Here is a 57,671-nt window from a genome sequence, read left to right on the forward strand (position 1 = left end):
AAGATCAACACGCCCTAGCTGACTTCTCGACAATCAATATGGGCTTGGCTATTGATGACCTTCCGGGGCGGGAGTAATTATACTTTGAGCCTCACCAAAGCCTTGAGGATCGATTTTGAGTGTTTGTGTTGGAAAGGCGATATCTGCATTGTGCTTATGGATAATCGCTAATACTTGCAACAGGACATCTTGTTTAACTTCGTGGTATCTCACCCAGTTGACCGTTTTTGTAAAGGTGTAGATAAAGAAGTTGAGAGTTGATGGCCCAAACTTATCAAAGTTAACGATCAGCGTCTGTTTGGCATCGATATCTGGGTGCGTTTCAAGCATGGCTTTTACGTCATCCACGATCAGAGCCAGTTTGTTTGCATCTTGGTAACGCAGACCAAAAGTCTCATTGATCCTGCGGTTCAACATTCTTGATGGGTTCTCGACCACAATGTTACTGAACACAGAATTCGGCACGTACAAAGGACGCTTATCAAAGGTGCGAATAATGGTCATGCGCCAACCAATGCGTTCTACGGTACCTTCGATTTGACGATCGGGAGAGCGTATCCAATCACCGACTTTAAAAGGGCGGTCGAAGTAAATCATCATGCCACCGAAGAAATTCGACAGTAAGTCTTTAGCCGCTAAACCGACGATCAAGCCACCAACACCACCAAAGGTAAGTAAACCGGAAAGGCTGAGTCCAAACGCCTGCATGATGGTTAGGCCGCCCATCACCATAAAGAACAAGCGAGCGACTTTCGCTATAGCTTGTACTGTGGTTTCGTCTCTGGTTTTTTGCTCTAAGACATACGCTTCAGTGTTAGTGATCATTCGTAAGGTAAACCAAACGAAGGTACAGATAATCAATATGTGTTTAAGCGTTTTTAACCAGTTGATTTCGTTGCCAAATTGGTCTTGAAGGATTAGCCCGACAGATACTGTAGCAGGCCAACACCAAAGTAACGTGCTGACAGGGGTTTTTAGTGCTTCTAGCAGTAGATCGTCCCAGTGAAATGGGGTTTTTTGAACCAGAATTTCTAAGCGATTATGGATAATTCGCCAAGCTACCCAAGCGAGAAAACTCGCAATAGTGATGAATAGGACGCTGTTTGCCCAATCACTATGGCTCTGGTTGATGTAGGTTTGTACTTGGGTTATGAATTCATTCATTGTGTGTGCTGCCGCAGAAATTATGAATTGGAAATTAGCAGAAACTCGAGTTGTTCTCTACCTTTATAAATCAAGCGATTATGACAATAGTATAACCTTATTCTTGCAGAACTAACTTTTTTTGAGATAGAAACTAATGTAGGTTTGGCTATCCCGTGTAATTAAAATTTCTTAACAGGATTTCAAATGAGCGACAAACAATATGCAGTTATCGGTTTAGGGCGATTTGGTTTATCTGTTTGCAAAGAGCTACAAAGTTCAGGCGCACAGGTACTCGCCGTCGATATTGATGAAGAGCGAGTGAAAGAAGCGGCGGCTTTTGTTTCACAAGCGATTGTTGCGAACTGTACAAGTGAGGAGACCGTCAAAGAGTTAAGACTCGACGATTACGACATGGTGATGGTGTCGATTGGCTCTGATGTTAACTCCAGTATTCTCACTACGCTGGTGGTAAAAGAGTCAGGCGCAAAAGCTGTTTGGGTAAAGGCGAACGATAAGTTTCACGGCAAGATTCTCTCCAAGATTGGTGCCGACCATATCATCATGCCTGAACGAGACATGGGGATTCGTGTTGCGCGTAAAATGTTGGATAGACGCGTTCTTGAATTTATCGATCTTGGCAGCGGTTTAGCGATGACCGAAATTGTTATTGGTTCCAACTTGTTGGGTAAGAAACTTGGCGACCTTAAGCTGTGTAAAGAAAATGGTGTTGAGGTACTTGGCTTCAAGCGAGGACCAAACCTAACTAAAGCTCCAGAACTGGATGTGAGTTTAGAAATTGGGGATGTGGTGATCATCGCTGGGCCGAAAGAGACCTTATCTAGAAAGCTACGCAATTGGTAATTGGCAATAAGGTAATAGTATGAATTCGTTAAAACGAAAAGGTACTTTCTACACGCTTAAGAGTGATAAAAAGCCACGTAAAGGCTCTGAACCTAAGATTATCCTTACGAGTTTCTTAGGCGTACTTATCCCCTCTGCAATATTGTTGACGATGCCTGTATTCTCCGTGACAGGCCTGAGCTTTACGGATGCACTGTTTACAGCAACCTCGGCGATCAGTGTGACAGGATTAGGTGTTGTCGATACGGGTGAGCATTTCACCTTGGCGGGCAAAATCTTATTGATGTTCTTGATGCAAGTCGGCGGGTTAGGGCAGATGACGCTATCTGCGGTACTGCTTTACATGTTCGGTGTTAGGTTAAGCCTTAAACAACAAGCACTAGCGAAAGAAGCGCTTGGCCAAGATCGTAAGATTAACCTTCGCAAATTAGTTAAGAAGATCATCATCTTTGCATTAGTGGCTGAATTTATCGGTTTTGTATTGCTCTGTTTCCGCTGGGTACCTGAGATGGGATGGTCAACGGGTAGCTTTTATGCGCTTTTTCATGCGATATCAGCATTCAATAACGCAGGTTTTGCACTGTTTTCAGACAGTATGATGAGTTTTGTTGATGACCCATTGGTGATCTTTACCTTAGCTGGCTTGTTTATTTTCGGCGGGCTAGGCTTCACAGTCGTCGGCGACCTATCGAGTAACTGGCGTAAAGGTTTTCGACATCTTCATTTACACACTAAGATTATGCTAACCGCAACCCCGACTTTATTGTTGGTGGGTACGGTATTGTTCTGGCTGCTGGAAAGAAATAACTCAGCAACCATGGAAGGGCTATCGACTCAAGGACAGTGGCTAGCCGCATTTTTCCAGTCGGCAAGTGCTCGTACTGCTGGCTTTAATAGTGTGGATTTGTCTCAATACACTCAGCCGGCATTGCTGGTAATGATTGTACTGATGTTGATTGGTGCCGGTTCTACTTCAACGGGTGGTGGTATTAAGGTTTCGACCTTTGCCGTCGCGTTTGTTGCGACGTGGACGTTTTTACGCCAGAAGAAACATGTAGTGATGTTTAAGCGAACCGTAACTTGGCAAGCGGTAACAAAGTCATTGGCCATTATTGTGGTAAGTGGGGCGTTATTAACCACCGCGATGTTTTTGTTAATGCTTACTGAAAAGGCAGCGTTTGATCGAGTCATGTTTGAGGTGATTTCAGCCTTTGCAACGGTTGGCTTAACCGCTGGCTTAACCGCGAACCTGACTGAGCCAGGTAAATACATCATGATTGTTGTTATGGTGATTGGACGTATCGGTCCTTTGACCTTGGCTTATATGCTAGCTCGCCCAGAACCTTCCTTGTTGAAATATCCAGAAGACACGGTGTTGACTGGTTAATTAGGTTCACGGGCTGATAAATGAAGCTCTGTCAATAAAAACAAAGCCAGCGATACGCTGGCTTTGTTGTCATAGGCTTATCGTTAATTGCGGAATGCTTATCCCTCAAACATCTCAACGTATTCCTCATAGCCTTCTTCTGCTAATTTATCCGCTGGGATAAAGCGCATTGCGGCTGAGTTCATGCAGTAACGTAACCCTGTTGGTTTTGGACCATCTTTAAATACATGTCCTAGGTGAGAATCGCCAAACTTACTGCGAACCTCTGTTCTTGGGTAAAGCAGTTTGTAGTCAGTAGTTGTGACTACATAAGCCTCGCTGATTGGCTGTGTAAAACTCGGCCAGCCTGTACCTGATTTGTATTTGTCTTTTGAAGAGAACAATGGCTCCCCAGTTACGATATCAACGTAAATACCTTCTTGCTTGTTATCCCAGTATTTGTTGTCAAACGGGCGCTCTGTTGCATCGTCTTGTGTTACATCGTACTGCAGTGAGGTTAGCTTCGCTTTAATCTCAGCATCAGACGGCTTGACGTAGGTCTTAGCATTAACTGTCGCATTTTTTCTGTCGATGATCTGACGGAGTGTTTGCGGATTCTCTTTTCTATCGTCACCGAAGATCTTATCTAGGTACTGATCACGGCCAGAAGCATAGCGGTAGTAGTTATAACGAACTTTACTCTTCTTGTAATAGTCTTGGTGATAGTCTTCCGCTGGCCAGAATTTTTCAAATTCAATCAGTTCTGTTTTTAGTGGTTCACCAAAGATATTAGCTTTGTCGATCTCCATCATGAAGTTCTGAGCAACATCTTTTTGTGCTTGGTTATGATAGAAAATAGCCGGTCGATAATGACGGCCTCGGTCTACAAAAGAGCCTTTGTCATCGGTTGGATCGATGTGTCTGAAGAATTGGTCAAGAACCTGTTCATAGCTAACAACATCAGGGTTGTAAGTCACGTTTATCACTTCGATGTGACCCGACTTGCCTGAGGATACTTGTTTGTAGGTTGGGTTTTCTAGTTCACCGCCAGAATACCCAGAGATAACGTCGGTGACGCCTGTCAGCTTTTCTAGGTCGGATTCTGTACACCAAAAACAACCACCAGCCAGTGTCGCGATTTCACTATTACCTGAATTAGCTGTTTTATCCATTGTATTGGCAGTGCCAGTCTGGCTTACAAACAGCGAAATCAGTGGTAGCGCAACCACGAGTGATACCAATATTTTAGATAATTTATTCATAGATACCTCATCTTGACGTTCTTCTCATTCGATTTTGAATGTACGAATAGAGACAGGTTTTAGATGGAAAAAATTGCATCATTCATGAAAAAAATATGTCATTGAGAAAATCTTGCTCATAAATGCCGCCAGTAGTAGGGTGTCGGTACTAACAATAAATAATAGACAGTGATGGCGGTTATCGGTCATCTAAGGAACAGTATGCAAGCAGAAGTTAAATGGGTCGAAGGCTTTAAATTCCTAGGTCAATCTCAATCAGGTCACTCTGTCGTTATGGATGGAAGTGGTGGTGCTACTGCGCCAAGCCCGATGGAAATGGTGTTAATGGCTGCTGGTGGTTGTAGCTCTGTTGATGTGGTTGATGGTTTGAAATCTGCAGGCCAGAACATCACAGGCTGTAATGCAAAACTTGAAACAACACGTCGTGAAACCGCGCCAAAAATCTTTACCGTGATTAATATTCATTTTGAAGTATCGGGTGACAACCTTGATCCTGAGCTTGTTGCTAAAGTCTGTGCGGATTCATTAGAGAAATACTGTTCAGTATGTCTGATGCTCGGTGCTGGCGTAGAGGTGACCCACAGCTGGGAAATCGTCTAGCATTCTGATTGTATACCTTGGTGGTAGGCTAATTTTTTACGGCTTACGGCTTATAGTTTATGGCGTATGAGTATAGCCAGACAAAGAAAAGGGCGGAGCACTTTACAGTGTTCCGCCCTTAATTATTCTAACTAGAGTAGAATGCTATTATTCAGCCGTTTCTACGATAACTTCTTCAACTTTAACTTCTTGCTGGTATTCAAAAGCAGGAATAGTTGCGTCGACACGGCGGTTTTGAGCGCGACCTTCTTCAGTATCATTTGATGCAATTGGGTTTTCTTCACCTTCTCCAGAAACTGAGATGCGATCTGACTCAACTCCTTGTTCTTCGATGTATGCGGCTACAGCGGCAGCACGTTTCTTAGAGATCATCATGTTGTACTCTGCTGAACCTGTTGAGTCGGTGTGGCCAACGACATCAACTGATGATTGAGGGTGATCTTTCAGTACTTCGACCAATGGCATCAATGCAATTTTTCCGTCCGTAGACAATTCGGTACTGTTCGTTGCAAACATCTCTTGAGAATAGCTCTCTGTTTGAGCTTGAGTTACAATGACTGTCGTTTTTTCTTCAATTTCAGCAGTCTCTGTGATTTGCTCAGATGGCGCTTGAGTCACTGCTACCGCAGAAGCTGTAGCAGCAGCTGCTGATGCGGTTGTACTACCAGTACCGAAGTTGTAGCTAACACCAACAGATAATAGATTCGAGTTGAGATCTTGGATGTAGTTGTCTTCGAAATTATCAAAATATTGATATTCAACACGCAGTGCCCAGTCAGGAGATAGCTGCTTCTCAACACCGATACCGGCCGTAAGAACAACGTCATCTTCGCCACCGTGTGAGATGTAAGCAGGGCCAGCTTTGAAGAATACGTCAAACTCTTGCTGGACAGGTAGACGATACATTGGCGTAAGTGAGATTGCGACTAGTGGGTCGCTGAAGTTCGCATTTAAGCCTGGGCCAGCAGGAAAGCTTGTCTTATAGTCACCAAGGAAGTCTGAGCTTAGCTCGATACCAAATTTATCACTAAAATTGTAACCAGTGTAGATACCAGCACCGATTGCATCATCATCACACTTTTCACCACTTACACAGGCGCTATCTAGCCAGCCCATTCCTACTTTTGCCCCAACATAAGTAGTAGCTGCAATAGAAGGAGCAGAAGCTAAGCCTGAAGCGGCAACAACAGCACACATGATTTTTGACAGTTTTTTCATAATCTTATCCTTGGATTAACTATTATTGTTATCTGAACTTACTAGTAAAACGATCACTTATTGGGTAACGACACTGCTTATAACAAGTAATTCAAAGTGTTGTTTCAGTTGAACCTATCTTGTATCAGTAATTATATTGTTAGTCTGATTGCGTATCGTAGTCAATGAAATTGTTAAAAATTATACATTTAAAGTGTTATTTACTGTGCTATTTGTCAATAATATGTTGTCTCAAATGTTGGAAACGAAGAAACCTCGTATCATTTTTAGGCGATACGAGGTTTCATTTTCATGTGTACGGAATGTTTGGTTGGGTAATCTAGGTGATTACCGTTATGGGCGCTCACCAGCTAACAAACGTTTTTCAATATCTGCAATGACACCTGGTAGGTCTGCAATGGTATCGATTAGGTAGTGTGGGTTTGATTTGTTTAGCTTAACGCTTGCTTTTTCACGTGCAGCTGCAAGTGTTGTCTCGTCTGCATCTAAATATTCTTGATACGTTAAGCCTGCTTCGTTCCCCGATAATACAAGTCCAACTGTCCACATGCCTGCGTTGTGACCCTCATCGATCCCCGGTGCTGCGTCGTCTACTTTTACACACGCAGCAACGTTAGTTACACCTAGATCGATTACGTTTTTCAGTGTCATAAATGGAGCAGGGCGACCACCTTGAGGTAAGTCATCGGTCGCGACCACGTTATCTGGTCGGTAACCGTAATCTGCAGCCGCAGGAATTAAAACATCCATCACTTCACGTGGGTAACCTGAACAAGAGCCGATCTTCACGTTCTTCTCTTTTAGGTTATCGACCACTTCTATCGCATTCAAAATAGGTGCTGCATGATCGGCTACTTTCGCTTTTTGAAGAGGCATGAATGCCGCGTAGATCGCGTCAACGTCTTCACTTGTCATCGAGCGTCCGAACTGAGCCTTCCAACGAGCATCAACAGCTGGAATTCGACCCACTGCTTGGATGTGGTCCCATTTGCCGATCCCCATAGGTTCACGCGCTTCTGCTAAGTCGATATCAAAGTCGAAACCTTGTCTGAATGCTTCAACGAAAATACTGGTTGGAGCAAATGATCCAAAATCAACGATAGTGCCAGCCCAGTCAAAGATAACCGCTTGGATAGGTGATGTTGTATTCATAGTCGTGTCCTATTTATGTTCTCTCCCAGCTCAAGTTGTTCTGGGAGATGAATGATTGTTTTAAGTTATTGGTTAGATGATGGTTTAAAGGTATTCAAAGTCTTTGCAGACTTTTGCTATCGCTTTTTCGAAGACAGACAGAGCGACTTCTAGTTCGCTGCGGCTGATGATCAATGGTGGGCTCAACTGAATCACATTACCTTGTGACACCTTAAAGCTCAGGCCATCGTTTAGACACTGGTAAAGCACGGCTTCTGCTTCATCGAAAGCTCGGGTTTTGGTGATGTGATCAGTGACCAACTCCACCCCCCAGAGCAGGCCGATTCCGCGAACATCACCAATGACTGGGTACCTCTCTTTCATTTGAAGCAACTGTTCACTCACGAATGCGCTGTCCGCTTGTACTTTTTCAAGTAGGTTTTCTTGCTCAATCACTTCCATGGTGGCGAGTGCTGCCGCGCAACCAATTGGGCTTTTTTCGTGGGTGTAGTGACCAAGAGATACTTGCGCTGCCGTGTTGTATTTGTCTTTAGTGATCATGGCTGCGATTGGTACTAAGCCGCCGCCAAAACCTTTACCGATACAAAGAATGTCAGGTTCGATATCAAAAGCTTGGTGAGTGAACCATTCGCCACTGCGACCCATACCGTTTGGAATGTCGTCGATGATCAACATGACGTTATGCTTATCACAAATCTCACGGATTCGCTTCCAGTAAGCTTTGCTTGGAACTTGAACGTCTGTGTTACGCACTGCTTCGGCAATGAAGGCACCAATGCCACCTTCTTTTTCAATCACATATTCTAGGTAATCGGCGTAGTGCACATCACATGCCGTCTCATTGTTATCGCCTGAGTTTTGCCCGCAACGCGATAAAGAGACATTAAGGGGAAAAGCACCACGATAGGAAACCGCTGGTGGAATGCGTTCTACGCCAGCCATTAATGGCCCCATGCCTTCGCGGAAACACGCTTCGCCACCCACTGAAATCGCATCAAGTGACGCGCCATGGAATGAATCCCACAATGACACTACTTTGAAATTGTTGGTGACATGTCTAGCTAGTTTGAGCGCCATGCCGATTACTGATGTGCCACCGGGAGCAAACAACACGCGATTCAAATCACCACCGCAGATCTGTGTGAGTTTCTCAGCACACTGAACCGCAGTTTCATTGGTGAAGCGACGTGGTGAAAATGGCAACGACGCCATTTGCTGAGTCACTTTATTAATAATATGTGGGTGGCCATAACCAAGCTGATGAACATTGTTCCCGTGAAAGTCCATGTACTTTTTGCCCGTCGCATCTTGAATGTAGATGCCTTCGGCTGCTTCAAGTGTGTCTAGGCAAGGCGTTGACATGGCTTGATGAAGAAACACGTCAGAGTCACGTTTTAACATCGCTTGAGTCGCATCATCGTTTAGCGATTCGTTCCATTTTTCGCGTGCTGGCGTGGTGTTCACATCGCCTTCGCTTCGAAAGTGTGTGGCCTTTAGAATCGGCTCTTGATTGGTCGTCGTCATTATTTGATATCCCAGTACATAGCATTCTTAACTGCGCCAATGAGAGCTTCAATATCTGACGGATACACTTCACCGATGTTACCGATTCGGAAGCAGTCTGCGTTTGAAACCTTGCCCGGGTAAATCACAAAACCTTGTTCTTTCAAGCGGTCATAGAATTCCTTAAATTGGTAATCGCTATGAGTTGGAGAATAGAAAGAAGTAATGATAGGTGAATGAAGATCATCATTAAGCAGTGGCTCAAAGCCAAGAGAGCGCATACCTGCAACCAATGTGGTTTGGTTGGTTTGGTAGCGATTATGACGAGCTTCGATGCCACCTTCTTGCTCCAATTCAAGTAGAGCTTGGTAGAAAGCACGCACTGTATGAGTTGGAGAGGTAAAGCGCCATTTACCATGGTTGCTTTCCATGCAGTGCCATTGGTCAAACAGGTCAAGGCTTAATGAACGAGCTTGGCCTTTGCATTTTTCCAGTTCCGATTGCTTCGCAATAACAAAGCCGAATCCCGGTACACCTTGAATACACTTGTTTGCCGAGCTGATCATGTAATCGATACCTAAGTCAGCAATATCCATAGGGATGCCACCAAAACTCGACATCGCATCTAGAATGACGGTTTTGTTGTGCTGTTTTGCCAATTTGGCGAAGTTTTCGATTGGATTCAACATACCCGTAGTGGTCTCACAGTGCACAATCGCAACGTGAGTAATGTCTGAATCCATAGCCAATGCCGTCTCCATTTCGTTCAAGTCAGGCTGTGATGTTTCACCTGGGGAAACGACATGGCATGGAATGTTTAAGTATTCTGAGATTTGAGCAATCCGAGCACCATACGCACCGTTGTCAACAACAAGAAGCTTGCCGCTTTTAGAGATAACGCTACCGATTGTGGCTTCAACTGAAGCGGTGCCGCTACCTTGCATTAGTACGCTCGTATAACCCGTTTGCTTAGTCGCCAAAGTCACTAGCTTGCTACGAATCACTTCAACAACGTCTTTGTTGTATTCATCATCCCAAGTACACCAATCTTTTAGCATCGCTTGGCGAACGGTTTCAGAAGTAGATAGAGGACCCGGTGTCAGTAGTAGGTATTCGTTTCTCATGTTCAATTCTCGTGATTTGTGTTTTGGACTATACCAGTATTTGCGGTTACTTTAACAACCAATTTAAACGGTCGTAAATAGCCCAAACGTTATTTTCACAAAAGCTTCATATTCAAATTTGTCACTTGTGTTGAGAAATTTTCCGATCTTTAAATTGCCATTTTTTGTTCATTTAACCGTCATAAAAGTCGATTAGGTTAATACTCCTAATCTGGTACATACCAATACGAAGGCGTGTACTAACAACCTAAATGAATTTATGGATATAGAAGCCTCTAGATGGAGCTTCTAACTTCTAACCTTGGCATCGGGCCTGACTGGAGAAAATGATGAAAAACCGTTTTATGAAAGGATCACTTGCAGCATTCGTTACTCTATTAGCTGGTAATGCTTATGCAGCACAGGAAGTGACGGTTTACACAGCTTTTGAAACTGACATTTTAGCGAAATACAAAAACGCATTTGAAAGTGAAAACCCAGACATCAACATCAAGTGGGTTCGTGATTCAACAGGAATCATGACGGCAAAATTATTGGCTGAGAAAAACAACCCTCGTGCAGAGGTGGTGTGGGGCCTTGCGGGTTCTTCAATGGCACTGCTTAAAGAAGAGGGCATTCTCAAGCCTTACACACCTCAAGGTGTAGAAGCGCTGCGTGCAAATCTTAACGACCCGCAATCTACTCAAGCTTGGTATGGCAATGACGCATTCTTCAATGCGGTTTGTTTCAACGAAGTAGTTGCTAAGCAATTGAACCTACCTGCACCTAAATCTTGGGATGACCTAACGAAGCCTATCTACAAAGGCCACATTGCAATGCCAAACCCAGCGTCTTCTGGTACGGGCTACATGCAGGTTTCGGCTTGGTTACAAAACATGGGTGAAGACCAAGGTTGGAACTACATGCAGAAGCTAGATCAAAACATTGCTCACTACACGCACTCTGGTTCTAAGCCATGTGTTCAAGCGGGCATGGGTGAAGTGGCTATCGGTATTTCTATGGCGAGCCGCGGCGCGAAGCTGAAGACTCAAGGCGCGCCACTTTCTGTGATTACACCGGAAGGTATCGGTTGGGAATCTGAAGCGGTAGGTCTTGTTAAGCCTTCAGATGCAGCACAACGTGTTATCGATTGGTCTATCTCTAAAGCAGCGAATGAACTTTACATCGAAATGTACCCAGTTGTTGGCCACCAAGATGTCACAGGTAAAGCAGAAAACTTCCCGAACGTAGAGAAGAACATGGCAAAAATGGACTTCGCTCGTATGGGCAGCGAACGTGCAGATGTTCTGAAAACATGGTCTGAGAAGTTTGACGCTAAATCAGAGCCAAAATCTTAACCTGCTGAGCTAGTTAGTTTATTGGCTACTTGGTTCATTAGGCATTTGGTCCATTAAATACGCAGCCCACTAGAAGTAAGAAATCAGCAAAGGAAGGCTTCGGTCTTCCTTTTTTAGTTTTACGCCTTTAGGTTTTAAGTAAGGTACAACAAATGACAAAGCACTACTCATATTGGTTCAAGCAAGCATTGGAACAGGAATTTGGTAGCATCAATGCGGGGCTAAAATCCGCTAAGCCGCTCCAAAAAGACGTCAACTGTGATATCGCCATTGTTGGCGGTGGTTATACGGGTTTATGGACGGCGATTTTAATCAAACAACAGCAACCCGAAAAGCATGTTGTCGTGATTGAAAAAGGCCTATGTGGGAGCGGTGCTTCTGGTGCGAACGGCGGTTGTATGCTGACGTGGTCAACTAAGTATCCGACGCTGAAAAAGCTTTACGGAAAAGAACAAGCGAAATGGTTGGTTAAGGAATCGGAAAAGGTCATATACGAGATCGAAGCCTTCTGTAACGAACACAACATTGACGCGCATCTATATCGCAGCGGAACTTACTACACGGCGACCAATGAAGCTCAAAAGGGTGGAATGGAGCCTGTTGTTAATGAGTTGGTTAAGCAGGATATCAACAGCTGGAAGAAGTGCGACAATTCTTTGGCTGATAAAGCGGGATCTGATCGCCATATTGAGGGTTACTACTCAGAAGCTGCGGGTAGTGTGCAGCCAGCGTTATTGGCTAGAGGTTTGCGCCGAGTCGCTCTTGAACTGGGTGTTGAAATTCACGAAAACACAGAGATGACATCACTTGACTATGGCTCTCCCGCTCGAATTCAAACCAAAGGCGGTTCCGTATTTGCGGATAAAGTGATCTTGGCACTCAACGCGTGGATGCTCGATCACTTCAAAGAGTTCAAACGCAGCATTGTGGTTGTCTCTTCAGATATGGTAGTGACCAAGCCTATTCCTGACAAGCTCAAGCAATTTGGCCCAGAGAAAGGGGCGGCGGTGGTGGATTCGCGTATCTTTGTCCACTACTATCGAGACACCCAAGACGGACGACTCATGTTGGGTAAAGGCGGTAATAAGTTCTCGTTTGCCAATCAAGTCGAAAGCATGTTTAACCAAACCACCAATTATCTGCCGATTCTCAATCAATCATTCCAAAAGCTGTTCCCTAAACTGGAGCAAAGTGAGTTCGATTACAACTGGTCGGGCGGTTCAGATCGTTCCGTCACAGGATTGCCATTTTTCGGTAATCTAAAAGGCCAAAACAACATCTATTATGGGCTCGGTTACTCAGGTAATGGTGTTGCTCAAACTCGTATGGGCGGAAAGATTCTGTCATCTATGGTACTCGGAACCGACAATGCTTGGACGTGTTGTGGGTTAACCAAAGGACCGCTTGGGCATTTCCCACCTGAGCCATTCCGTTGGGTGGGGGCGATGATGGTGCGTGATGCGGTACGAAGAAAAGAGAACGCGGAAGATTCTGGTAAAACGCCATTGTGGCTGGATAAGCAATTGGCAAAGCTGGCTGGTGCGGCGGGCAAAGCCGACAAGGTTAAATCATAGATTAATCTAGTGTTTAAATTAGAAGTTTACATTTGGGCTCTCAGTGATCTTTGGGCAAGTCATTGAGGGCTTTCAACGTTGAATTAAGTTTCAATGCTGAACAAATAATGATCTTTAATGCTTATTATATCTGCAATATAACTGTCATTTAGCTTCTATAAATTTGTCACTTAACTGCAATGTTCTCAGTTTAAATTTGGTATATACCATATAGAGAGTGCTGTAGTATGAGCAACCAAACTTATTTGAATATTGAAAACGTTGTAAAGCAATTTGGCCAATTCACAGCGTTAAAAGACATTTCCCTATCGATAGATAAAGGCGAGTTCGTCTGCTTCCTTGGCCCATCTGGCTGTGGAAAAACCACCTTATTACGTGCGATTGCAGGTTTAGATTTACCTACTTCAGGTTCTATTGAGCAGAACGGTAAGGATACGACCTTCTTACCACCAGAAAAGCGCGACTTTGGCATTGTGTTCCAGTCTTACGCTTTGTTCCCGAACCTTACTGTGGAAGAAAACATTGCGATTGGCCTTAAAAACCAAGGCATGTCGACCAAAGAAGCTCTTGAGACGGTTGAGTCTTGGTTAGAGACCATCGGCTTACCGACGTCTGGTCAGAAATTCCCAAATCAATTGTCTGGTGGGCAGCAGCAGCGTGTGGCTTTGGCTCGTGCTTTGGCTTTGTCTCCAGGTTTGCTACTCCTTGATGAACCGCTTTCTGCATTGGATGCAAAAGTAAGAACACACCTGCGCGACGAGATCTGTCAATTGCAGCGTAAATTGGGCATCACCACGATTATGGTGACGCACGATCAAGATGAAGCTTTGACCATGGCTGACCGCATTGTGGTCATGAATCACGGTATTATCGAGCAAGTGGGCGCTCCACAAGAGATCTACCAAAAACCCGTCAGTCGTTTCGTGGCTGAGTTTGTCGGCAGTATGAACTTTATTCAAGCTTCTGTAGCAGCTCAAGGCAAGATGCGTATTGCTGAGTCTATGTTGCCATTGCCTGGGTTAGACAACCTGACACCAAAGCAGGGTGATATGTTTGATATCGCGGTTCGTCCTGAGCAAATCCAGTTTGTTGATCGTTTTAGTGAATCCTTGCCAGTGAGAATCGTATCAAGCGAATTCTTAGGGGCGTTTTATCGCGTGGAGTGCGAGTTGCAACATGACTCAACTGCCAAAGAGATCATCGTTGATGTACCCGTCAAAGAGTTCAACCGATTGAAGCTGCGTCGCAGTGATATTCGTTACGTGGCATTTGATCAAGAAGGTCTTAGGGCTTATCCATCGAAAAGCCTGCAAGTGATGAAAGACGAGGCGGCGTAAATAATCATGGAATCGACTCAAATGATGCAATCTAAGCTGCTTATTCAACGACGAATGCAACCTTTCGTTGCTCGCTTAAGTAAAGACAACGTAATTCTATTTGGGCTTTTGGCATTTTTGTCCGTAGTCATGACGCTATTCATTCTGATGCCACTTTGGGCAATGTTGAAGAAAAGCGTTCAGAATGCAGATGGCGAGTTTGTAGGTTTACAAAACTTCGCCACCTACTTTTCTTCTCAAAGCCTTTGGCAATCAGTAGGTAACACCTTTTCTTTGGGTCTATTGGTAACGGTTGTCGTTGGCGTACTAGCGTTTGGTTATGCCTATGCGTTGACTCGTTCATGTATGCCTTTTAAGGGGCTTTTTCAGGTGTTGGGTTCAGCGCCGATTCTAGCTCCATCATTGCTTCCTGCGATCAGTCTGATCTTCTTATTTGGTAACCAAGGTATCGCCAAAGAAGTCTTGGGCGGCAACTCGGTTTATGGCTTGATTGGTATCTCACTGGGTTTGACATTCTGGACGTTTCCACACGCTTTGATGATTCTGACCACCTCATTAAGAACCTCTGACGCTCGCCTTTATGAGGCAGCACGAGCACTCAATACTTCATCGTTAAAAACTTTCTTTATGGTGACGTTACCTGCGGCAAAATACGGCTTGATCAGCACTCTGATCGTTGTGTTTACGCTGGTGGTTTGTGACTTTGGTGTGCCAAAGGTGATAGGTGGTAGCTACAACGTGCTATCGACTGACATCTTTAAGCAGGTGGTTGGTCAACAGAACTTCTCTATGGGGGCGGTAACCAGTATCTTGCTGCTATTGCCTGCGTTGCTTGCGTTTACCGTTGACCGCTGGGTGCAAAAGAAACAGAAGAGCTTGTTTGATACTCGTTCTGTCGCGTACCAACCTGAACCTAGCTCACTACGTGATGGCTTATGTTTCCTTTATTGCACCATCATCTCTGCTGCTGTGGTTATTGTGTTGGGTATGGCGATATACGGTTCGATGGTCACCTTCTGGCCTTGGAACAAAGCGCTGACGCTAAACAACTACAACTTCGCAGAGATGAGTACTTATGGTTGGGCGCCATTCTTCAACTCGTTAACGCTTGGTGCTTGGACTGCCATTATCGGTACCGTATTGATTTTCTTAGGTGCGTATTGCATTGAGAAGGGCAGAGCATTTGGTCCTGTTCGTCAGGCGATGCAGATGCTCAGTGTTGTGCCGATGGCCGTTCCTGGGATGGTGTTGGGTTTGGGGTATATCTTCTACTTCAATGACTTGAGTAACCCACTTAACTTCCTGTATGGCACGATGGCGTTCTTGGTGATTAATACCGTGGTTCACTACTACACGGTAGGACACATGACGGCGTTAACGGCATTGAAACAGCTGCCTTCTGAAATTGAGGCAACAGCGGCTTCGGTAAACTTACCGCAATACAAGTTGTTCTTTAAGGTGACGGTACCCGTTTGTCTGCCGGCGATTTTAGATATTGCGACATACCTGTTTATTAATGCACTTACCACGACATCTGCGGTAGTATTCTTGTATTCTACCAATACGATTCCAGCGTCAGTTTCAGTACTGAATATGGACGATGCGGGACAAACCGGTGCAGCAGCAGCCATGGCAGTCATGATCATGATATCGGCGGCAAGTGCGAAGTTGATTCATATGTTAATCAACAAGTTATTTGAGAAGCGCACCCAAGCTTGGCGCAAACGCTAGCGAACCATTTTATATTGCAGTTGGCCAAGGAGTGGCTGACGACAAGAACAAGAATAAAAGGAAATGAAGTGCAGTACGTAAAAATCAAAGATGTCATCGTAGAGCAGATAGAGTCGGGGATGTTAACGCCACGACAGAAGCTGCCTGCGGAGCGCAAACTGGCTGAATCGTTTGATACAACACGGGTAACGTTGCGTGAAGCGCTGTCTTCACTTGAAGCTGAAGGGCGTATTTATCGAGAAGACCGCCGTGGTTGGTTTATCTCTCCAGCGCCACTGCGCTACGACCCAACGCAAACGCTGAACTTCACTAATATGGCTTTGTCGCAGAATCGTAAGCCGAAAACAGAATTAGTGGCAGCGAAAGGCATGTTAGCAACCAAGGAAGCAACTAGGCTTCTTGAGCTGCAACCTTTTTCGGATGTTTATCGAGTAGACAGAGTTCGTTACCTTGAAGACCGGCCGGTTGTGTATGTGACTAACTACATTCGACCTGAGTTGTTCCCTAACTTGCTTGACTACGACTTGTCTAAATCGTTGACGGACATCTACCGCGAACACTTTGGTGTGGTGTATCAGAAGATCCGTTACCGAGTGAGCACAACGTCTTTACTTGGCGAGACAGCGCAAGCCCTACGTGCGACTTCTGGCTCTCCTGCAATGGTCGTAGAGCGTGTGAACTACAACCAAAACGGCGACTTGATTGACTGCGATATTGAGTATTGGCGTCATGACGCGATCAGTATCGAGTCAATCGCGCAGCTAGAGCGCTAGTCATACGTTATAACGTTGGCATATCTGCAATTATGCAGGACTGCCCAATTGAAAAGTTCAAAGGTCTCTTATTCGGAGGCCTTTTTTATCACCTGTTGTCAGCCGTTGTGCTAATTCATCAATAATTTAGGAATGAAATGGAATTCTCTGCCATCATCATCGTGATTATCTCAGCTTTGCTGCATGCGGGTTGGAATGTCCTCGGTAAATCAAATCAAGGCTCTGGCTCATCTTTCTTCTTAGCGTCTGGCTTTGCCGCTGCCGCGATTCTGACTCCTTATTTGGTTTGGTATGTCTACAGCGTCGGCTTTGAAAACATCACAATTCCATTTTGGCAGTTACTCTTCTTGAGCGGTATTTGCCAAATTATCTATTTAATCGGCTTAGGCATCGCCTACAAGCAGGCCGATATTGGTGTGATTTACCCAATGGCACGAGCACTGCCTGTGTTGATGGTTGGCTTAGGCACGGTGTTGATAGGGTATGAGTTATCGCTCAATCAATGGCTTGGCTTTGCATTGATCACACTGGGTTGTTTGTTTGTCCCGCTCAAGCAATTTTCTGAATTAAGGCTCAAGGCTTACCTGAACCTTGGTGTGCTTTGGGCGCTCATCGCTGCCATCGGCACTACCGGTTACTCCATTATTGATAAAGAGGCGCTACTCTTATTAGAGCCTTTAAGCGCACCAAGTATTACTAATAAACACACGGCGATTTTCTACTTGGGTATTCAGTTCTGGGCGATCGTGATTCCGCTGAGCCTGTGGTTGCTCGTGTCGAATCAAAGAATAGAATTTCATAACGCTTGGTTATTACGTAAAAGAGCGACACTTGCTGGCATCATGATGGCTTCGACTTATGGCTTAGTGTTGTTTGCGATGACCATTACGGAGAACGTCAGCTTAGTTGTTGCACTTAGGCAGGTGAGCATCATTTTCGGCGTAGTAATGGGGCTCTATTTTTTAAAGGAAAAGTGGTACGCCACTCGCGGTGTCGGTGTCTCTTTAATTATTGCAGGCTTAGTTATCTCATTGAATTAAAAGAGCACTGAGTGATTGAGGCCCTAAGAGTAAGTGTTTGTTTAGTCTAGATACTAAAACGCCCTTAACGATATGAAGTCGTTCAGGGCGTTTTCTATTTATCTTTAATGCTTTTAGCTTAAGTGCTTTTGTAGCAAGACTCTTTAGCTCGCTATAGTTTGAGCATCTTGTTGTTTCAGCACTTTGTGGCCATCTTCAGTGACGCCACGCTTCCAATAACTACTGATGTAGATGTTCTCTTTTTCTACTTCTTTTTCATTGCGGAAGTATTGTCTCAGTTCACGCATGCTTTCAAACTCACACGCTGTCCATACTGACACCTGACCTTCTAACCATTCTATGTTGCGCACAGTTTGTGAAAGCGATTCTGAGGTTTCATCTTCAATCAACCAAGTTATTTTGATGCCTTGAGGAGCTTCAAGTGCTTGCTTATCTGCTGCGGAATTGATCTGAATGACTGCGTGACCCGTTGCCGTTTCTGGAAGCGTTTTTACCTTTGCAGAAAGAGCAGGTAGGGATGTCATGTCCGCAACTAAGAAGAACCAATCTGACTCAAGGTTTAACCCTTGAATTAAACCTGGGCCAGCCACTGAAACTGTGTCACCGATTTTTGCGTTCATTGCCCATCGAGCCGCAAAACCACATTGTAAATCTGTAGTAATGTGGCGAACGAAATCAACCTCAATCCACTGCTCTACAGGGTTGTACTGACGAATAGTGTAAGTGCGCATGGTTGGGCGCTCGCCTTCAGTCAGTTGGCTTAAATCAGTCGTGCCAAGTGGCGAGAATAAAAGCTTGATGTAGCCACCGGCACATTCTGTTGGGTATTTACTTAATCCCTCACCGCTAAGCGTTAGACGCTGCATGTTTGGAGTAATTGTTGAGGTTTGAGTAACGGTTAATGTGATAGGGCTAGGCTTGCTCATATAAGGATCTCTTAGATTTTGATTTCCACATCATAATCCTGAACTAAAAAACACTCAATACTAATAGTTATCATTTACTTTGATTTACACATGCACAGCCTAACTGATGCGATAGATTCTATTCTGAAACGGAAGCGACAAAAAAGAGCCCTTTAGAAAACTAAAGGGCTCTTAGGATAAACGTGATTAAATGAGCAAAATTAGCTGTTTGCTTGCTCTAGTTCAATCGTTTCGTCAGCGGCTTTCGCAGCTTCAAGCATCTTACGAATAATGAACGATGCTGCCATTGCGATACCTACCATCACGACTGCAAGTACAGTCAGCATTTGGAAGTAATCACCGTAAACCGTTTGCACGATCTCTTGTGTGATTTCTTGACCTTTTTCTAGTGCAATAGACGTTGAGAATACCGCACCAACAATACCTGATAGTGCGATAGCAACAGAGAACAAACTTACAGAGAAGTTCTCGATGTGCTTAGGCGCAACAGACAGGATGAAGGCTACAACCATTGAACCAACAATCACTTCACCAAACGCTAGGAAGAAGTGAATCGCTAGGAATACTTCTGGGCGGATCAGAACATCATCACCAACTGTTGTTACTGCCATCGTAAGGATACCGAAAGCGATAGCCGTCAGGATGAACGAGAAACCTACTTTGGTTGCAGTAGAGAAGTTAATGTTTTTCTTTTCTAGGTTAGAGAAGATGCCCGCGATGATCGGGCCAGCAACCATACACCATAGTGGGTTCATCGCCATTGATGCTTCAGGTGCAACAGGGATGAAGCCGAATAGATCACCACGCATTGTGTTGATTGCTACCATTGTCATCGACGTCATCATTTGGCCGTAGTACACGAAGAAGCATGTCGTTAGGAATGTGATGATTAAGATAGTGCCCATTTTCAGCATATCTGACTTCTTCGATTTCATCATCAAAGAGACAAAGTAGATGATCGCTGCACCGCCAATTGCGTAAACGATGTTTTGGCCAATATCCATGTTAGAGAACATGAAGAAAACCAAGCCGATCATTGCGGCAGAAAGACCAAGGAACGCTGCCCAGTTTTTAGTGCTTACTGGTTGTTGATCGATCTCCGCACTCGCTTCAACAAGGCCTTTGCGAACAAAGATCATCATAAGAAGCGCAGCACCCGCTAGAACGGCAGACAGAAGGAAACCACCGTGGAAACCAACAACAAGCACTAGCATAGGGAACAGGTATTGGCCAAGCAGAGCGCCGATGTTGTTCACTGAGTAGTTGATTGGGTAGCAGTTCTCAAAATCTTCTTGAGTTTTGAACGTGCGTTTGTAAAGACTTGGGTAAGAAGGGGACATCAAACCACGAGCATAACTTGCTAACGCAATACCACATAATGCCATCGGGACATTAGTTGCTGCAGCACCAAGTACCAGTAAAACGTAACCACTCGCGAATCCTAAAAAAGCGATGGTTAAAGAACGATACGCACCTAAGAATTTGTCAGCGATGAAACCACCTGCAATAGCAAACAGCGGTCCGATTGCAGAGAACGCACCAACAACCATCATGGTGTCGGCTTCATTGTAGTTAAGGTCTTCAAGGAAGAAACGAGTCAAGATCACCATGACGCCATAGAACGAAAGTCCGAACATCATTTGGCAGAACATCATTGATTTGTTTAATCTATTCCACATTATTTTATTCTCACATTAGTATTAATATGTAGTGTAATTGCCCAATTATAATACCATTGCTAGTAATACATAAACTGAAACATGTATCCCAAACCGGACTTTGCTCGATATATCTTTTCTTATGAGTGCATTCATATTTCTCATGAATGATATTTGCAATATTAGATTTTGCTAGTGGATGCGTGTCTGTGTGAAAATCAACCGACTTTATTTGTGGCTAAGTTATGAACTATTAAAGGGAAAATTAGCGAGAGCCATAGGGTAAATATTTTTGAGTAAGCATCACTTTCAAATGGCATTAGGATTCTTGCCAATAAAAAAGCCAGCTTGGTAGCTGGCTTTGTTGAGATATTGAAAACTAAGTTTACATGAATGCCGTCTCTACAGAGGCTTTCTCCACTCGTGTTCTTGTCTGTTATTCACACGGTGGTGCCATGTGGATCACGGCTAGGCCACCAAGAGATGTTTCACGGTATTTCTTGTTCATGTCTTTACCTGTTTGGTACATGGTTTCAATAACCTTGTCTAACGAGATAAGACACTTGCTGGTGCGCTTCAACGCCATGCGTGATGCGTTGATGGCTTTCATCGCTCCCATAGCGTTACGCTCAATACATGGTACTTGAACCAGGCCACCAATTGGGTCGCATGTCATACCCAGTGAATGTTCCATCGCGATCTCAGCTGCGATACAGATCTGCTCGTTACTACCGCCACGTAGGGCAGTTAACCCTGCAGCAGCCATTGATGACGATACGCCTACCTCACCCTGACAACCCACCTCTGCGCCAGAAATAGATGCGTTGGTTTTGTATAAGATGCCGATAGCACCAGACACTGCCAAGAAGTCCTTAAGCTGCTTAGTGTCCAGTTCTTTAATGAAGCGATGGTAGTACATCAAGACCGCAGGGATGACGCCAGCAGCACCATTTGTTGGTGATGTGACAACCTGACCACCTGCAGCGTTTTCTTCACTCACGGCAAAGGCAAACAAGTTAATCCAATCCATGATCTCCATTGGATCGTTTTCAATGGCGGCATTTGCTTCAAGCTTTTTCAAAAGAGCTGGTGCTCGACGTGTTACTTCTAGACCGCCATCAAGAATACCTTCAGTATCAAAACCACGCTGCATACACAGGGACATCACCTTCCAAATTTGGTCGGCTTTCTGGTCAATCACATCCATGCCTTGGAATGACACTTCGTTGCGCAAGACTAAGCCACCAAGGCTCAGTCCATTCTGGTCAGATAATTCAAGCAATTGATCGGCAGAGGTAAAAGGGAATTCAACTTGTGTTTCTGACTCTTGCTTGCCATTCTGAAGCTCATCAGCAGTCGCGATAAAGCCACCACCAATCGAGTAGTAGGTTTCCATATCCAGAAGGCTGCCACTCTCGTCAAAGGCAGAGATGGTCATGCCGTTTTCATGCAGTGGTAGGTTGGTTTTGTGGAAGAGTAGGTCGCTCTCTACATCGAAATGAATTTCATGGTTACCGCTCACCCATAGAGATTTATCTTCAATCGCCTTACGCATTGCTTGGTTAGCACTGGTAATTTTGATGGTGTCAGGGCGGTTACCTAGCAAACCTAACAACGTCGCTCTGTCTGTGTGGTGGCCAATACCCGTCAATGATAACGAGCCGTATAAGTCGATTTGAATGCGATTCACTTGTTTAAGCTGAGCATCAATTTTTTGGGTAAAGTTAAACCCAGCGATCATTGGTCCATTTGTGTGGGAGCTGGACGGCCCAACCCCAATTTTGTAGATATCAAAAATAGACAGCATAGTAACTTCCTGTGAAGACGGTTCGATGAACGAACTCTGTGTAAAATTTGTATTGAGTTGCACTTCTTTGAGTGAAACATTTCTTCGATTGAGCTGCTTCTTTGCTTGAAACGCCTCTTTTGTTGAGACTCGTGTTAACAAGCATAGAGCGATGAAATACAAGAGCGTGCTATGTTTGCTTTAAAGCGACACGTCTATTCTCGTATTACCTAAGATGTCGCTATCAACAGTGAGCATTATTGCGAGCAACATATAAGAATTTCAAAATACTTTTGTTAACAAGTATTGTATACATAATTCACTCCATCTAACCGCCAAAACGAGACTTGAACATAAAATGAGCATTAATCACCTCCTTATTGTGCTGGGTAAGCGACTTAATGAGAATAAATTGACTGATGAAGGAATCAGTCGAGTTGATGCTTTAGTTGAGTATCTGGGAGAGCCTTTGGCAGAAGAGTCGAGCCCGCAAACTGCCGTAGCATTTTGTGGTGGGGTAACAAAAGGACAAACTCTCTCTGAAGCGGACGCAATGCATCAGTATTTTAGAAAGCTCGAAAATCAACGTGAACATCCGTTGTCCTTAGGGGCTATTTTACTTGAGCAGCACTCAACCAATACTGTCGAGAACATTCAAAACTTGGCCTCAGAGATGATTGCAAGCGGGCTATTTACTCGCGGACAGGGTGTACAGGTGACCTTCGTTTCTAATGACTATCACTTACAACGCATATTTGAGATTCAAACGCTAATGGACGAACAGGGTTTACTTAAGGTCCTCGTCGAGAAGTGCTCAGAACTTGGGGTAGATTTACAGATAGATCCTCAGCTAGAGGCTCATGTTGCGGTGCCATACCCTCATAAAAGTGCTCAAGGGCAGTTGTTTTTATTAATGGATGTACTGACGACCTACCGAGTCTATCTTGAAGGTGTCTGTGCGGGTGCATTTGAGAGAGATTTGGAATCGATTAGACACGAGCCTGAAAGGCTGTCGTTTGAAGCACTAATAGCCGCAAAGCAATTAGTCGACCGTTCATCTCGCTTTGAAATTGTCGACAGTTTGCTTCCAGTATTGGAGTGCTGTATCCAGCAGACTTCAGTGGGTACAGACATAAAAAAAGTCAGGGAATACCTAGCTCTACTAGATACTAACCTGACTTTATTGAATCGTTATTTAGATCCGGAATCGGATCACACACATCGCTGGTGGCGATAGGTGATTATTTCTTTCTCGTGATACCAATAACGGTTTTTAAACTTGCAAAGGCAATCAGACAGTAAGCTAGAAGCTCAGTGCCTTCTTCAGCGATGGTCTTAACATTACTGATATAATGTTCTCCCATAACGCCATGCCAAAAACTGCCCATGCCAAATAAGCGAGAAAAAACCAACAGTAGCATCACGCCAGTTACTAGCATGTTCATGTGTGGGGATGCGAGAATAAGCGCAAGCTGATCTATGGTTCGTTTTCCATTTTTAATTGCATAGAAGATTGCGCTACCAGCAACCAATAAGGCAGGGACAACCCAAGCGCCATGTACGATCATGTCAAACCAATAATCTAATTCTCGGATGAACATTACGGCGAAGAATGCGCTAATTAACATAGCGGCATGTTTTACTTCAGAACGTTTATTTGCGAGGTAAGCAAATGCGCCAGAAGATACGATTAGAAGAAATTGCTGTAGCATTTCAGTGACTGAATTTTCACCGATCCTTCCACTCAAGAAAACGAAATCAATGCGGATTGCAAGGTTGACTATAATACCAATCGCTAAAACTACTAGTGCTGTTTGACAGCGTTTGTAGATTACTTCAGAGGTCGACTGAGATAGGTTGAACTCTGGCAGTTCAAATGACATTTGAGTTTGTTCTTTCGATTTTGTTTGTATTTTCATAATCAACACTACTTGTAAATATTTGTAACAGGCAGGCATTCTATCGGCTGAGGTTAGACTAATGTCAGAGCTATGTCAGGAATAAAACGGTGTTCAATTGTTGTTTGTGTACGGTAAACTGCTGCCTTATGGCAGTCAGTTTACGTAACTTAATTGAATTTTTAGAGGTAGGGTTTTGAAGCTTTACGATTAGAAACTTGTATTAAAAGCGATTACTTTTCAGTTTCTTGCTCATGGTTGTTGCGGTAGTATTCCCACTGTTCAATGCGCTCGCCGTCCTCAAATACACAGTAAGTTGTACGTTGATTGTTTTCAGTAACCGTGTCTAGTTCACCGTCCTGTTGAACACAATAAACCGCTGCTGGGTTAGCGACTGAAACACGTTGGCCTTCGCTATATTCTGCATAGTCGTTTGCACAACCGCCTAATACAACGGCACATACAGCCATCAAACCAATTTTCTTCATGTTTATCTCCTACGTGATAACTCGATAAGTAAATACGTTAAAGTTCTACAGAACCAAATGAGAAGCTCTATGAAATTAGTATATTTTAGATTTCAGAAAAGGTTGTTCTAATTTGGTCAAGATATTGAAATAGGTTGATATTTCTCCATGTTTAACTACTTTTTGAGTGCTAGATCAAGCTAAGTTGATTCAAGGTTCAGTTGGAACATCCCCGTCCGATAAGCTCTTGTTGGAGGTAGTGAACCTCGAATCTATTGATGGTTATGATATGATGCCGCCAAATTTAGTAGAGCGGTCAGAATCATGAGACACCTTAAAACAACCATCCACCCTGATATCGATCACCTAGACAATAAAACGGTCTACAAGCGTAACGCTGCCCGTGCCATTGTGTTAGATGGGGAAGATATTCTGATGCTTTATACAGAGCGTTACCACGACTACACCATTCCCGGTGGTGGTTTGGATGAAGGGGAAGATGTGATCGCAGGCATGGTTCGTGAGCTAGAAGAAGAGACCGGCGCTAAGAATATCCACAGCATCAAGCCGTTCGGTATTTTTGAAGAGTTTCGCCCTTGGTATAAAGACGATGCAGATATGATGCATATGATCTCTTACTGCTACTCATGCAAAATTGATCGCGAGCTTGGTGAAACGGCTTACGAAGATTATGAAGTGAAAAACGGAATGAAACCGGTGTGGATGAATATCCATGAAGCTATCGCTCACAACGAAAAGACGATGGCAGAGAGCCCTAAGAAGGGGATGAGTATTGAGCGTGAAACCTTTTTACTCCACCTAATCGCGAAAGAAATGTTGTAACTCCTAGCTCTTCACATCAAATACCTTGCAATTAAATAGCTCGTTTATGGTAAAGCTTTGTATAGATAAGCGAGTAAAATTGAAGATTTGAATTGTTAAAACTGTTTAAAGGTCACCAACTTTTAAACAGTTTTGCTAACTATAGCGAATAACAATTCCCACCTTTTTACTTCCTAACTTCTGTTCGTTTTCTGAACGCTAAAGTTTGCGTGTTTAATCAATACTTCTCCACTTTCCCAACAAATCTACTTCGTTTCCACAAAGCGTTAAACGCAGCTCGATCTCACTGTCTTTCAAGTTGACTGACCTTCCATCAAATTGATTCTTATTTTGAAGAAAAGATCGTATTAATCTCATTGGAAATTTAAATTAATAAAATAATCCCAATTTTTCATAGAGTTAAACTTTATTTTTAGTTTATGAAAACTTGGCTTCTCTTTTGCTTTTTTTTACTTGAAGCGACTCGCTTTATCGGCACGAAACCAATAGTTGAACATATAGATTGTTTCGTTTCAGGGTTAATTGAGATTTTTAACTTGCCGTTCAGAGTTCACTTACTTTTCAAGGAAATCGCTCATGCGAAGAAGAAGTCGAGGTTTACTATGAAATACAAGCAAGTTATTTATCTCCTGACGGCAGCAGTCAGTGTCCCAACCTACGCAACGTCGGTGGATTTGGACTTCTCTAACCATATAGAGGCTACGAACGGTAGTAGTGGATGGGCCGGTTCAACCTACGATGGCGCCGTAATGCACTTTCTCAACGTTGGTACACACGATGGAAAGATCATTGACGCCAAGGTATCGAGTAGCGTTTTCGGTGATGCGACCTTTGTGTTTCATGCTCCAAATTACAAAGAGGGTGCAACCCAGCCGTCTGGAGACATCGGTTTCCTGTATCAAACTAATTCAGCGGGCTCAGCTGGGCTCATCTACACTTTCGAATTCTATGATGGGACTGATAGCTTGTCTGGTACCTTCTCTGAACCTTACACGTTGCCCGAATTCGATATGATCGGTTACGACATCGATGGTGAGCCTGTTCAGTCTGAGCAAGTCAGAGTATTTAAAAGTGAAGGTTTCTACAGTTACCAGCTTGGTGGTGCTAGCGCGAGTTTGACTGCCGAAGAGAGTGCTGATGGAACATCGGTGCTGTTCACAGGCCCTGGTACGAACTATTCCGAAACTGACACATCAGGTGCGGTTAAATTTACCTATAAAAATACGTCTATCGTTACGCTGCAATTTGAAACAGTCACGAGTAGCAGCAGTAGTTTTCCGAATCCGATTTTCTCAGCATTTGATGGGAACTGGGACTTGACCGGTTTTACTACGCCCATTGAAAGTTCAGACGAATCCGACTTTGGTGACGCTCCTAATAGCTATGGGACGTTACAAGCGAGCAACGGTGCTGAGCATGCTATCTCTGCGACCTTGTATTTAGGTGCTAGTATTGATGCCGATAGTGATGGTCAACCTGGCGCGTCATCAAACGGTGACGATTTAGATGTTGGTGGAAACGATGATGACGGTGTTGCATTGTTGACGAATCTGGAAATCGGCCTAGACAGCCTGATTAATGTCAATGTTGTGGGAAGCGGCTACCTGCAAGCTTGGGCTGATTGGGATATGAATGGCTCATTTGAAGATGATGAGCAAATTTTGAAAAACCATTCAGTTGTCGATGGAAGTCAAGTTGTCCCTATTCGAGTTGGTGACGATGCTGCCGTTGGTGCTGTACAAACCCGATTCCGTCTAGCGAGTAGCCCTAATATTCCAAGCTACGGTTACGTTGGCGATGGTGAAGTTGAGGACTACGTGTTCAATGTCACTGATCCTGGCACAACAGTTCAGCACTCAAATTACTACACCGCAGCTTTCGAGGATAACTGGCCGGAAGTGGGTGACTTCGACTTAAATGACGTTGTGGTTTACTACCGTACAACCATTTTAAGTAAGGATGATGCCGTACTTCGAATGGATATTGCGGGTACCATAATGGCATACGGCGCTTCTTATGGTAATGGTTTGGGTTGGAAGCTTGATGGTTTTGCTGAGTCAGACATCGATCTTCAAACGGCTCGAGTGCAAAAGAATGGCGCGACAAGAGTTAATATTTCGCCATTTACTGGTGAGGATAAGAGCGTAGCATCACCAGGTGGAGATCTTGTAGTGGTTGCTTCGTTGAATCTAAAAAACGATCTGCCGATTCACGGTGAGTGTATGTTCCACCGCACTAACCCTTCTTGCAGTCCAAGTTTAGAATCTGACCAAATGACATTCAGCATTTCTTTACCTTTTGCTTCTGGTAGTGAGCCAACAGTAAGTTCACTGATGCCATTGAGTGGTTTTGACCCGTTCATCTTCGGTCCGGGAGAAGGCCAATATCACGGTGATAGTTTTGCTACATCGCCCGGTAAAGACTTGGAAATCCATACAGCAGATTTCCCACCAACGTCACGTGGCACGTTAGTCAGTGACTTCTACGGCATTGCACAAGACGATTCAGATCCATCTAGCGATAAGTACTACCGAACTACACAAAACATGCCTTGGGGTATCTTAATTTCGTCTCCTTGGAGTCATCCATCAGAGTACATAGACATCAGTGAAGCTTACCCAGAATTTGCCGAATGGGCGACCTCTGGTGGGGCCTCGAAACCAACGTGGTATCAGAACTCGAATTCTGAAAAAACGTGGTCAACTGAAGATTAATTAAGGAGGATTTATGAAATTAACCAACCTAATGCTGACTAGTGTAACTGTCATCTTCCTTACCGCTTGTGGTGGAGGAGGAGGAGGTGATGGTGGTGGCTCAACAGCTTCAACATCTAGTTCTGTCGCTCCTGCAACGAAGTCAGTTGAGTTGTCGATACCCGAAGGTTTTGATTTCTCAACCGAGAGAGAAGTGAAAGTGACGGTGGATGTCGCGAGCTCACAAAGCTCAAGGGGCTTTATGAGTCTTTACACTGATTTTAACGATGATGTTGTCGATTACACCTCCCAAGTATTGAGAGTTCCAATTAACGACAGTAGTGATTTCTCAACAACGCTGCTTCTTCCAAACCATGTTGAGAAAGTTTGGGTTGAGGTGTGGTACCCATCAGCAATGGGAAGCGAAGTAAAACGTTCAATCGATATCGACAATGATCAGGTAGACGTTGGTCTTTAAAGCCACCGTTCTTAATCAGTAAAATACTTGCCGCCATTTTTGGCGGCAAAGTTTTTTCTAGCAATGCGAAAATGTCATATCGGAATCAAGCATTGAATGTGGTTGATATTGTCAACTAAGTGTTTTTGATGTATCTTTACCTCAGCGATGGCCCTATCTAGTTTTACTGCCCGGTCATATCGCGAAATCTCGCTGTGAGCCTGCCCTAAACAAAGAATACTATGAATAAAAGACAGTTTATTGCCCATTACCTGCGCATGAATCGCACATCGTACTTACTCGCGATTGTGTTCATTTTCCTCGTCAACTGGTTACAAGTAGAGATCCCTCGTTATATTCAATTGGCGATTGATCTGATTGATGATGCCTCTTCAACAGGTCACCAACAACTTCAAACCTATGTTTGGATTGTAGTTGGTATGTCAGTCGCTATGGTGGTCGTGCGGATCCTGTCACGGATCTACGCGTTGAACCCTGGGCGAATTACAGAGGCTGCGCTCAAAAGCACCCTTTTACAAAAGCTGAATCGCTTACCGAGCAGCTTCCACGAACGCTTTGCTTCAGGTCGATTGATCTCGATTATCAATAATGACCTTAGTGGTATTCGATTGATGTTTGGTGTCGGTTTCTTGCAGTTCTTCAATGCGTTGCTTGCCTTGTCGCTGACGCCTCTTTACATGTGGCGCATATCGCCAGAACTCACACTGTATTCGATTATTCCCATCTCAATCGCTTTTGTGATCTTCCGTGTGGGTTTCAAGCGTATGAAAACGTTGCATTTAGAGCACATGAAGCGCCTACAAAACTTATCAGCTCAGTTAATGAGTTACTTGTCTGGAATTGATTTGATTAAGAGCCAGCAGATGTCTCCTTGGGTGAAGGCGGAAACCGAAAAGCTCAATCAACTGTTGCTTGACTGTCGCCTTAAGATCACTCGCATTCAAGTATTCTTTATGCCAGTGCTCGATTACGCCAATGACCTGATGAAAATTATCATTCTTGGTCTGGGTGGTTTCATGTTGATGAGGCAGGAACTCACTCTTGGTGAGATAACCGCATTTCTAACTTACTCCGTGTTACTCGCTATGCCGCTGATGCAGCTTGGCCGAATTGCGACCATTTATCAGCGTGGAATGGTCGGTATTCAAAGTGCACAAACCATTCTTAACGCCAAAGTGCCAGAGCTTGATGAAAGCAAACTGTCTGAGCGAGATGTTGAATCGCTCAAAGGAAGAACGTTTTCTGTTCGTAACCTCAGCTTTAGCTATTCAGGCGAAGAACGTGTGATTCTCGATGACATCAGTTTCGATATTCCAGCAGGTAAGAAAGTGGGTGTATTAGGCGGAATCGGCGCAGGAAAAACGACATTAGTAAACTGCTTGAACCATCACTTAGACGTACCCAAAGGTACTATTTTCCTTGGCGACAAAGATGTCACAAGCTTCTCGCGCAGTGACTTGCGCCGTTACATGAAAACCGTGACTCAAGACCCTTACCTGTTTTCTGCAACCGTCGAAGACAATATTCGCTTTGGTAGCTTAGATACGGATTTAGCCAAGAGTCAGGTTGATGAAGTGCTGGAGCTCAGCCAGCTGGCCAGTGACGTCACTCGTTTTGAGCATGGCGATCAAACCCTGGTTGGTGAAAAAGGGATCATGTTGTCAGGTGGCCAGAAGCAACGCTTAAGTATTGCACGTGCTTTGTTGCAGCCAACAGACTTAATCATCATGGATAACGTGCTATCGGCAGTTGACTATGAAACGGAACGCAAAATCTTGGAAGGCTTGTTTAAGCGTTTGGAAAACCAATCCGTTCTTGTGGTTTCACACCGCGTGAATGCCCTTGAATATATGGATGAAATCATCGTCTTGAACGAAGGCAAAGTGATCGCGAAGGGCGACCACGCCACGTTATTGAAAACGTGTGATTACTATTACGATACATGGCAACTACAGCAGAATGAAACGGAGGCAGCAGCATGTTAAAAGGTGTTGATCTCAAGTACCTTAAGCACTTTTTTAAGTTTGCTAAGAAATACAAAGGCTCTGCGATTCTGGGTATCGCAATGCTTCCTCTTTCTGTTATCACGAGTTTGTTGTTCCCGTGGCTGATCATTCAAGTGATCGATGTACAACTGAGTCATGGGGATATGGATGGATTGCTCGAGTATGTCTTCTATCTCGTTGTTGTGCTGGTGGCGAGCTATGTGGTGGATACCACTTATTCATATAACCTGCGTAAAACGGGGCAATACACGATAACTGACATGCGCTCAGTATTGTTTGCTCGCGTGCTTAAACTCCCACGCAGCTATTTTGATAACACACCTATTGGTGTCACGCTTTCAAGATTAACCAGTGACTTGGAAACTATCGGCGAGACGTTCGTTCAGTCGGTTGTGGGACTCGTTAAAGACAGCATTAATACCATTGCTTTGTTGGTGATGATGTTCTTCATTGATTGGCAGCTAACGATGATTGTATTGATTATCATGCCGCCAGTGATGTACTTGACGGTGTATGTGAGAAACCGACTTCGCGCTCTATATAAGGTCACTCGTTCTTCGCTTGCTCGCGGTATTGGCTTTCTGCAAGAAGTCTTATTTGGTATGAAAACCGTTCAGATGTACCGAGCGGAAGAGCAAGTAGAACAACGCTACCAAGGCTATACCGATGAGTTTTTAAAAGCGCAGAAGAAGATCAATAAATACGATGCGATTTTGTTCTCGTTTATCTCAGGCATCACCTCTATCACCATCGCAGTTATGATCTGGTATGGCTCTGAGCAAGTGATAGAAGGGGCACTTACCTTGGGTGTGTTGATTGCGTTCATCAACACCTTAGAGAAAGTGTTTGTTCCTATCCGCGACTTTACTTCGCAGATCGCTTCAATTCAGAGTTCATTTGCAGCGTTTGACCATATTGAAGAGCTGTTTGTTGAGCCGACGGAAGAAGAAGGTCGTAACTTACTGCCATCTAACAAGGTTGAAAAACAGCTAGAACAGTTTGTGAGCCTCGAGTTTAAGAACGTGAGCTTCCGTTACAAAGACGATTCTCCATACGTTCTAAAGAATGTCTCGTTTGTATTGGAGAAAGGGCATCAAATCGCACTTGTGGGTTCGACGGGCTCTGGCAAGTCAACGATTCTGCGTTTGATCTCTAAAACCTATCAAGATTATGAAGGCAGCATTCTGTTGAATGGAATTGAGCTGTCACAGATCTCAAGCGAAGACTCTGCTCATTTGTTCTCAATGATGATGCAAGACGTCCACTTATTTGAAGAGACCATCCAATTCAATATCGCGCTGGGTAAAACACATCTATCTAAAACTGAGGTTGAACAAGCGGCACGTTATGTTTATGCCGAAAAGTTTATTGAACAATTGCCTCAAGGTTATGACTTCTGTTTGGAAAAAAATGGCGCCAACTTGTCTGTGGGGCAAACACAGCTTATTTCATTTGCCCGAGCGGTTGCGCAGGGTGGTCAATTGATGATGCTGGATGAGGCGACCAGTTCGGTCGATTCCATTACCGAAGATCTGATTCAAAAAGCAATGCAGCGCCTTTTCAAGGAAAAAACCGTGATTGCGATTGCACACCGTTTAAGTACAGTTCGTCACTCGGACACGATTTTGGTGTTGGAAAAGGGTGAAATTGTTGAGCAAGGTAATCATCAACAGCTGGTGGCTCACAATGGTATCTATGCCGGCTTGTTGCAAGAATCGATCGTGGAAGCGAGCGATTCTCAAGTAACGGTCGCCTGATCACCTCAAATTAGGGGTGCCGTTCTCGATGATATAGATTGGTGTTGCTTATGTTTCACCATTTTCTATTGTTTTCTAATATTCCCAATAACTTAGGAAAAATAAAACATATTTTACGATTATTAATATGTTATGATCTCCCTACTACTAAAGGGGTGTCTACGGGCATCGGGATGTATGCAAGCAAGATAATCAGCTTGTGTCAGTCACTTTCTGGCGAATATGGAATCGAAAATGTTGTTGGAAGAAGTTGTAGAAATTATCGAATTAACCGACTCAGACCATTTATCTCAAGCAATGGAGCTGTTTAACGAGCATGGTTTTGTTGATGCTGAGTCTTTACCTTTTATGAATGTTGTTTTTGAAACAGCACCGGATCAACTTGCGCAGAAGTTGTCGCAGATTGGTTTTAAAGGTTTAGTGCAAGTTGAAAAGAATGAAGATGCATCGGGCTTCACCATTATTGATGCTGACCGCGTTCTGCTAAAAGATTCTGCTTAGTTGAAAGACTCTGCTTAGCTAAAAGATTCTTCTTAATTACAAGATTCTTCTTAATTACAAGATTCAGCTTAATTAAAAGACTCTATCCAGTTCAGTAACACCCGTTATGATTATTTGAGGTTAACACAGTGACAACAGCAACCGTTTCATCAACAGAGCAACACATTTCCAATGAACATGCGCTTTTAGGTGCGTCGTTATTAGCGTCTCAAAAAGTTGAGTTGGCTCTGTTCAGTGTTATCTCTAAATTAGCTAAAGCTCTACCAAAAGAGCAGCAACAGTTATTAGGTTTGGATTTGGATACTTTTTTAAGAGAGAAGCCAAGTGAGCAAGCCTCGACGTTGAGCCGATACGAACAAACGTTTGGTGAGCAACTTCCTTTGCAGACCAATGAAATCAACGATTTTATTTATCATCGAAACTTAGTCACTCGTGGCTTTTGGCGTGTGACTGGGGCTGACGTTAAAGGCGGTGAGAAGCTCGCTAACCCAGAGCTTTATTTAAAAGAGTTCTTGGCAAAGTGTGAATACTGGCAAGTGATGCTGGATACTCAAACCAAGTAATCAAATTGAAATAAGAGAGCCATAGCGAACATGCTATGGCTTTTTTGTTTGTGCAAACCGTTTTGAATTATTTGAATCTAGAGCATCATCTTCAATACATAGTTCTTAGAGACAAAGTGATGCTTAAGTGCGGCACCGATATGCAGCAAAATTAAACAGGCTAGGGCAATACAACTGGCACGATGTAAATAGAAAAAGAAGCCGTTGATTGCAGGATCGGTAATTAGATTATTTACGCTCACTAGCCAAAATAATGAGTACGGCTCTTTTAGCATTAAGTAACCGGTACTGAAAACCATAAACATCACAAGATACATCAAAGAGTGTGCAAGCGTGGCTATGCATTTTTGCCCCTTAGGTACAGAGGTTGGCATGCTTGGTGACAAGCGAAAGTGGCTCCAAATATAACGGACCAGGAGCAGTGGTGTCGCAACGGTCGCCAGCGACATGTTGAGCACTGACAGAAAAGAAAACAACTCTGGATGACTGGTGACATAGTGCATCATATACCCTGCGATTGTTGCATAGATGATGACAGAAGCCATGACCCAGTGCAGTAGGCGGCTTACTAAATCGTATCGTGGATTATTCAAATTAACCTCGTTCTGATCGTTATTAATATAAGATTCATCTCGATGCAATAAATCAATTCTCGGTATATTCGCATCGCGAATTAATTATATAGAAAAGTATTACGCGGTAATTTTATAATTTAGAAATTAATGATGTTGCTTCAGGTGTTTTATAATTATCAATGATGTTTTAGAGTGTTAATTCCAATATGGACATAGCAAACTTGTCGACTTCCTAGCTTGTATGCTTATTACGAGATACAGTTAGTCTAAAGGTAAATATATAAGGAATGTATAATGCTTCGAATCTTATTGATTGCAGTTATCTCGGTGTTCAGCTCGATGAGTTTTGCAAGCGAAGAGGTTAAGTACTCAGAGCAAGAGTATTTGGATAAACCGCTGATGGAACGCTACATCTTGGATGAGTTGAAGCAGCTTCGAATGGAACAACAGGATCTTGAAAGACGTTTAACCATTCAGATGACGGACCGTGAACTGGCTGTGGCTGACAAGTCTTTGAATTACGCCAATGTAACCGTAACGTATTTCTTCTACATTATTGCTGGTGTGGCTTCCTTGATTGCACTGGTGGGTTGGCAATCGCTTAAAGAGTTGAAGCACACTACTAAAGAAATGGCCGATCAGCGACTCAATTCGATTGCTCAAGACTATGAGAAAAAGTTTAACGTTCTTGAAAGGGACCTTAAGCGCAAGACTCGAATCATCTCAGAGAATAACCGAGAAATCGAAATCATCAACGAAATCCATAACTTATGGCTGAGAGCGCAAAATGCTCAAACCGCCGAACAAAAAATTGAAATCTATGATGAGATCTTAAAAGTTCGTCCGGGTGATTTGGAAGCGTTAACTTACAAAGCCGATGCCGCAATGGATATGCAAGAGTACCACTGGGCGATGAGCCTGTGTAACCGTGTGTTGGAAGTGGACGATCAAAACGCTCACGCCTTGTATCAACGTGCTTGTGCTTACGCGAGGTTAGGTGCCGAAGGCCAAGCGATCGATGACTTAGAGCGCTCGGTCGAAGCGAGTGGTTCAATGCGAGAGCTATTGGCTGATGAGCCTGATTTTGAGATGTTACGCGGCTTAGATCGTTTTGAAGCACTTCGAGAAGAATAATATTAGATCAAAGAGTCATGCTACTTAGCTGGTGGGCTTCACACCCCACCATATTTTTACATCTATCGAACTACGGTTTCTTACATTTCATTTATTTTTTTGATTGAATTGTTATGTTATAACACTTTTTAAGTTCCTTGTTATAACCGCTAAGTATTTTATGAAGTTCCTCCGTATTGGCCTGATCGCTATTGCTATCAGCGCATTCTCCCTTGCTGTTTTACTCTCTTTTCACTCCGAACCAGCACCAGAAATCTCAATCAAGATAACCCCTTATCAAGGTTCTCAACCGACTGACGACGTAGGTGTCGATTCGCAAGCGAGTTCTAACTCTTTGGTCAAAGTTCATTATTTCGTGAAAGTTGGCGACACGCTAAGCAATATATTTTCGTCATGGAACCTGCCTTATGAAACCGTGCATAAGATAATGGAAGCCGATCTAGAGTCTTTGAAGCTCGATACAATAAAACCCGGTGATCACCTAGAGTTGCTTTTGGATAATGACTCTAAACAACTCGTCGAGCTCATCTTCCATGAAAGTCTCTTAGAGCAAGCTGTCTTTACGAAAAATAGTGATGGAAGCTTTGATTACCAATTCCACGAAATGCCGGGCGAATGGAAAGAAAAGCTCTACACAGGCACCGTTCATGGCAGTTTTTCAACGTCTGCATATAAAGCGGGGCTAACAACGGCTCAGATAGCCAATATTACCCGAACGCTAAAAGACAAAATCAACTTCGTTAGAGAACTCAGACCTGGAGATAGCTTTAATGTGTTGGTCAATGAACAGTACACAGACGATCACTTAACAGGTAAAACAGAAGTTCAAGGCATCTCAATTCAATTGAGAAACCGAGAAGTCGCGGCTTTTCTGGCGCCTGATGGCCTTTTCTATGACAGAGAGGGCAATAGCCTAGAGCAAGCCTTCGATAGGTACCCAGTCGATAGAAAATTTAGACGAATCACCTCTTCTTTTAATCCGACACGAAGACACCCAGTAACAGGGCGTATCTCACCACATAACGGCACTGACTTTGCAGCACCTGTCGGTTCCCCCGTCTACTCGACGGGCGATGGTCGTGTTGTTGCGCTTCGTGACCACCCTTATGCAGGGAAATACTTGGTGATTGAACATAACAGCGTTTATATGACACGTTATTTACACCTGAGCCGTTTCCTAGTGAAGAAAGGGCAGCAGATTAAGCGAGGTCAGAAAATTGCGCTATCGGGTGCCACTGGCCGTATTACTGGGCCTCACTTGCACTTTGAGGTGTTAGTTCGTGGTCGCGCGGTCGATGCAATGAAAGCTAATTTACCGATGGCAAGCTCGATTATGCCTAAAGATAGGAAAGCGTTTTTGGCTCGAATCGCCTCTTTTGATGCCATGCTCCCTGAGTCAATAGCTCGCGCGAGCTAGAAGGTTCAGTTCTGGCCGACCAAAATGAAAACTACGCTCCCTTAGTTAGTGATTTAGCTAAGGGAGCGTAGTTCATAAAGAGTCACGCGATTGAACGAATAATTTCGTTATTCTATGGGTAAAATTCTTTGGGGGAGTAGGGTTGTGACTAAGCCTACGACTAAGTAGCTGATCAGCCAAGACACTAAGCCTCTATACCTCTAAGCACTATGCCACTAAGCAATGACCACCGCTGTGCCGCTGGCAGACACCATTAGCATCCCGTTACCTGTGCCAAGTACTTCGTAATCAATGTCGACACCCACCACCGCGTTGGCACCTGCTTCAATCGCTTTCTGTTCCAGCTCTTTGAATGCGTAGTTACGTGCTTTTTCCAGTTCTTTCTCGTAAGTGCCCGAACGTCCACCCACAAAGTCACGAATTCCTGAAAACATATCTTTGAAAACGTTAACCCCTAGAATGGCTTCTCCGGCAATAACACCCTTGTAATCGACAATACGCTTGCCTTCGACTGATTGCGTGGTGGTAATAATCATAATGGCCTCTTGTAAGCTTGCTGAGCTGTTATTCATTTATTGATTGATAGTTTGGTCTTGTATGTTGAATGTCATCGTTCAGCGCTGTTTCTGAACGTGTGAATTCATGTCTTAACCATGTTCTCAGTTTTAGCACACTTTCTTGTTTTAATTTGTTTTTTGGGCAAACAAAGTAGAAATCTTGATGCGGGTTGGCAACCGGTTTACCCAGTTCAACGAGCATCCCATGGCTGATGTCATCTTTCACAAACAAGCGATGCGTGACCAACACGCCCAATGAACGAATCGCAGCTTGCACTGCCTGAATTGAGACATCGAATGTTAGATTGCTTTTGAATGTGGGCATTGGGATTTGATAACTGTCGCACCACACTTGCCAGTCGTACTGTCGCCTAAGGTTAAAAACGCCAATGGTTGCGTTTTGTTTGACGAGTTGCTCGACGCTTAATCCGGTTTGGTTTTTTAATAGAGTCGGGCTGCACACCAAAACCAGATCATCGTCGCCCAGCTTTTCACTGTAATATTGCTCCCACTCGTTTGGCTTGCCATGAACGAGTGCGACATCGACTCCTTCCTGCTCAATATCAAAAGGGCCAGTGAGCGTTGAAATACGGATATCAAGTGAAGGAGCGAATGTCTGGAAGTCAGGAACGCGTGGGATCCACCAGTGCATCGCGAGTGAATTTACCATGTTAAGGGTAATACGGTGGTCGTTAGGCGTTTTGGCAAGTTCTTCCGTGGCTTCTATCACTTGTTCAAGTGCGGGAGCAACCTTTCGGTAATATCGCTTACCTGCGGCATTTAAGACAACACGGCGACCGACTCGTTGAAACAGAGGTTTATTGACCAGTTGCTCCAACGACTTTATCGCTTGGCTTACCGCTGAGTGACTGACGTACAACACCCGAGCGGCGTCGGTCATGCTGCCAGTTTCAGCAACAGCAATGAAAGCGTAAACGGATTTAAGCGGAACGAGTTTTTTCATTGGTAAGTTTTCCTTACAGTTATGGTTAATATTACTCGCTATTTTTCATCACGTCACGCCTCTAAAATAGGTGCCATAGGAGGTGATAATTATGTCTGATATTACCAAGGCGACGACTTTCATGTTGTTGTCGACGTTCAATTTGTCTTTAAGTGGCTTAATGGCCAAGTATCTATCTGAAGTGATGCCGACTTCATTACTCAGCTTTGTGCGTTTTTTGTTGCCCAGCCTGTTTTTATTTCTTTTTCTGGCCTTTTACAAAATCAGCAAGCCGACACGAGAAATGTGGAAACCGTTGGTGATGCGGGCGATCTTTATGGTGGCGTGCCAATGGTGTTTCCTTACTTCATTACAAACCTTAACGCTTGTTGAAGGTGTGGTGTTGTTCAGTACTGGTCCTCTATTTATTCCGTTGTTAGAAAAATTAATATTTGGAACCAAGATTCATACAACGACTATCGTTTGTTTAGCAATAACCTTTGTTGGCGTAGTAATGATGGCAGGAGACTGGTCGCAATTTAAGTTTGGTTCAGAGTTCTTTAGACCTGCACTTCTGCTTGGGCTTCTTGCGGGGATGTTTAATTCTGGCTCGCAAGTGAGCTTATATAGAGCGTCTAAAACAAGCCTTACCCCTGCAGAACTGAACGCATGGACCTTTTTAGTCGCAGCAATCATTGTGATACCCATGGTGGTGTTTACTTCAATCTCAGCGGTTCCTGATGTGGTTGAAAGTGCGGGAAAAGGCTCTTTGTCCGCGTTAATCACTTTTGATGATTTGCGTTGGATTGCGCTCGGAGCTTTCGGGCTTGCACTGTTTACTATCAATACCCAAATCTTCCGCTCCAAAGCATATAAGCTGGCTGACAGCGGATCCCAGTTGGCGCCACTGATTTTTACTAACATGTTGTTTAGTGCGCTTTGGCAGGGTGTGTTCTTTGATGATGTGTTTTCTACTCAGCAGATGATTGGCATTAACCTGATTGTTGTCGCGAGTATAACCAATACATTACTCGCTAAAAGACAAAGTAAGGCGAAAGCCAACCCGAAACCACACACCGCGATGGTTGTGTCTGATGCCGCGACGTTAGGTTCTGCGGCCAAAAGCTAAAACGCTGAGCTCAAGCGTTAGAACTTAGAACAACGAGCGTATGTATTCCTTTACTCGGTCGATGTGTTGGTTTGGGTTAATCTCGCAACGTTGATTGGCTTCTAGGAATCGCTCAGCGTATTTGTCGTAGATTTTGTTTTCCAAAAACAGCAAATATAACTTGGGATCGATATGGCCGCTGGTCGCCATGTCAGTCATGATGTTGAGTGATTCGCTAAGGAGCTTGCCTTTTTTATACGGACGATCACTGGAGGTGAGGGCTTCAAAGACATCAGCAATTGCCATTGCTCTGGATGGCAGAGGTAATTGGTCTTCGCTTAAGCCTCTTGGGTAGCCTTTGCCGTCGATACGTTCGTGATGTCCGCTGGCGATGTCAGGGATATTTTGCAAGTAAGGTGGATAAGGCAACTTGTTAAGCATGGTGAAGGTTTGAATAATATGGTCATTGATCATGAAACGTTCTTCATCGTTTAACGTACCACGACGTACTTTCAAATTGTGCAGTTCGCCTTGGTTGTATTTTACTTCTCCCGGTTTAAGAACGAATGCTTCTTGCCATACATCGGCAGGGTTAAACCCATTATCCCAAGGTATTTTATGTTCGGGTTTGTCTGCCAGTAGGGGCTCCATAACAGGCAAGGTTTGGTTTCTGTTTGTTGATTCTTCTCCTTCTTGCTCTGCTTGAGTCTGCTGCGTTCTAAATCTCTCTTTCTCCGACCAAGACAACCCCAATTGATCATCCAGTGTGCGTTTCCATTGGCGTTTGGCTATTTGGTCTAAGCGTTCTAGTTGCGCTTCCGTCATAGATTCGCCACCAAGGTTGCACTCGGCAACAAAGGCAAACTCCTCATCCAGTTCAGACAGGCTTTGTTCGAGTATTTTGAGTTGTTCTTCTTGTAGCGCACCGTTCGCCATCGCTTTCCAGTAATCGGTTTCCGCTTGCTGTTTCAACAACTCAAAACGCATTCGCACTTCGTGGATTCGGTCGTAAATCGTTTCCAGTTTTGTGGCTTTGTCTACCACATACTCAGGCGTAGTCACCTTGCCGCAATCGTGAAGCCAAGCAGCGAGCATCAACTCTTCCCATTGTTTACTATCGAGTGAGAATTGCGGGTAATAACGGTCATCATCAATGGTTGCTTGAGTTAGCCATTTGGTGAGTTCAGGTACTCGCTGGCAATGCCCACCCGTGTATGGTGACTTGGTATCAATCGCTGAGGCAATTAACTCGATAAAAGCATTAAGCATGTCTTTCTGTTGCTGCATTTGGTCAATGTTGTCTTTGGCTATTTCCGCAAAGCTGAGTAGTTCTCGTAAAAAGGCGTGTTTGTCTGCCTGCATCTTGGTGATCGGTCTTTCATAACCAATTGCCACAATACCTACTAACAGTTTCTCTCGGTTTAATAGTGGAAACAGGTACAGATCTGAATTGAATATAGAGTCTTGGTAATAGTTGAGAACATTGTCTTCTCGGTTTAAGTGAATCGTTTCTCCGGACTTAAGCTGACACAGCAACCAAGGTGTGTGTTTGATGAAGTCGTTGATGTCGGCCTTAAAAGGAAGAATGGCAAGGTTAGCCGCCGTATCAAACACGTCTTTCTCTTTTGATTGAGTGAAGAGGACGATGGTTTCTGCTTTGGTGATTAAATAGCTTTGATGAGCAATGTTCTTAGCTAAGATCGAAAACTCCTGATTCCCCGCCGTGTCTCGAAGTAGTGTAATCAGATCATGAAGCGTGTGTTCCATTAGCTCAATCGAGTGGGCGAGGTTAGCCACTTCTTGAATCATGCTTTTAGGGTAATGAGTTCGCCTGAAGTCAAATCGTGCGATGTTGTCGGTGAGTTGCATCAGTGTATTGAGCGGCTGAGACAGTCGATTGGCAACAAACCACACAATTGCGAAGCAGATAAACAACATCCCAATCGCGACTGCAACTTGCTTGTCTCGCATCGAGATAAGATCTGCGAGCAGCTCATTGTGGGGCGTCGCTTCTGCCAAATATAAGGTGACATTTTGAGTGAGTTGAACTGGCGTTAGCGTTAATGCCCAAGTGTTTAAGTTGTACTCAACGTTTTTTAGATTGAGGTTAAACTTCTCTTCATCAGAGATAAGTGGTGCTATGACGGATGCTTTTAGTGCTTCCATCTGTTCACGTTTAGGCACGTTAAAGAAGCTTAGGTCTTGTTCACTGCCAGAGGGTTTGCCCGTCGCTTGGTTATTCGTTTTCTCAGTGTTACTTGGGTCATTAGACTGGAAGTCATGCGTGGGAATTGATAGATCAAGTTGATGTTGGCCGAGAAGATTAAAATGTTGGTCGAACAAAGCGAGTCGAGTTTGTGGGGAATAGGCTAACTCACTGATCTGAGAAGAGAGGGAACTCAACGTGAAGTCGGCACCCACCACGTGTTTGCCATCGGCAGATCGCCTAGAGAGCGTAATACCATTGGTTTGCAGGAAATAGAACAGATAGGGCTCAGAGAGTTGTATTGAGCCGTCAGGTTTTGCGTTACGAAACCAAGGCCGAGTCGTCGGGTTGAACTTGCTCTCGGCTTGGTTAGTGCTGATCACTTGATGTGCGCCATCGAGAAAGGTAATAAAGTTCTCCCCATCTAGATTGGTGCTGCTGACCATCATAGTCGCTTTGGCCGGGGCGTTGTTTTCGGCTCTCTGTTTATTGGTGCTTAATGGACGAAAGATTCTAAAATCACCATCTTCAGAACCATAAAATAGAGCGACCAAATTGGTGTTTTGCTTGAATATGATATCGACCGAGGCAAGCCAAGAGTCTTTTTCGACTGCAGAAGTTTGATGAGCAACAAACGGACTCACCGCCATCACATTTAAGGTTGTGATGACAGGGGCAATGGCTTGTTTAAATACCGACTCCAGCTTATCGCGATGCTCATTACTGATCTCGCGTACCGTGCCTAACAGCAATTCTTGAGAATGCCGATAACTTATCGAAATCAATACTGCACCGACAAGTGTTGTCAAAATTAGGAAAAGGCTAGTGATGTGGATACTCAGCGGATATCGTCTTCTTCTCATCTAACACTCCAGTTTGTAGACTGGTTTAAGTATTGACGAACTTGGGTAGGTTGCAAAAAATTGGTGTAATTACCGAGTTTATAAAGTTCTACTTAGTCAAGACTAAGGGTTGGCTCGTTCTGGCTAACTACGCATTTTGGTGTGGTCCAGATGAACCCGCAATAAACCTTTATGTTGAGGTGCTAATTGTCACTTTCAGCTGATAAACTGATCTGCATTGTTGCCACTAGGCACTCATTTTCTGAAGCACTCCTTCCCTAAAAGAGATTCAGAGTTACATTGTGAAAACGTTTTTTGACCATGCTAAGAGGGCATTGATTCATGGAACTCAAAGTAGATACTCACACCCATACATACGCAAGTGGTCATGCTTACAGCACATTGATCGAAAACGCCAAGTCAGCCAAGCAAAATGGTTTAGCCATGTTTTGTACCACCGACCATTCAGAGTCAATGCCGGGCGCGCCACACTATTGGTTCTTCAGTAACCAACGCATACTTCCTCGATTTATCGAAGAAGTTGCCATTATTCGTGGTGTTGAGTCGAACATCATGAATACTCAAGGTGAAATCGATATTCATCCTAGTGTTGATAAGAACTTGGATTGGGTGATTGCAAGTTTTCATGAGCCCGTTTTCCGCCCATCGGATGTGGCTACACATACAGAGGCTCTCGTAAATGTGATTAAGGGCGGTCGAATTGATGCACTTGGCCACTTAGGGAACCCTAATTTCGACTTCGATTTTGAAGCCGTTATTCAATGTGCGGTTGAACATAACGTGGCGATTGAGATCAACAACACCACACTCAAAGGCAATAGCCGCGTGGGTAGTGTTGACCGCTGTTATGAGATTGCAAGAATAGCGAAGGCGAAGGGCGCGTTTATTACTACAGGCAGCGATGCGCATTTCTGTTTCGATGTCGGTGGTTTAGATTTAGTCGCTGCATTGCTAGATGAAGTGGGCGTGGATTCGAGCAAAGTAATCACTCATACACCACAGCAATTTTTGGCATTTTTGGCGTTGCGTGGTCGTAATGAGATCCCAGAATACTCAACTCTTGTTTAAGAGAATGTCGGCGGGTTTGCATTTCGACACAATCAATTTTTGTGTGTGACGGGTTTTTGTATACACTAGCCGAAAATAATAAAGTCGAAGTGCCACAGTAATGATGGCTCTAACTTCAAAGACACTGCTTCACTTGGAGAAACAATGAAAACTCGCTCAATCCTTTTATCTGGCTTAATTGCTGCGTCAGTATTGTCTGGTAACGCATTTGCCAATGTAGACCTTAAGAAAAACATGCAAGAAATGAAGCTTGCGTTCAAACAAGCGGCAGAAGCTCAAAGTATTGAAGAGATGCAAAAGCCTATTGTTCGTTTAGATACGCTAGTGGCAGAGCTGAAAACGGGTGTTTACCCAGTCGAGAAAGAAGACAACTTCATGGAAGGGTTCAAAAAGATCAGTGCATCATTGGATAGCATTGAGCAGAAGCTAGACCAAGGTGACTTAGAGTCGGCACAGCAGGAACTTCGTACTATTGATGGCCTTCGTGAAGAGTACCATGAGAAGCGTAACCCAAGCATCTGGAGCAAGATCTTCGGTTAATTCGTTAATCATGAACGTTTGCTAGATAGGTAACAAAGAGCAAACCTCAAGATTCGATTTCTAAAACGCCGCCTTACATTCCCCTCTTTCGAGGACGGTGTAAGGCGGCGTTTTTTTATTGTCTCTTTTATTGAAAGCCTGCTGCAAAGAGATGAGTAATACTTTCTTAGCTTTAGTGTTGTAACCAGTATTTAACGAAAAAGAGTGTGCGTTAGCTTCAATTTTTTAACTTGCTGTTAATCTTTACGTTTACCTAAATTCCAAGTCGCTCATAATAAGGGAAATTTATAAAGATTTGGAATAATGCGCCGAACCTCGTTCAACTTCTCCATGTTACTTGCCACTGCGTTAAGTTGGGCTTTAGTGACATTAATGCCTGTTATCAATGCTCATGGTAACAGCGCGGGAGTATGGGCGTCGTTATGTACGGTCAATGGCTTTGAACTGGTTCAAATCGAAGAAGGTGAACCGAATACCCACAAAGGTAAGCCGTGTCCGTTTAGCCATTTTTCCACATTTCACCAAGATGAACTTCCAACTACACTACTGACAACTCGACTGAGTTTTATTGTCTCAGACAGCTACGCTTTTTTGGCTCTAAGCGAACGCTACTTGAGGCAAGCCCCGCGCGGCCCTCCCTTTGTTATTGCTTAAACCTAACTCATTAAAATAATTAAAAAATAAAGTATTAAGTAAAGTTAAACATGCTCAGATTACTTTCTGGTTTTTCAGGAGGTATGTTTGCGTGTGTCAAAGGAAATTATAATGTTGAGAAATGAATCTCAAAGCTCTGCACAAGCACAAGCGGCTTCGCAGTCTACAAGCAGTGTAAAGACGAAAGACCGCAATAAAACTCTCTACTTCCTCACTTGGCGTTGGCATTTCTATGCCGGGCTATTCGTTATCCCGTTTATGCTAATGCTGAGCATTACAGGCTTGGTGATGCTGTTTGATGATGAAATCGAATTGGCTTTCCACCACGAAGCCATAGAGATTGTTGCATCGGGCGACCCTATTAAGGTTTCACAACAGTTAACTGCAGTGCAGAATCAATACCCACAAGGTACGGTGACACAGTTTGTACCGAGTAAAGTCCCTGATCTTGCGAACCGATTTTCTGTATCACTTGAAGATGGTACTTCCGTTTTCGCCACGGTGAATCAATACACTGGCGAAGTGGTCGGAGAAATTCCACGCAGCGATAGCCTGTACCAACTCGCGAATGATATTCATGGCACTTTGTTAATTGGTGATTGGGGCGACTATCTGATTGAAGTCGCAATCAGTTTATCGATTCTGCTTCTTATTAGCGGTATTTACTTATGGCTACCAAGAGATAACGCGAGCCGTGCTGGTTTTCTTAAGCTGAGAGTGTCGTCCGGCCCACGCGTTCTGATGCGTGATTTACATGCGAATATAGGCGGTACATTATCGCTTATTCTGCTGTTGTTTATTCTATCAGGCTTGGCATGGACTGGTTTTTGGGGCGGTAAACTTGTTCAAGCGTGGAGCACTTTCCCTGCTCAAATGTGGGACGATATTCCATTGTCAGACAAGACACACGCTTCCCTCAATCATGGCTCAGAAGAAGAGCTCCCTTGGAACTTAGAACAGACACCATTGCCGTTGTCTCAAGATAAGCCAGCAGAACACGTTCATCATGTGGAAGAGGCGGCTGAACCTCATGATCACTCTAAGATGGGTGAAGACCATTCCCAACATGTCATGTCAGCAAGCAGTTTCGCGATTGATGATGTTATTGAAAAAGCACACTCACTTGGCTTTACGCAATACAAGGTAAATTTCCCTCGTTCAGAAACGGGTGTGTACACAGTCACAGCCAACACTATGGGCGGCGATATCATCGATCCAACGCAAGATCGTACCACGCACCTAGACCAATATTCAGGTCGTATTCTGGGTGAGGTGACATGGCAGGATTACAACTTTATTGCCAAGACATTAGCGGTTGGTATTTCATTGCATCAAGGTGATATCAGCATCATCAACAAGCTTCTAAATGCCTTGTTTTGTTTGGCGTTCATTGTTGTGTCAGTGACTGGCGGTGTGATGTGGTGGATGCGCAGACCTTCAGGTCAAAGAAAGCTTGGTATACCACCGAAGTTTGGTAATGCAGGGCTTTGGAAGGCTGGTGTAGTGACCGTGATACTTGTTTCTGTTCTGTTCCCACTGGCGGGTGCGACGATCGTGACAGCTATGCTATTGGATTGGTTGTTGTTCTCACGTGTCGAGAGATTCAAGACAGCATTGAGTTAATTGATACACAAACTGACCTTCTTTTTGAGGAGGTCAGTTTTGTTATTTTGTCGAGAAGTTGTTTTGATGAGTAAGGTTTAGACTTGATAAAGCCTTATGTTTGATAAAGCTCGAGCGGCAGGCCGTCTGGGTCCGCGAAAAACGTAAATGATTTCCCCGTAAACTCATCCACTCGAATCGGCTCGACTTCGATTCCTTGTCCTTCCAAATAGTTTTTGACTTGTTGAACGTCATCCACACAAAAAGCTAAGTGTCTTAGCCCTTGAGCTTCAGGAAAGCTCGGCCTTTCAGGCGCGTTAGGGAAACTAAACAACTCTATTTGAGCACCATTAGGTAATGCCAGATCAAGTTTGTAAGATTGGCGCGTCTCTCGGTAATTCTCTGCAATTACTTCTAGCTTCAAAATCTGAGTGTAAAAGTGTTTCGAGGCGTCGTAGTTTGAGCAGATGATCGCCGCGTGGTGTATTCCTTTTAGCATCAGTTTATTTCTCCTGCCAACTTGTCGCCCAAGTGCTCCATGGCGTAGTCAATGAATACACGTAATCGAGCGGGCATGTACTTGGTTTGCGCAAACTGCATCGCAATTGCACCATGGTAATTACTCTTGATGGTCCAATCTTCCAACACCTGTACCACTGAGCCTTCAACCAGCGCATCTTGTATTACGAAGTCATGGAAGATGCCTACGCCAAGTCCTTCTTTTACGCCTTTTAGTCGCATTTGCGAGTGGTTGACTGCGTAACGTCCATTAACTGGGACTGTGTGAAACTCATCGTCTTTCAAGAAGTCCCAAATGTGGTCTTTGTCTGTCTCTGCAAGATACAAACAGTCGTGTTCAGATAGATCGGTAGGGTGGTGCGGAGTTCCTTTCGTTTCCAAATAGTCTGGGCTTGCACATAACACGAGGTTGGTTTTTCCTAACTCTTTTAACACCAAGCTTTCGTCGGGCTTATCGGTTAGGCGGAAAGCGATGTCGATGCCCTGACGTAAAATATCGATGTCGCCATCGGCCGCTCTTAACTTGAGTTGAATCTCAGGGTACTGATTCAAGAATGGAACAACGAAAGGCTGTAGCACGGAGTTCAAGAAGGCTTCTGGCGCTGCTACCGTTATAGAGCCTGCAGGTTCAGTATGGTCAGAGGTAGAAAGCTCAACCGCTTGTTGCGCCGCATTAATCATGACAACGCTCTGGTCGTAAACCAATTGGCCAGCTTGAGTGATGATCAATGTACGAGTCGTACGTTCAAACAGCTTCACTGAGAGTGCTTTTTCTAAGCGTGTGATTAGCTTACTGAGCGCTGAAGGTGTCACCCCTAGCTGTTTTGCTGCCGCAGTAAAACTCCCTTCATTTACCACTAAGATGAACGAGGCGAGATCAGGAAGTAAGGCGATGAGTTTGGGATTAATCATAAGTATCCATGAGATTCAGCGATGAGCGTAATGGTAATTGTGAGTGATCTAACTTAATTTGTGAATCAGTTTCATTAATTGCTTAGCGTGATTGCTTGATAGATTGATGTGTTTGAAGCTTATCTGTATAGCGGCGTTGCTAATGCGCATTCTGAGGGAAGCGGAGAATCATCACTATATCGTTTTGAGATTAAAAATTGAGATTTGATATGAAAGCGAAATCAGGTCGAATTCTCGGTGGATATGGCGTTAAAAAGAACACGTAAGACACGTTTATGTGCCCTGTGTCACTGGGATGAACTATTATTCGTGCTTCAGGTTCACTAATGTTTTTCCAACTAAAGGGATAATCGAAACGGGGATGTTCAACTAGAATATAGACATAAGTTTTACAGTGTAAATGATCGTTTTGAGATCGTTTATATCCCTACATAAAGCGGCGCGTGATGCTGCTGAATAATAATTAGGAAGGAATGAACAATGTCTTCTGCATTTTACCAACAGATTCAAACTCAAATCGAAGAAGTCAAAGAAGAAGGTCTTTACAAGTCTGAGCGCATTATTACTTCTGCACAAAAAGCAGCGGTTTCTATCTCGACTGGTGAAGAAGTACTAAACTTCTGTGCAAACAACTACTTAGGTCTTGCTAACCACCCAGCTCTTATCGAAGCGGCTAAAGATGGCATGGATCAGCACGGTTTTGGTATGGCTTCAGTACGTTTCATCTGTGGTACTCAAGATTCTCACAAAGAACTAGAGCAAAAGCTTTCTACTTTCCTAGGTAAAGAAGACACTATCCTTTACACGTCTTGTTTTGATGCAAACGCTGGTTTGTTTGAAACAATTCTAGGTAAAGAAGACGCAATCATCTCTGACGCACTAAACCACGCATCTATCATTGATGGTGTTCGTCTGTGTAAAGCAATGCGTTTCCGTTACTCGAACAACAACATGGAAGAGCTAGAGCAGCAACTTATTGCTGCTAAAGAAGCTGGCGCTCGTCACACACTAATCGTAACTGACGGTGTGTTCTCAATGGACGGCGTAGTGGCTAACCTTCCTGCTATCTGTGACCTTGCAGACAAGTACGATGCACTAGTAATGGTTGATGACTCTCACGCTGTGGGCTTCATGGGTGAAAACGGTGCGGGTACTCATGAGTTCCACAACGTTGTTGACCGTATCGACATCATCACAGGTACGCTAGGTAAAGCAATGGGTGGCGCTTCAGGCGGTTACACGTCTGGTAAGAAAGAAGTCATCGACTGGTTACGTCAGCGTTCTCGTCCATACCTATTCTCTAACTCTGTTGCACCTGCAATCGTATCTGCGTCTATTCGCGTTCTAGATCTTCTAGCGGAATCTGGCGACCTACGTACAACTCTATGGGAAAACTCTGCTCACTTCCGTACTCGCATGGAAGAAGCTGGTTTCACAATGGGTGGTGCTGACCACGCAATCATCCCAATCATGCTTGGTGATGCAAAAGTTGCGGCTGAATTTGCAGAACGCGCACTAGAGAAAGGCATCTATGTTGTAGGTTTCTCTTTCCCTGTAGTACCAAAAGGTCAAGCTCGTATCCGTACACAAATGTCTGCTGCACATTCTCGTGAGCAACTAGACCGCGCAATCGATGCGTTCATCCAAGTTGGTAAAGACATGGGTATCATCTAATTTTAAAGGGGTGCCATGTGCATCCTTTAATTAGATAGAGCAACACCTTGTAGAACATATAGATTTTTGATTCTCGCCTTACAGTTAGGCGAGATGAACTGGATAACATTATGAAAATTAAAGCACTTTCTAAACTTAAGCCTGAAGAAGGCATTTGGATGACCGAGGTTGAAAAACCTGAAATGGGTCATAATGATCTTCTTATCCGTATTAAGAAAACCGCAATCTGTGGTACAGACGTACACATCTACAACTGGGATGAGTGGTCACAAAACACAATCCCAGTGCCTATGGTAGTAGGTCACGAATACGTAGGTGAAGTTGTTGGCATCGGCCAAGAAGTTCGTGGTTTTGAAATCGGCGACCGTGTATCTGGCGAAGGTCATATCACATGTGGTCACTGTCGTAACTGTCGTGGCGGCCGTACTCACCTTTGTCGTAACACAACAGGTGTTGGTGTAAACCGCACTGGTGCGTTCTCTGAGTTCCTTGTGATCCCTGCGTTCAACGCATTTAAGATCCCGGCAGAAATCTCTGATGACCTAGCATCAATCTTTGACCCGTTTGGTAACGCAGTACACACAGCGCTTTCTTTCGACCTAGTAGGCGAAGACGTGCTAATTACTGGTGCTGGCCCAATCGGTATCATGGCTGCAGCGGTTGCCAAGCACGTTGGTGCTCGTCACGTTGTAATTACTGATGTAAACGAATACCGCCTAGATCTTGCTAAGAAAATGGGTGTGACTCGCGCAGTAAACGTGATGGAAGAGAAGCTTGAAGACGTGATGTCTGATCTTGGCATGACTGAAGGCTTCGATGTAGGCCTAGAAATGTCTGGTAACCCATCTGCGTTCAACAGCATGCTGACTAACATGAACCACGGCGGTAAGATCTCTCTACTAGGTATTCCACCATCAGACATGGCAGTAGACTGGAACCAAGTAATCTTTAAAGGCTTGGTTATCAAAGGTATCTACGGTCGTGAGATGTTCGAAACTTGGTACAAGATGGCATCTTTGATTCAATCAGGCCTAGATCTAACACCAATTATCACTCACCACTTTAAGGTTGATGACTTCCAAAAAGGCTTTGACGCTATGCGTAGCGGGCTTTCAGGCAAGGTAATCCTTGATTGGGAGTAGATGAAAACCTGAATAGGTTTGACGTTTTATTAATGGTGGTTTTACTGGGTATAGCCACAGTGAAATGGCAGATATAGCCCCATTTAACCCCAAAAAAAGCCCCAATTTAGCCCCAAAACTCGATGGAATCGCCCCATTAAATTTTTGGGGCTTTTTTATGTGTTTTATTATTTAACTTCAGATGTTTATAAGATTTTCTTGAACGTATCCGCTTTCAATGAAGTGGGCAGCCTAAATTTCATTTTCGCTCCAGTCTAGTTGACGTTTTTAGGTTAGCTCCAAATTACTCAAATCTATCGAATTGACGAGTGATATTTAAGGGAAGTAAAAGTGGTTAAATCCTCGCCAGTAAGAAAACCATAACTTGTATGGTTGCATTTTTACAACCATAGAATTGGCGGTTTTTCGATATTTCTACCGAAAATCGACCCATGCAGAGTGAAGTGACCCCGTAAAGTTGGACATTTCTGTTAAGCGGCTTTCAAGGCCTGAGTTCGATATTCTATCGGAGTCAGGCCTTTTAGTTTCACTTTTATACGTTTGGTATTGTAGTACTCGATGTATTCTTTAATTTGCTCTATCAGAGCATCTGCATCTTCAAAGCTTTGGCTGTGATACATCTCGGTTTTGAGTAAAGCAAAAAAGTTTTCTGCAACCGCATTATCCAAGCAGTTACCTTTTCTCGACATGCTTTGCGTTAACCCGCTCTCCGCTACCTTTTTGATCTGCTCCAGTCAGACTGGACACTTCGCTAAGCGACATTTTGCTTTTCAAAGTTCATTGGGCTTAGGCACCCAAGAGCACTGTGCCTTCTCGTTCGATTATAATCAATCTCTATGTACTCGAAGATCGTTTGGCGCATCTGTTCTCTCGTCATGATCGGCTCGTATTGAATTGCTTCAACTTTCATTGAGTGGAAGAAGTTCTCAACACATGCGTTATCCCAACAGTTCCCTTTTCTACTCATACTTTGTATTAGATTGTAAGCACTTATGAGGTCGCGATAGTCTTTCGAACAGTACTGACTACCTCGATCGCTATGAGTATAACCTGCTCAGGGAACCCTCGACGGAATAAAGCCATCGATAAGGCATCACAGACCAGTGAGGCTGTCATTCTAGTATCCATAGACCAACCAATAACTTGCCTTGTATAAAGGTCCATAATGACAGCTAAGTACAGCCAGCCTTCGCTTGTAGCAACATAGGTGATGTCTCCAGCCTATTTTTGATTCGGAGTCGTTGTGTTAAAATCTTGAGCGAGAAAGTTCGGAGCAACGGGCATAAACGTCTACGTCCATAAGTTGTAACGTCAGTGAAATTGGGAGTGATAATGCAACTCGTCATGGGCGAGCTCTATACCTCTAAAGATCATCGATATGCTACCACCACCGCTGATATTCAAAAAATGATTTGGATGGGATTAAGTCTTAGCCTCAGAGATATATAATCGTTCTTCGGACAGCTAGGAAGGCAAACATGACAAAAATATCGAAGCCGTCGCGATGTATATGAATACGATTTTTGACTTTGAATGCCCTAACGCAAATCGTTTATGACTTGTTCTATGTTGTTACTAAGTTTGGTCGAGAGGCGATTAATAGAGAAAGAGTCGACCAAGCCAATAAACTCAAGTAAGAAAAAAGTGAGGCAATAGGTCAAGTGCTCATGCTCACTATAGATACTAGCGAAAATAGAGGCACTTAAATACAAGATAAAGTTAATCAAGCTAGTGGTATATGGGGATTGATATGTAGACAGCCACTTCTTGGAGGTAAAAAGGCTTTCTCCAGAAAGCCGCGGTGGATCATATAAAAGCCCATTTTGTATCGTTATTTTTTCACACCAACATAGTCGTGTGATTAGACTATGTTGGCGAGTCAAATCGATGAGGTATCATCTCTAGCACGCAAAGATGGTACCCCTAGTTACTTTAAGGTGCTGTCAGAATTAATTGCTGTTTTGAAAAGTACCAATGTCTAGTACTTGTCGTTTAATACGGTATCGACTGATAAAATTCCAGTTCCAAGACGGGTCATACTTATGGCATAAACCCCACTCTAACCCAGGTTCGAGCGTCGAGTCTGATTCTTCAGAGCGGAAGATCCCCAGCGCTTCAGGCGCCCCTTTGATATAGGACATAATTTCGAAATTTATGCCATCTTTCGCCCATTGAATTGTATTCTTTTCAGGACCATCTGTTGTAATCAGAGATGCGATGCCACCGTTGTAGTGCCATACAGCAACTTCGTGACCACTATTGGATATTGGGTTGTATTCAGATTTGATGTATGGACCTAAGATATCATCCGCTATGGCCACACCATGCTTGATTTCACGCCCCCCCATATTCATCTCTTCGCCCATCGTTTCACCTTTGTAATATAGGTAGAATTTATTGTTGAAGAACATTAAACATGGATCGTGCACTTTGTGGCTATCAAAGCTACCTTTTGATTCCACTATAAATCGATTGTCTTCTTCACCACGCCATTCTCCGTCTTTTGAAGGGCTTAAAATAGGTGCTTCAGTTTTAGTCCATGGCCCAAATGGGTTGTCTGCCCATGCCATTGCGATTTCTTCGTATTGGCGGTTTGTGTAAGGAGACTTGACGGTTTGGTAAACCAGATAGTATTTGCCTTCATGGGCAAGGACTTCAGGGGTAAAGACGGCACGATCATCATACTCACCAGCTTTGCCCGCTTGAATGGCAGGGCCTTGTTCTTTCCAAGTGATGCCATCTTCGGAGCTGGCATGCCACACTTCGGTTAGATCCCAAGGGAACACTTTATCTTTGATATCTCCGGTAAACCCAAGTGTTTCACCTTCGCCCTTTGTATACCAACAATGATAGGTATTGTCGACCTTTATGACCGCGGTGGGATCTCTTCGAATCACACCGTCCTCAAACTCGAAATCGCCTTTGAGATCGATGACATCGAACTCAACCATCCACTCTGGGCCTTTTTTATCGTAGCCCAACTCGATAGCACGACGACTGGCGAGGCTAAGTTTTTTTCTTGAATTGTCCATATCTACCTCTAAGAATAATGTTAAATCTGCATTAAAGGTAAACCAATTCCATCTTTGGTGCAATGAGTAGTAAATAAGAGAGGCAAGTAGCGTGACAAGACGCACGTAATTATGATTATCACGGTATAAACATAACTATATACCGCTTGTATTAGCGCAGTTTACGTTGCAGGTTGAATTTCTTGGTATTTACAAAGGTAAAAATGACATTCCTTACTATAATGTGAGACTAATAAGTGAAAAAATAGAGTTGTCATGAACAAAAGTTGAGCCATTGGTTTGCCAATGATGCTGTTTTGGTTGTCTGTGTGATTGTGGTCACTGAAATTTATCAAACTCTCAATTATAAATAGCCCTCATTGGTTAACCGTGGCGTCGTTAAGAAGATGATAAACACGGTTTGATAGTGAATAACACGAATTAATACATGGTTTGAAGAGGCAAATATGACGACGGTTAGGGTAAAAGAAAAAGAGTTGAGAGCAATGGCAACTCAAAAACTTTTAGAAGCAGGTTTTACCGCTGCGGACGCACGTTGCGTTGCGGATGTGTTGATATATGCTGACCTAACAGGTGTTCATTCTCATGGTGTAATGCGTGTAGAGCATTACTGCCAGCGAGTTAACGCTGGTGGCTTAAACCCAATGACGACTCATCATTTTGAAAAAATTTCACCTTCTGTTGGTTTATTCGATGCCGACGATGGGTTAGGGCATCCTGCACTCGCTGCTGCCACGCAATACGCCATCGATATGGCCAGGGATACTGGGCTTGGGTTCGTGAGTATTAAAAAAGCCTCACATTGTGGTGCACTTTCTTATTTTATGAATATGGCAACTGAAGCAGGAATGATTGGCATTGGCATGACCCAAACGGATGCTTGTATGGCCCCTCATGGTGCCGTTGGTCGGTTTCTCGGAACTAACCCAATAGCGTTTGGTTTTCCCGTTCAGGATAGTCATCCCATGATTATTGACATGGCGACCAGCGCCACTGCCTTTGGTAAATTGTTACATGCAAAAGAAACGGGTAGTTCAATTCCGTTAGGTGTCGCGATTGATGCTGAAGGTAATCAAACAACTGATCCGCACAAGGTGAAAAACTTACTGCCTTTTGGTGGTCACAAAGGCTCTGGTATTGCTTTAGCTATTGATGCATTAACTGGGATCCTTATGGGCGCTAAATACGGTAACAACATTACTGGAATGTATAGTGATTACGATAAGATGCGCGAGTTAGCTAGTTTGGTTATTGTGATCAATCCTAAACAATTCGGAACGCCTTTGTTTGCTCAATCGATGGCCTCTATGGTGAGTGAGCTAAGACAAGTTAAGCCAGCACCGGGATTTGACAAGGTGCTTGCGCCAAACGATCCGCAAGTTGAATACAAATCTGAATGTCTGGAGAGTGGAATTCCTGTCGCACCGGGGGTATACGAGTTTCTCAATAGTTAGAATCCGTTATTATTGTGACGAGGCGAACTTTGTATTTCATGGTTCGCCTTTTTTTTATGTAATGTCATTAGTGTTCGACCTTTCAATTCTTCCATTGTGCGTCGGCTACCAATACAAAACGGTCACCCGTTGAGCAGGCTATAAATTGTCTTTTCTCGAGTTGCTCTCAATAAATTAGAAATAGGTTAACTTTTTCGTTCGTTCGTTTGGTTTACCAGATTTGAGTTTAGTGTGGTCCAATAATTCAAAGTGTTACACCTGTCACTGTCTGCTTGTGTTTAACACTATAAAATTGGCTTTAGAAATTTTGGACAAGTCGAAGTAGTGACTGTTTGGGTATATGACGGAGTAAATATGAAAACCGATTCGAATAAAGTAGCAATGGGCAAAGTTTGTCTTATGTACTTTTTTTACAACTTTTTTTGGTCTTTGAGTTCAGGTTCGCTATTCGCGGTATGGCTGAATGATAGAGTTGGTATTGATGGTTCACAAATAGGTGTATTATTTGGACTACAAACAGGTATAGCTGTTTTATTTAAACCTGCCATGGGTTATATCATGGATAAACTAGGTCTTAAGAAAAACCTACTGTACTTTATTTCAGTTCTCAGTGTTTTAATTGGGCCATTCTATATCTATGTATATGGTCCGTTATTAAGTAATGAAGCTACGTTTGTACCTGGGATTATCGTTGGTTCGATTTATCTAGGAATGTTGTTCCAAGCAGGTAGTGGGGTTATTGCTTCTTATTCAGACCGATTTGCACGTTGTCATAACAATGACTTTGGTTTGGTAAATGGTTTTGGTATTGCTGCTTGGGGTGTATCTGCGATTCTCGCGGGCTACCTATATAACATTAACCCAGACCTTATCTTTGTTGCATGTAGTGTTGCGGCATTGCTAATGTTGTTCTTTGCTTTCTCATTGCGAGTGCGTCACTTGGACGAAGTCGACAATGACGTTCTATCGGCTGAGAAAATCAAGAAAGAAGATGTTATTAAGCTTCTGAAAAACAAAAAGATGTGGGCATTCATGACTTATGCCGGAACGATTTCTGTTGTTTTTTGGACATCAATGTCCCAATTTACTCGCTACTTCATCAGTTTCTTCCCAACGCAAGAAGAGGGTATTACGTTTAGCTCAAATATGGATGGTATTACCGCAATATTCTTGTTTGCAGTTAGTGCTGGCGTACCATTTATTATTAAGAAAATCGGTGCAAAAGGAAGCCTAATACTAACCGCGATTGGTATCACATCATTCTTGTTGATGATTGGCTTTGCTGGCTTAGGTGAGAAAAATCTCTACCTCGCTATAGTAGCAAAACTACTGTTTGGTATTGTCAATCCGTTACTTATCGTGTCAGTTTTTGCTTATATTGCGGAACAGTTTGATAAGAAAGTGAACTCATTCACCTATATGTTCGGTTTCCAAGTAATCAATAACTTAATGACTGCGATTGCTGCACCAGTGATGGGCACGATGTACGACTCGCATGGCTTCCCAATGAGTTATATCTACTTTGGTGTATTCTCTGCTGCCGCGACTATTCTTGCACTATTTACATTAAGTGGGCCGAAGAAAGCAAAAAATAAAGAAGAAAATGAAGAAGCTATCACAGCGTAAATCATAATCATGGAGGAGTAATTATGAAAATTCTATATATTGTTCGTGGTCCATTTGGTACAGGTAAAACTGAGTTTGCCAATACGATTAGTGATAATGTTGTTTCTTGCTGGGATTACTATGCAAGATATGGTAAAAATAAATACGATGAAAATTTAAAATCTTATGCTGATCGATATTGTCGAGAGTCTGTATTTAATTTGATGAAAGATAATAAAAAAAATATTGCTGTGACCAACTCGTTTTCTAAAAATAGTGATCTAGATTATTTCTATCAAGCGGCACAAAAACATGGTTATGAAGTGTTTAGTCTTTTTATGGATACAAAAGATTCAACTAAATATAAGCGTGATGCACCAGATGATGTGGTATTGAAGCAAATTATTAACTTAAAGAATAATGTCGCTTACCATCAAACTTTTTAAGAGTTGAAAAGGGGATGTCGGTCCCTTTTCTTATCGTCATCTCTAAACCGCTTTTGTTTCGCAATTCAGTTAATGAAATCATATATATAGCTACATCTACTAAAGCTAGTAGACTTATGTATAAACCTCGGTACAAAATAACCAAATGGAAGTAATACAGCCAATCACTCATTAACCGCGGTTCTCTGGTCTTTTGGGTTTATGACGAAGCAGTAGATGGTTGGGCGAAAAGAATCAAATTTAGCTTGGGAAGTCTTTTGATTCGAAAATTTAGATATCATGGCAGCCTCATCGTAAAACGGGTATTAATAATGCTTTACGATGCTCATTTTTTTAAAAAAGATCAAACAAATCATGATATCGAGACGTGCTGCCAGAGTTAATTATTCGTTTGCAGTATCATTTCTCGTGAGAATAAACATATCTACTTTAGCTAAGCTAATGTTGTTTCTTTCTTAATTAGCGAATGGTATTACCTCAATGAAGAATCTATTCCTTATAGATTCTTCATTTATCTTTGGTCGTCCTGGAGTCGAGTAAATAGAAAATTTGATGATAGTGGCTTGCTCTCGCTCCGTACTGGACCGTTTGGCCATTTATATTTGTCAAAGATTTTGGCT

At 43.6% G+C, this 57,671-nt stretch carries 47 protein-coding genes and 2 pseudogenes; 29 read left to right on the forward strand and 20 right to left on the reverse strand.

The genetic code is table 11. The features are described 5' to 3' along the window. Positions 1 to 48: 48 nt before the first annotated feature. On the reverse strand, positions 49 to 1,164 hold the full coding sequence (locus AB4209_RS02400; RefSeq protein WP_372054672.1) for a mechanosensitive ion channel family protein: 1,116 nt from the start codon (positions 1,162 to 1,164) through the stop codon (positions 49 to 51). A gap of 186 nt (positions 1,165 to 1,350) precedes the next feature. Here AB4209_RS02400 and AB4209_RS02405 point away from each other — a divergent pair, with 186 nt between their 5' ends. Together AB4209_RS02405 and AB4209_RS02410 are read left to right on the forward strand one after the other, a co-directional pair. Next, entirely contained in the window at positions 1,351 to 2,007 is a 657-nt protein-coding gene (locus AB4209_RS02405) for a TrkA family potassium uptake protein (protein ID WP_017065605.1), read from the forward strand. Between the two features lie 19 nt (positions 2,008 to 2,026). After that, on the forward strand, positions 2,027 to 3,394 hold the full coding sequence (locus tag AB4209_RS02410) for a TrkH family potassium uptake protein (protein WP_017065604.1): 1,368 nt from the start codon (positions 2,027 to 2,029) through the stop codon (positions 3,392 to 3,394). A gap of 98 nt (positions 3,395 to 3,492) precedes the next feature. On the opposite strand, the gene msrB is transcribed toward AB4209_RS02410, so the two are convergent. Then, complete coding sequence (gene msrB, locus AB4209_RS02415) at positions 3,493 to 4,635, reverse strand: peptide-methionine (R)-S-oxide reductase MsrB (protein WP_372054674.1); 1,143 nt, start codon at positions 4,633 to 4,635, stop codon at positions 3,493 to 3,495. Between the two features lie 201 nt (positions 4,636 to 4,836). Here msrB and AB4209_RS02420 point away from each other — a divergent pair, with 201 nt between their 5' ends. Then, entirely contained in the window at positions 4,837 to 5,235 is a 399-nt protein-coding gene (locus AB4209_RS02420; RefSeq protein WP_372054676.1) for an OsmC family protein, read from the forward strand. Positions 5,236 to 5,382: 147 nt separating this feature from the next. Here AB4209_RS02420 and AB4209_RS02425 read toward each other — a convergent pair whose 3' ends face one another. From AB4209_RS02425 to phnW, 4 genes are all read right to left on the reverse strand, one after another. Beyond that, positions 5,383 to 6,453 carry an OmpA family protein gene (locus AB4209_RS02425; RefSeq protein ID WP_372054678.1) on the reverse strand — a complete coding sequence of 357 codons (1,071 nt, stop codon included), beginning with the start codon at positions 6,451 to 6,453 and terminating at the stop codon, positions 5,383 to 5,385. A gap of 333 nt (positions 6,454 to 6,786) precedes the next feature. After that, complete coding sequence (gene phnX / locus AB4209_RS02430) at positions 6,787 to 7,605, reverse strand: phosphonoacetaldehyde hydrolase (protein ID WP_372054680.1); 819 nt, start codon at positions 7,603 to 7,605, stop codon at positions 6,787 to 6,789. An 84-nt stretch (positions 7,606 to 7,689) separates the two neighbouring features. After that, positions 7,690 to 9,129, reverse strand: a complete 1,440-nt coding sequence (locus tag AB4209_RS02435; RefSeq protein ID WP_372054682.1) for an aspartate aminotransferase family protein — start codon at positions 9,127 to 9,129, stop codon at positions 7,690 to 7,692. Beyond that, positions 9,129 to 10,232 carry a 2-aminoethylphosphonate--pyruvate transaminase gene (phnW, locus tag AB4209_RS02440; protein WP_041473060.1) on the reverse strand — a complete coding sequence of 368 codons (1,104 nt, stop codon included), beginning with the start codon at positions 10,230 to 10,232 and terminating at the stop codon, positions 9,129 to 9,131. Before phnW ends, AB4209_RS02435 begins: the two co-directional genes overlap by 1 nt. 326 nt (positions 10,233 to 10,558) lie before the next feature. Between phnW and AB4209_RS02445 the strand changes: the two genes are divergently transcribed. The 6 genes from AB4209_RS02445 to AB4209_RS02470 all read left to right on the forward strand — a co-directional run bounded on the left by AB4209_RS02445 (position 10,559) and on the right by AB4209_RS02470 (position 18,024). Continuing rightward, a complete protein-coding gene (locus tag AB4209_RS02445) occupies positions 10,559 to 11,569 on the forward strand; it encodes a putative 2-aminoethylphosphonate ABC transporter substrate-binding protein (protein ID WP_372054684.1) in 1,011 nt (336 codons plus the stop codon). A gap of 152 nt (positions 11,570 to 11,721) precedes the next feature. After that, positions 11,722 to 13,143, forward strand: coding sequence for an FAD-dependent oxidoreductase (locus AB4209_RS02450; protein WP_372054686.1), 1,422 nt, complete (start codon positions 11,722 to 11,724; stop codon positions 13,141 to 13,143). 227 nt (positions 13,144 to 13,370) lie between these two features. Beyond that, positions 13,371 to 14,480 (forward strand): putative 2-aminoethylphosphonate ABC transporter ATP-binding protein, encoded by a 1,110-nt coding sequence (locus AB4209_RS02455; RefSeq protein ID WP_019820426.1) that lies wholly within the window; start codon positions 13,371 to 13,373, stop codon positions 14,478 to 14,480. A 21-nt stretch (positions 14,481 to 14,501) separates the two neighbouring features. Continuing rightward, positions 14,502 to 16,211 (forward strand): putative 2-aminoethylphosphonate ABC transporter permease subunit, encoded by a 1,710-nt coding sequence (locus AB4209_RS02460; RefSeq protein WP_372054767.1) that lies wholly within the window; start codon positions 14,502 to 14,504, stop codon positions 16,209 to 16,211. Between the two features lie 68 nt (positions 16,212 to 16,279). After that, positions 16,280 to 16,984, forward strand: a complete 705-nt coding sequence (gene phnR, locus AB4209_RS02465) for a phosphonate utilization transcriptional regulator PhnR (protein ID WP_004730140.1) — start codon at positions 16,280 to 16,282, stop codon at positions 16,982 to 16,984. Positions 16,985 to 17,121: 137 nt separating this feature from the next. Then, complete coding sequence (locus AB4209_RS02470; protein WP_372054689.1) at positions 17,122 to 18,024, forward strand: multidrug transporter; 903 nt, start codon at positions 17,122 to 17,124, stop codon at positions 18,022 to 18,024. A gap of 143 nt (positions 18,025 to 18,167) precedes the next feature. Here AB4209_RS02470 and AB4209_RS02475 read toward each other — a convergent pair whose 3' ends face one another. The 3 genes from AB4209_RS02475 to AB4209_RS02485 all read right to left on the reverse strand — a co-directional run bounded on the left by AB4209_RS02475 (position 18,168) and on the right by AB4209_RS02485 (position 22,415). After that, positions 18,168 to 18,950 (reverse strand): siderophore-interacting protein, encoded by a 783-nt coding sequence (locus AB4209_RS02475; RefSeq protein ID WP_372054691.1) that lies wholly within the window; start codon positions 18,948 to 18,950, stop codon positions 18,168 to 18,170. Between the two features lie 200 nt (positions 18,951 to 19,150). Beyond that, complete coding sequence (locus AB4209_RS02480; RefSeq protein WP_048669525.1) at positions 19,151 to 20,629, reverse strand: peptide MFS transporter; 1,479 nt, start codon at positions 20,627 to 20,629, stop codon at positions 19,151 to 19,153. Between the two features lie 415 nt (positions 20,630 to 21,044). Further along, a complete protein-coding gene (locus AB4209_RS02485; RefSeq protein ID WP_372054693.1) occupies positions 21,045 to 22,415 on the reverse strand; it encodes an L-serine ammonia-lyase in 1,371 nt (456 codons plus the stop codon). Between the two features lie 337 nt (positions 22,416 to 22,752). On the opposite strand from AB4209_RS02485, the gene AB4209_RS02490 reads away from it, so the two are divergent. Continuing rightward, a complete protein-coding gene (locus AB4209_RS02490; RefSeq protein ID WP_372054694.1) occupies positions 22,753 to 23,631 on the forward strand; it encodes a YdcF family protein in 879 nt (292 codons plus the stop codon). Positions 23,632 to 23,635: 4 nt separating this feature from the next. Here the strand turns inward: AB4209_RS02490 and AB4209_RS02495 are convergent, their stop codons facing one another. Together AB4209_RS02495 and AB4209_RS02500 are read right to left on the reverse strand one after the other, a co-directional pair. Then, on the reverse strand, positions 23,636 to 24,313 hold the full coding sequence (locus tag AB4209_RS02495; protein ID WP_372054696.1) for a hypothetical protein: 678 nt from the start codon (positions 24,311 to 24,313) through the stop codon (positions 23,636 to 23,638). 212 nt (positions 24,314 to 24,525) lie between these two features. Then, the gene (locus AB4209_RS02500; protein WP_372054698.1) at positions 24,526 to 24,780 is read right to left on the reverse strand and encodes a DUF333 domain-containing protein; all 255 of its coding nucleotides are present in this window, start codon (positions 24,778 to 24,780) and stop codon (positions 24,526 to 24,528) included. A 303-nt stretch (positions 24,781 to 25,083) separates the two neighbouring features. Between AB4209_RS02500 and AB4209_RS02505 the strand changes: the two genes are divergently transcribed. The 7 genes from AB4209_RS02505 (at position 25,084) to AB4209_RS02535 (ending at position 33,600) form a co-directional block, all read left to right on the forward strand. Then, positions 25,084 to 25,602: an NUDIX hydrolase gene (locus tag AB4209_RS02505; protein ID WP_017059522.1), complete on the forward strand. Its 519-nt coding sequence runs from the start codon at positions 25,084 to 25,086 to the stop codon at positions 25,600 to 25,602. Positions 25,603 to 26,204: 602 nt separating this feature from the next. Further along, the gene (locus tag AB4209_RS02510) at positions 26,205 to 28,316 is read left to right on the forward strand and encodes an LruC domain-containing protein (protein ID WP_372054700.1); all 2,112 of its coding nucleotides are present in this window, start codon (positions 26,205 to 26,207) and stop codon (positions 28,314 to 28,316) included. Positions 28,317 to 28,329: 13 nt separating this feature from the next. Beyond that, positions 28,330 to 28,773: a hypothetical protein gene (locus AB4209_RS02515; RefSeq protein WP_372054702.1), complete on the forward strand. Its 444-nt coding sequence runs from the start codon at positions 28,330 to 28,332 to the stop codon at positions 28,771 to 28,773. A 221-nt stretch (positions 28,774 to 28,994) separates the two neighbouring features. After that, a complete protein-coding gene (locus AB4209_RS02520) occupies positions 28,995 to 30,758 on the forward strand; it encodes an ABC transporter ATP-binding protein (protein ID WP_372054704.1) in 1,764 nt (587 codons plus the stop codon). After that, the gene (locus tag AB4209_RS02525) at positions 30,752 to 32,536 is read left to right on the forward strand and encodes an ABC transporter ATP-binding protein (protein ID WP_372054706.1); all 1,785 of its coding nucleotides are present in this window, start codon (positions 30,752 to 30,754) and stop codon (positions 32,534 to 32,536) included. Before AB4209_RS02520 ends, AB4209_RS02525 begins: the two co-directional genes overlap by 7 nt. A 234-nt stretch (positions 32,537 to 32,770) precedes the next feature. Next, positions 32,771 to 33,037: a hypothetical protein gene (locus tag AB4209_RS02530; RefSeq protein WP_076652122.1), complete on the forward strand. Its 267-nt coding sequence runs from the start codon at positions 32,771 to 32,773 to the stop codon at positions 33,035 to 33,037. 128 nt (positions 33,038 to 33,165) lie between these two features. Then, entirely contained in the window at positions 33,166 to 33,600 is a 435-nt protein-coding gene (locus AB4209_RS02535; RefSeq protein WP_372054708.1) for a hypothetical protein, read from the forward strand. A 77-nt stretch (positions 33,601 to 33,677) separates the two neighbouring features. Here AB4209_RS02535 and AB4209_RS02540 read toward each other — a convergent pair whose 3' ends face one another. After that, complete coding sequence (locus tag AB4209_RS02540) at positions 33,678 to 34,193, reverse strand: cytochrome b (protein WP_372054710.1); 516 nt, start codon at positions 34,191 to 34,193, stop codon at positions 33,678 to 33,680. Between the two features lie 276 nt (positions 34,194 to 34,469). Here AB4209_RS02540 and AB4209_RS02545 point away from each other — a divergent pair, with 276 nt between their 5' ends. After that, complete coding sequence (locus tag AB4209_RS02545) at positions 34,470 to 35,309, forward strand: tetratricopeptide repeat protein (RefSeq protein ID WP_372054712.1); 840 nt, start codon at positions 34,470 to 34,472, stop codon at positions 35,307 to 35,309. 160 nt (positions 35,310 to 35,469) lie between these two features. Further along, positions 35,470 to 36,726, forward strand: a complete 1,257-nt coding sequence (locus AB4209_RS02550; protein WP_372054714.1) for a peptidoglycan DD-metalloendopeptidase family protein — start codon at positions 35,470 to 35,472, stop codon at positions 36,724 to 36,726. 215 nt (positions 36,727 to 36,941) lie between these two features. Here AB4209_RS02550 and AB4209_RS02555 read toward each other — a convergent pair whose 3' ends face one another. Further along, complete coding sequence (locus AB4209_RS02555) at positions 36,942 to 37,262, reverse strand: heavy metal-binding domain-containing protein (protein WP_076650649.1); 321 nt, start codon at positions 37,260 to 37,262, stop codon at positions 36,942 to 36,944. A 28-nt stretch (positions 37,263 to 37,290) separates the two neighbouring features. Then, the gene (locus tag AB4209_RS02560) at positions 37,291 to 38,247 is read right to left on the reverse strand and encodes a LysR substrate-binding domain-containing protein (RefSeq protein WP_372054716.1); all 957 of its coding nucleotides are present in this window, start codon (positions 38,245 to 38,247) and stop codon (positions 37,291 to 37,293) included. A 91-nt stretch (positions 38,248 to 38,338) separates the two neighbouring features. On the opposite strand from AB4209_RS02560, the gene AB4209_RS02565 reads away from it, so the two are divergent. Continuing rightward, on the forward strand, positions 38,339 to 39,355 hold the full coding sequence (locus AB4209_RS02565; RefSeq protein WP_372054718.1) for a DMT family transporter: 1,017 nt from the start codon (positions 38,339 to 38,341) through the stop codon (positions 39,353 to 39,355). 24 nt (positions 39,356 to 39,379) lie between these two features. Here the strand turns inward: AB4209_RS02565 and AB4209_RS02570 are convergent, their stop codons facing one another. Continuing rightward, the gene (locus AB4209_RS02570; RefSeq protein WP_372054720.1) at positions 39,380 to 42,403 is read right to left on the reverse strand and encodes an HD domain-containing phosphohydrolase; all 3,024 of its coding nucleotides are present in this window, start codon (positions 42,401 to 42,403) and stop codon (positions 39,380 to 39,382) included. Positions 42,404 to 42,724: 321 nt separating this feature from the next. Between AB4209_RS02570 and AB4209_RS02575 the strand changes: the two genes are divergently transcribed. The 4 genes from AB4209_RS02575 to AB4209_RS02590 all read left to right on the forward strand — a co-directional run bounded on the left by AB4209_RS02575 (position 42,725) and on the right by AB4209_RS02590 (position 46,288). Continuing rightward, positions 42,725 to 43,471 (forward strand): phosphatase, encoded by a 747-nt coding sequence (locus AB4209_RS02575; RefSeq protein WP_372054722.1) that lies wholly within the window; start codon positions 42,725 to 42,727, stop codon positions 43,469 to 43,471. Between the two features lie 144 nt (positions 43,472 to 43,615). After that, the gene (locus tag AB4209_RS02580) at positions 43,616 to 44,011 is read left to right on the forward strand and encodes a cytochrome b562 (protein WP_017100642.1); all 396 of its coding nucleotides are present in this window, start codon (positions 43,616 to 43,618) and stop codon (positions 44,009 to 44,011) included. 303 nt (positions 44,012 to 44,314) lie between these two features. Then, positions 44,315 to 44,665 carry a hypothetical protein gene (locus AB4209_RS02585; RefSeq protein ID WP_372054724.1) on the forward strand — a complete coding sequence of 117 codons (351 nt, stop codon included), beginning with the start codon at positions 44,315 to 44,317 and terminating at the stop codon, positions 44,663 to 44,665. Positions 44,666 to 44,776: 111 nt separating this feature from the next. Beyond that, on the forward strand, positions 44,777 to 46,288 hold the full coding sequence (locus tag AB4209_RS02590; protein WP_372054726.1) for a PepSY-associated TM helix domain-containing protein: 1,512 nt from the start codon (positions 44,777 to 44,779) through the stop codon (positions 46,286 to 46,288). A 94-nt stretch (positions 46,289 to 46,382) separates the two neighbouring features. Here the strand turns inward: AB4209_RS02590 and AB4209_RS02595 are convergent, their stop codons facing one another. Together AB4209_RS02595 and AB4209_RS02600 are read right to left on the reverse strand one after the other, a co-directional pair. Further along, on the reverse strand, positions 46,383 to 46,766 hold the full coding sequence (locus AB4209_RS02595; protein ID WP_372054728.1) for a VOC family protein: 384 nt from the start codon (positions 46,764 to 46,766) through the stop codon (positions 46,383 to 46,385). After that, entirely contained in the window at positions 46,766 to 47,698 is a 933-nt protein-coding gene (locus AB4209_RS02600) for a LysR family transcriptional regulator (protein ID WP_372054730.1), read from the reverse strand. The genes AB4209_RS02595 and AB4209_RS02600 overlap by 1 nt, the downstream gene beginning before the upstream one ends. Before the next feature lie 480 nt (positions 47,699 to 48,178). Between AB4209_RS02600 and AB4209_RS02605 the strand changes: the two genes are divergently transcribed. Both AB4209_RS02605 and tdh read left to right on the forward strand, forming a co-directional pair. Next, on the forward strand, positions 48,179 to 49,372 hold the full coding sequence (locus AB4209_RS02605) for a glycine C-acetyltransferase (RefSeq protein ID WP_239718286.1): 1,194 nt from the start codon (positions 48,179 to 48,181) through the stop codon (positions 49,370 to 49,372). 110 nt (positions 49,373 to 49,482) lie between these two features. Then, entirely contained in the window at positions 49,483 to 50,514 is a 1,032-nt protein-coding gene (gene tdh / locus AB4209_RS02610) for an L-threonine 3-dehydrogenase (protein ID WP_050649238.1), read from the forward strand. A gap of 470 nt (positions 50,515 to 50,984) precedes the next feature. Here tdh and AB4209_RS02615 read toward each other — a convergent pair. The 3 genes and pseudogenes from AB4209_RS02615 to AB4209_RS02625 form a co-directional block, all read right to left on the reverse strand. Next, positions 50,985 to 51,224 (reverse strand): annotated as a pseudogene (locus AB4209_RS02615) (transposase); the annotation flags it as partial. 41 nt (positions 51,225 to 51,265) lie between these two features. Beyond that, positions 51,266 to 51,798 (reverse strand): annotated as a pseudogene (locus tag AB4209_RS02620) (IS3 family transposase); the annotation flags it as partial. A 665-nt stretch (positions 51,799 to 52,463) separates the two neighbouring features. Next, on the reverse strand, positions 52,464 to 53,546 hold the full coding sequence (locus AB4209_RS02625; protein WP_372054732.1) for a glycoside hydrolase family 117 protein: 1,083 nt from the start codon (positions 53,544 to 53,546) through the stop codon (positions 52,464 to 52,466). 446 nt (positions 53,547 to 53,992) lie between these two features. On the opposite strand from AB4209_RS02625, the gene AB4209_RS02630 reads away from it, so the two are divergent. The 3 genes from AB4209_RS02630 (at position 53,993) to AB4209_RS02640 (ending at position 57,051) form a co-directional block, all read left to right on the forward strand. Further along, a complete protein-coding gene (locus AB4209_RS02630; protein ID WP_372054733.1) occupies positions 53,993 to 55,000 on the forward strand; it encodes an Ldh family oxidoreductase in 1,008 nt (335 codons plus the stop codon). Positions 55,001 to 55,354: 354 nt separating this feature from the next. Next, entirely contained in the window at positions 55,355 to 56,626 is a 1,272-nt protein-coding gene (locus tag AB4209_RS02635; RefSeq protein ID WP_372054735.1) for an oligosaccharide MFS transporter, read from the forward strand. 23 nt (positions 56,627 to 56,649) lie between these two features. After that, complete coding sequence (locus AB4209_RS02640; RefSeq protein ID WP_372054737.1) at positions 56,650 to 57,051, forward strand: hypothetical protein; 402 nt, start codon at positions 56,650 to 56,652, stop codon at positions 57,049 to 57,051. Positions 57,052 to 57,671 lie beyond the last annotated feature (620 nt).

Source organism: Vibrio sp. 10N.286.48.C11, assembly GCF_041469805.1.
GTDB classification, from domain to species: Bacteria; Pseudomonadota; Gammaproteobacteria; order Enterobacterales; family Vibrionaceae; genus Vibrio; species Vibrio crassostreae_C.

What these genes read in the sequence shown, in the direction of transcription:
- AB4209_RS02400 (WP_372054672.1), bottom strand. Translation starts at nt 1,164, where the DNA reads ATGAATGAATTCATAACCCAAGTACAAACCTACATCAACCAGAGCCAT.
- AB4209_RS02405 (WP_017065605.1), top strand. Translation starts at nt 1,351, where the DNA reads ATGAGCGACAAACAATATGCAGTTATCGGTTTAGGGCGATTTGGTTTA.
- AB4209_RS02410 (WP_017065604.1), top strand. Translation starts at nt 2,027, where the DNA reads ATGAATTCGTTAAAACGAAAAGGTACTTTCTACACGCTTAAGAGTGAT.
- msrB (WP_372054674.1), bottom strand. Translation starts at nt 4,635, where the DNA reads ATGAATAAATTATCTAAAATATTGGTATCACTCGTGGTTGCGCTACCA.
- AB4209_RS02420 (WP_372054676.1), top strand. Translation starts at nt 4,837, where the DNA reads ATGCAAGCAGAAGTTAAATGGGTCGAAGGCTTTAAATTCCTAGGTCAA.
- AB4209_RS02425 (WP_372054678.1), bottom strand. Translation starts at nt 6,453, where the DNA reads ATGAAAAAACTGTCAAAAATCATGTGTGCTGTTGTTGCCGCTTCAGGC.
- phnX (WP_372054680.1), bottom strand. Translation starts at nt 7,605, where the DNA reads ATGAATACAACATCACCTATCCAAGCGGTTATCTTTGACTGGGCTGGC.
- AB4209_RS02435 (WP_372054682.1), bottom strand. Translation starts at nt 9,129, where the DNA reads ATGACGACGACCAATCAAGAGCCGATTCTAAAGGCCACACACTTTCGA.
- phnW (WP_041473060.1), bottom strand. Translation starts at nt 10,232, where the DNA reads ATGAGAAACGAATACCTACTACTGACACCGGGTCCTCTATCTACTTCT.
- AB4209_RS02445 (WP_372054684.1), top strand. Translation starts at nt 10,559, where the DNA reads ATGATGAAAAACCGTTTTATGAAAGGATCACTTGCAGCATTCGTTACT.
- AB4209_RS02450 (WP_372054686.1), top strand. Translation starts at nt 11,722, where the DNA reads ATGACAAAGCACTACTCATATTGGTTCAAGCAAGCATTGGAACAGGAA.
- AB4209_RS02455 (WP_019820426.1), top strand. Translation starts at nt 13,371, where the DNA reads ATGAGCAACCAAACTTATTTGAATATTGAAAACGTTGTAAAGCAATTT.
- AB4209_RS02460 (WP_372054767.1), top strand. Translation starts at nt 14,502, where the DNA reads ATGATGCAATCTAAGCTGCTTATTCAACGACGAATGCAACCTTTCGTT.
- AB4209_RS02470 (WP_372054689.1), top strand. Translation starts at nt 17,122, where the DNA reads ATGGAATTCTCTGCCATCATCATCGTGATTATCTCAGCTTTGCTGCAT.
- AB4209_RS02475 (WP_372054691.1), bottom strand. Translation starts at nt 18,950, where the DNA reads ATGAGCAAGCCTAGCCCTATCACATTAACCGTTACTCAAACCTCAACA.
- AB4209_RS02480 (WP_048669525.1), bottom strand. Translation starts at nt 20,629, where the DNA reads ATGTGGAATAGATTAAACAAATCAATGATGTTCTGCCAAATGATGTTC.
- AB4209_RS02485 (WP_372054693.1), bottom strand. Translation starts at nt 22,415, where the DNA reads ATGCTGTCTATTTTTGATATCTACAAAATTGGGGTTGGGCCGTCCAGC.
- AB4209_RS02490 (WP_372054694.1), top strand. Translation starts at nt 22,753, where the DNA reads ATGAGCATTAATCACCTCCTTATTGTGCTGGGTAAGCGACTTAATGAG.
- AB4209_RS02495 (WP_372054696.1), bottom strand. Translation starts at nt 24,313, where the DNA reads ATGAAAATACAAACAAAATCGAAAGAACAAACTCAAATGTCATTTGAA.
- AB4209_RS02500 (WP_372054698.1), bottom strand. Translation starts at nt 24,780, where the DNA reads ATGAAGAAAATTGGTTTGATGGCTGTATGTGCCGTTGTATTAGGCGGT.
- AB4209_RS02505 (WP_017059522.1), top strand. Translation starts at nt 25,084, where the DNA reads ATGAGACACCTTAAAACAACCATCCACCCTGATATCGATCACCTAGAC.
- AB4209_RS02510 (WP_372054700.1), top strand. Translation starts at nt 26,205, where the DNA reads ATGAAATACAAGCAAGTTATTTATCTCCTGACGGCAGCAGTCAGTGTC.
- AB4209_RS02515 (WP_372054702.1), top strand. Translation starts at nt 28,330, where the DNA reads ATGAAATTAACCAACCTAATGCTGACTAGTGTAACTGTCATCTTCCTT.
- AB4209_RS02520 (WP_372054704.1), top strand. Translation starts at nt 28,995, where the DNA reads ATGAATAAAAGACAGTTTATTGCCCATTACCTGCGCATGAATCGCACA.
- AB4209_RS02525 (WP_372054706.1), top strand. Translation starts at nt 30,752, where the DNA reads ATGTTAAAAGGTGTTGATCTCAAGTACCTTAAGCACTTTTTTAAGTTT.
- AB4209_RS02530 (WP_076652122.1), top strand. Translation starts at nt 32,771, where the DNA reads ATGTTGTTGGAAGAAGTTGTAGAAATTATCGAATTAACCGACTCAGAC.
- AB4209_RS02545 (WP_372054712.1), top strand. Translation starts at nt 34,470, where the DNA reads ATGCTTCGAATCTTATTGATTGCAGTTATCTCGGTGTTCAGCTCGATG.
- AB4209_RS02550 (WP_372054714.1), top strand. Translation starts at nt 35,470, where the DNA reads ATGAAGTTCCTCCGTATTGGCCTGATCGCTATTGCTATCAGCGCATTC.
- AB4209_RS02555 (WP_076650649.1), bottom strand. Translation starts at nt 37,262, where the DNA reads ATGATTATTACCACCACGCAATCAGTCGAAGGCAAGCGTATTGTCGAT.
- AB4209_RS02560 (WP_372054716.1), bottom strand. Translation starts at nt 38,247, where the DNA reads ATGAAAAAACTCGTTCCGCTTAAATCCGTTTACGCTTTCATTGCTGTT.
- AB4209_RS02565 (WP_372054718.1), top strand. Translation starts at nt 38,339, where the DNA reads ATGTCTGATATTACCAAGGCGACGACTTTCATGTTGTTGTCGACGTTC.
- AB4209_RS02570 (WP_372054720.1), bottom strand. Translation starts at nt 42,403, where the DNA reads ATGAGAAGAAGACGATATCCGCTGAGTATCCACATCACTAGCCTTTTC.
- AB4209_RS02575 (WP_372054722.1), top strand. Translation starts at nt 42,725, where the DNA reads ATGGAACTCAAAGTAGATACTCACACCCATACATACGCAAGTGGTCAT.
- AB4209_RS02580 (WP_017100642.1), top strand. Translation starts at nt 43,616, where the DNA reads ATGAAAACTCGCTCAATCCTTTTATCTGGCTTAATTGCTGCGTCAGTA.
- AB4209_RS02585 (WP_372054724.1), top strand. Translation starts at nt 44,315, where the DNA reads ATGCGCCGAACCTCGTTCAACTTCTCCATGTTACTTGCCACTGCGTTA.
- AB4209_RS02590 (WP_372054726.1), top strand. Translation starts at nt 44,777, where the DNA reads ATGTTGAGAAATGAATCTCAAAGCTCTGCACAAGCACAAGCGGCTTCG.
- AB4209_RS02595 (WP_372054728.1), bottom strand. Translation starts at nt 46,766, where the DNA reads ATGCTAAAAGGAATACACCACGCGGCGATCATCTGCTCAAACTACGAC.
- AB4209_RS02600 (WP_372054730.1), bottom strand. Translation starts at nt 47,698, where the DNA reads ATGATTAATCCCAAACTCATCGCCTTACTTCCTGATCTCGCCTCGTTC.
- AB4209_RS02605 (WP_239718286.1), top strand. Translation starts at nt 48,179, where the DNA reads ATGTCTTCTGCATTTTACCAACAGATTCAAACTCAAATCGAAGAAGTC.
- tdh (WP_050649238.1), top strand. Translation starts at nt 49,483, where the DNA reads ATGAAAATTAAAGCACTTTCTAAACTTAAGCCTGAAGAAGGCATTTGG.
- AB4209_RS02625 (WP_372054732.1), bottom strand. Translation starts at nt 53,546, where the DNA reads ATGGACAATTCAAGAAAAAAACTTAGCCTCGCCAGTCGTCGTGCTATC.
- AB4209_RS02630 (WP_372054733.1), top strand. Translation starts at nt 53,993, where the DNA reads ATGACGACGGTTAGGGTAAAAGAAAAAGAGTTGAGAGCAATGGCAACT.
- AB4209_RS02635 (WP_372054735.1), top strand. Translation starts at nt 55,355, where the DNA reads ATGAAAACCGATTCGAATAAAGTAGCAATGGGCAAAGTTTGTCTTATG.
- AB4209_RS02640 (WP_372054737.1), top strand. Translation starts at nt 56,650, where the DNA reads ATGAAAATTCTATATATTGTTCGTGGTCCATTTGGTACAGGTAAAACT.